Source organism: Streptomyces sp. NPDC004051 (genome assembly GCF_053604275.1).
In genome coordinates this window covers 256,263-310,662 of record NZ_JBSGHG010000002.1, presented here as the reverse complement: position 1 = coordinate 310,662, position 54,400 = coordinate 256,263, and the positions used below count along the sequence as shown (strand labels likewise).

The 54,400-nt window shown below is 73.0% G+C and carries 59 protein-coding genes and 3 pseudogenes (2 of these 62 only partly in view); 36 read left to right on the top strand and 26 right to left on the bottom strand.

Translation table 11 applies throughout. The features are described from left to right. The 5 genes from ACWEQO_RS05020 to ACWEQO_RS05000 all read left to right on the top strand — a co-directional run. Nucleotides 1-513 carry the end of a hypothetical protein gene (locus ACWEQO_RS05020; protein WP_452979024.1) on the top strand. The gene continues 900 nt to the left of window position 1, outside the view, so the window shows 513 of its 1,413 coding nt (coding positions 901-1,413); the start codon falls outside the window, past its left edge; its stop codon occupies nt 511-513. A gap of 37 nt (nt 514-550) precedes the next feature. Beyond that, a complete protein-coding gene (locus ACWEQO_RS05015) occupies nt 551-1,780 on the top strand; it encodes a hypothetical protein (RefSeq protein ID WP_452979021.1) in 1,230 nt (409 codons plus the stop codon). Between the two features lie 41 nt (nt 1,781-1,821). Beyond that, on the top strand, nt 1,822-3,156 hold the full coding sequence (locus ACWEQO_RS05010) for a cation:proton antiporter (protein ID WP_452979018.1): 1,335 nt from the start codon (nt 1,822-1,824) through the stop codon (nt 3,154-3,156). A gap of 61 nt (nt 3,157-3,217) precedes the next feature. Beyond that, on the top strand, nt 3,218-3,427 hold the full coding sequence (locus ACWEQO_RS05005; protein WP_452979015.1) for a hypothetical protein: 210 nt from the start codon (nt 3,218-3,220) through the stop codon (nt 3,425-3,427). A gap of 100 nt (nt 3,428-3,527) precedes the next feature. After that, nucleotides 3,528-4,886, top strand: a complete 1,359-nt coding sequence (locus ACWEQO_RS05000) for an ATP-grasp domain-containing protein (RefSeq protein ID WP_452979012.1) — start codon at nt 3,528-3,530, stop codon at nt 4,884-4,886. Between the two features lie 259 nt (nt 4,887-5,145). Here the strand turns inward: ACWEQO_RS05000 and ACWEQO_RS04995 are convergent, their stop codons facing one another. Further along, nucleotides 5,146-5,928: a TIGR03943 family putative permease subunit gene (locus tag ACWEQO_RS04995; RefSeq protein WP_452979010.1), complete on the bottom strand. Its 783-nt coding sequence runs from the start codon at nt 5,926-5,928 to the stop codon at nt 5,146-5,148. Beyond that, nucleotides 5,925-6,959, bottom strand: coding sequence for a permease (locus tag ACWEQO_RS04990; RefSeq protein ID WP_452979007.1), 1,035 nt, complete (start codon nt 6,957-6,959; stop codon nt 5,925-5,927). Before ACWEQO_RS04990 ends, ACWEQO_RS04995 begins: the two co-directional genes overlap by 4 nt. A 618-nt stretch (nt 6,960-7,577) precedes the next feature. On the opposite strand from ACWEQO_RS04990, the gene ACWEQO_RS04985 reads away from it, so the two are divergent. The 5 genes from ACWEQO_RS04985 to ACWEQO_RS04965 all read left to right on the top strand — a co-directional run bounded on the left by ACWEQO_RS04985 (nt 7,578) and on the right by ACWEQO_RS04965 (nt 12,484). Further along, complete coding sequence (locus tag ACWEQO_RS04985; RefSeq protein WP_452979004.1) at nt 7,578-7,787, top strand: hypothetical protein; 210 nt, start codon at nt 7,578-7,580, stop codon at nt 7,785-7,787. Nucleotides 7,788-7,857: 70 nt separating this feature from the next. Continuing rightward, nucleotides 7,858-8,685: a molybdate ABC transporter substrate-binding protein gene (gene modA, locus ACWEQO_RS04980; protein ID WP_452979002.1), complete on the top strand. Its 828-nt coding sequence runs from the start codon at nt 7,858-7,860 to the stop codon at nt 8,683-8,685. Beyond that, nucleotides 8,682-9,548, top strand: a complete 867-nt coding sequence (locus ACWEQO_RS04975) for an ABC transporter permease (RefSeq protein WP_452978999.1) — start codon at nt 8,682-8,684, stop codon at nt 9,546-9,548. The genes modA and ACWEQO_RS04975 overlap by 4 nt, the downstream gene beginning before the upstream one ends. Further along, nucleotides 9,545-10,642 carry an ABC transporter ATP-binding protein gene (locus ACWEQO_RS04970; protein ID WP_452978996.1) on the top strand — a complete coding sequence of 366 codons (1,098 nt, stop codon included), beginning with the start codon at nt 9,545-9,547 and terminating at the stop codon, nt 10,640-10,642. The genes ACWEQO_RS04975 and ACWEQO_RS04970 overlap by 4 nt, the downstream gene beginning before the upstream one ends. Before the next feature lie 1,164 nt (nt 10,643-11,806). Continuing rightward, nucleotides 11,807-12,484, top strand: coding sequence for a serine hydrolase (locus ACWEQO_RS04965; protein ID WP_361453947.1), 678 nt, complete (start codon nt 11,807-11,809; stop codon nt 12,482-12,484). Between the two features lie 315 nt (nt 12,485-12,799). Here ACWEQO_RS04965 and ACWEQO_RS04960 read toward each other — a convergent pair whose 3' ends face one another. The 5 genes and pseudogenes from ACWEQO_RS04960 to ACWEQO_RS04940 form a co-directional block, all read right to left on the bottom strand. Continuing rightward, entirely contained in the window at nt 12,800-12,937 is a 138-nt protein-coding gene (locus ACWEQO_RS04960) for a hypothetical protein (RefSeq protein ID WP_361453944.1), read from the bottom strand. 29 nt (nt 12,938-12,966) lie between these two features. Next, nucleotides 12,967-13,209: a DUF6411 family protein gene (locus tag ACWEQO_RS04955; protein WP_361453941.1), complete on the bottom strand. Its 243-nt coding sequence runs from the start codon at nt 13,207-13,209 to the stop codon at nt 12,967-12,969. Between the two features lie 81 nt (nt 13,210-13,290). After that, a complete protein-coding gene (locus ACWEQO_RS04950; RefSeq protein WP_452978991.1) occupies nt 13,291-14,364 on the bottom strand; it encodes a CU044_5270 family protein in 1,074 nt (357 codons plus the stop codon). Then, a complete protein-coding gene (locus ACWEQO_RS04945; RefSeq protein ID WP_452978988.1) occupies nt 14,361-14,981 on the bottom strand; it encodes an RNA polymerase sigma factor in 621 nt (206 codons plus the stop codon). Before ACWEQO_RS04945 ends, ACWEQO_RS04950 begins: the two co-directional genes overlap by 4 nt. A gap of 210 nt (nt 14,982-15,191) precedes the next feature. Then, a pseudogene (locus tag ACWEQO_RS04940) lies at nt 15,192-15,320 on the bottom strand (DUF5933 domain-containing protein); the annotation flags it as partial. A gap of 643 nt (nt 15,321-15,963) precedes the next feature. Here ACWEQO_RS04940 and ACWEQO_RS04935 point away from each other — a divergent pair. Beyond that, nucleotides 15,964-16,164 carry a hypothetical protein gene (locus ACWEQO_RS04935; protein ID WP_361453932.1) on the top strand — a complete coding sequence of 67 codons (201 nt, stop codon included), beginning with the start codon at nt 15,964-15,966 and terminating at the stop codon, nt 16,162-16,164. Between the two features lie 106 nt (nt 16,165-16,270). Here the strand turns inward: ACWEQO_RS04935 and ACWEQO_RS04930 are convergent, their stop codons facing one another. The 3 genes from ACWEQO_RS04930 to ACWEQO_RS04920 all read right to left on the bottom strand — a co-directional run bounded on the left by ACWEQO_RS04930 (nt 16,271) and on the right by ACWEQO_RS04920 (nt 18,481). Continuing rightward, nucleotides 16,271-16,585, bottom strand: a complete 315-nt coding sequence (locus ACWEQO_RS04930) for a hypothetical protein (protein ID WP_452978984.1) — start codon at nt 16,583-16,585, stop codon at nt 16,271-16,273. Between the two features lie 130 nt (nt 16,586-16,715). After that, nucleotides 16,716-17,819, bottom strand: coding sequence for a sensor histidine kinase (locus ACWEQO_RS04925; protein WP_452978981.1), 1,104 nt, complete (start codon nt 17,817-17,819; stop codon nt 16,716-16,718). Next, nucleotides 17,816-18,481 carry a response regulator transcription factor gene (locus ACWEQO_RS04920; protein WP_361454054.1) on the bottom strand — a complete coding sequence of 222 codons (666 nt, stop codon included), beginning with the start codon at nt 18,479-18,481 and terminating at the stop codon, nt 17,816-17,818. Before ACWEQO_RS04920 ends, ACWEQO_RS04925 begins: the two co-directional genes overlap by 4 nt. Before the next feature lie 213 nt (nt 18,482-18,694). Between ACWEQO_RS04920 and ACWEQO_RS04915 the strand changes: the two genes are divergently transcribed. The 3 genes from ACWEQO_RS04915 to ACWEQO_RS04905 all read left to right on the top strand — a co-directional run bounded on the left by ACWEQO_RS04915 (nt 18,695) and on the right by ACWEQO_RS04905 (nt 20,354). Continuing rightward, nucleotides 18,695-19,432: a histidine phosphatase family protein gene (locus ACWEQO_RS04915; protein WP_452978977.1), complete on the top strand. Its 738-nt coding sequence runs from the start codon at nt 18,695-18,697 to the stop codon at nt 19,430-19,432. After that, nucleotides 19,411-19,959, top strand: coding sequence for a DUF6766 family protein (locus tag ACWEQO_RS04910; protein WP_452978974.1), 549 nt, complete (start codon nt 19,411-19,413; stop codon nt 19,957-19,959). The genes ACWEQO_RS04915 and ACWEQO_RS04910 overlap by 22 nt, the downstream gene beginning before the upstream one ends. Before the next feature lie 167 nt (nt 19,960-20,126). After that, the gene (locus ACWEQO_RS04905; RefSeq protein WP_361453917.1) at nt 20,127-20,354 is read left to right on the top strand and encodes a DUF6480 family protein; all 228 of its coding nucleotides are present in this window, start codon (nt 20,127-20,129) and stop codon (nt 20,352-20,354) included. A gap of 111 nt (nt 20,355-20,465) precedes the next feature. Here ACWEQO_RS04905 and ACWEQO_RS04900 read toward each other — a convergent pair whose 3' ends face one another. After that, complete coding sequence (locus ACWEQO_RS04900) at nt 20,466-20,942, bottom strand: SRPBCC family protein (protein ID WP_361453914.1); 477 nt, start codon at nt 20,940-20,942, stop codon at nt 20,466-20,468. 234 nt (nt 20,943-21,176) lie between these two features. On the opposite strand from ACWEQO_RS04900, the gene ACWEQO_RS04895 reads away from it, so the two are divergent. The 7 genes and pseudogenes from ACWEQO_RS04895 to ACWEQO_RS04865 form a co-directional block, all read left to right on the top strand. Then, nucleotides 21,177-21,497, top strand: coding sequence for a GYD domain-containing protein (locus ACWEQO_RS04895; RefSeq protein ID WP_452978970.1), 321 nt, complete (start codon nt 21,177-21,179; stop codon nt 21,495-21,497). Between the two features lie 75 nt (nt 21,498-21,572). Then, nucleotides 21,573-22,202 carry a DUF4291 domain-containing protein gene (locus ACWEQO_RS04890; protein ID WP_452978967.1) on the top strand — a complete coding sequence of 210 codons (630 nt, stop codon included), beginning with the start codon at nt 21,573-21,575 and terminating at the stop codon, nt 22,200-22,202. A 153-nt stretch (nt 22,203-22,355) separates the two neighbouring features. Then, complete coding sequence (locus ACWEQO_RS04885; protein ID WP_452978964.1) at nt 22,356-22,958, top strand: flavodoxin family protein; 603 nt, start codon at nt 22,356-22,358, stop codon at nt 22,956-22,958. A 16-nt stretch (nt 22,959-22,974) separates the two neighbouring features. Further along, nucleotides 22,975-23,676, top strand: a complete 702-nt coding sequence (locus ACWEQO_RS04880; RefSeq protein WP_361453902.1) for a HemK2/MTQ2 family protein methyltransferase — start codon at nt 22,975-22,977, stop codon at nt 23,674-23,676. An 85-nt stretch (nt 23,677-23,761) separates the two neighbouring features. Beyond that, nucleotides 23,762-23,977: a CDGSH iron-sulfur domain-containing protein gene (locus ACWEQO_RS04875; protein WP_452979167.1), complete on the top strand. Its 216-nt coding sequence runs from the start codon at nt 23,762-23,764 to the stop codon at nt 23,975-23,977. 128 nt (nt 23,978-24,105) lie between these two features. Further along, nucleotides 24,106-25,053, top strand: a complete 948-nt coding sequence (locus ACWEQO_RS04870) for an iron-containing redox enzyme family protein (protein ID WP_452978960.1) — start codon at nt 24,106-24,108, stop codon at nt 25,051-25,053. Between the two features lie 157 nt (nt 25,054-25,210). Continuing rightward, a pseudogene (locus ACWEQO_RS04865) lies at nt 25,211-25,390 on the top strand (hypothetical protein); the annotation flags it as partial. An 88-nt stretch (nt 25,391-25,478) separates the two neighbouring features. Here the strand turns inward: ACWEQO_RS04865 and ACWEQO_RS04860 are convergent. The 3 genes from ACWEQO_RS04860 to ACWEQO_RS04850 all read right to left on the bottom strand — a co-directional run bounded on the left by ACWEQO_RS04860 (nt 25,479) and on the right by ACWEQO_RS04850 (nt 27,309). Continuing rightward, nucleotides 25,479-25,658 (bottom strand): hypothetical protein, encoded by a 180-nt coding sequence (locus tag ACWEQO_RS04860; RefSeq protein WP_452978957.1) that lies wholly within the window; start codon nt 25,656-25,658, stop codon nt 25,479-25,481. Nucleotides 25,659-25,756: 98 nt separating this feature from the next. Further along, nucleotides 25,757-26,506 carry an adenylate/guanylate cyclase gene (locus ACWEQO_RS04855; protein ID WP_452978954.1) on the bottom strand — a complete coding sequence of 250 codons (750 nt, stop codon included), beginning with the start codon at nt 26,504-26,506 and terminating at the stop codon, nt 25,757-25,759. An 80-nt stretch (nt 26,507-26,586) separates the two neighbouring features. After that, a complete protein-coding gene (locus ACWEQO_RS04850) occupies nt 26,587-27,309 on the bottom strand; it encodes a hypothetical protein (protein ID WP_452978951.1) in 723 nt (240 codons plus the stop codon). Nucleotides 27,310-27,470: 161 nt separating this feature from the next. On the opposite strand from ACWEQO_RS04850, the gene ACWEQO_RS04845 reads away from it, so the two are divergent. After that, entirely contained in the window at nt 27,471-28,118 is a 648-nt protein-coding gene (locus ACWEQO_RS04845; protein ID WP_452979164.1) for a Crp/Fnr family transcriptional regulator, read from the top strand. A 236-nt stretch (nt 28,119-28,354) separates the two neighbouring features. Here ACWEQO_RS04845 and ACWEQO_RS04840 read toward each other — a convergent pair. Beyond that, a pseudogene (locus ACWEQO_RS04840) lies at nt 28,355-29,140 on the bottom strand (molybdopterin-dependent oxidoreductase); the annotation flags it as partial. Between the two features lie 225 nt (nt 29,141-29,365). On the opposite strand from ACWEQO_RS04840, the gene ACWEQO_RS04835 reads away from it, so the two are divergent. The 4 genes from ACWEQO_RS04835 to ACWEQO_RS04820 all read left to right on the top strand — a co-directional run bounded on the left by ACWEQO_RS04835 (nt 29,366) and on the right by ACWEQO_RS04820 (nt 32,990). Further along, nucleotides 29,366-29,788, top strand: a complete 423-nt coding sequence (locus ACWEQO_RS04835) for a CBS domain-containing protein (protein WP_452978948.1) — start codon at nt 29,366-29,368, stop codon at nt 29,786-29,788. Nucleotides 29,789-29,842: 54 nt separating this feature from the next. Next, nucleotides 29,843-31,315 (top strand): aminotransferase class I/II-fold pyridoxal phosphate-dependent enzyme, encoded by a 1,473-nt coding sequence (locus tag ACWEQO_RS04830; RefSeq protein WP_452978945.1) that lies wholly within the window; start codon nt 29,843-29,845, stop codon nt 31,313-31,315. A 133-nt stretch (nt 31,316-31,448) separates the two neighbouring features. After that, nucleotides 31,449-32,405 (top strand): TIGR03557 family F420-dependent LLM class oxidoreductase, encoded by a 957-nt coding sequence (locus tag ACWEQO_RS04825; RefSeq protein ID WP_361453882.1) that lies wholly within the window; start codon nt 31,449-31,451, stop codon nt 32,403-32,405. A gap of 27 nt (nt 32,406-32,432) precedes the next feature. Then, a complete protein-coding gene (locus tag ACWEQO_RS04820; RefSeq protein WP_452978942.1) occupies nt 32,433-32,990 on the top strand; it encodes a cysteine hydrolase family protein in 558 nt (185 codons plus the stop codon). Nucleotides 32,991-33,055: 65 nt separating this feature from the next. On the opposite strand, the gene ACWEQO_RS04815 is transcribed toward ACWEQO_RS04820, so the two are convergent. Then, entirely contained in the window at nt 33,056-34,984 is a 1,929-nt protein-coding gene (locus ACWEQO_RS04815) for a glycoside hydrolase family 5 protein (protein ID WP_452978939.1), read from the bottom strand. A gap of 325 nt (nt 34,985-35,309) precedes the next feature. On the opposite strand from ACWEQO_RS04815, the gene ACWEQO_RS04810 reads away from it, so the two are divergent. From ACWEQO_RS04810 to ACWEQO_RS04795, 4 genes are all read left to right on the top strand, one after another. Continuing rightward, nucleotides 35,310-35,513 carry a cold-shock protein gene (locus tag ACWEQO_RS04810; RefSeq protein ID WP_452978936.1) on the top strand — a complete coding sequence of 68 codons (204 nt, stop codon included), beginning with the start codon at nt 35,310-35,312 and terminating at the stop codon, nt 35,511-35,513. Nucleotides 35,514-35,807: 294 nt separating this feature from the next. Then, complete coding sequence (locus tag ACWEQO_RS04805; RefSeq protein ID WP_452978933.1) at nt 35,808-37,322, top strand: DEAD/DEAH box helicase; 1,515 nt, start codon at nt 35,808-35,810, stop codon at nt 37,320-37,322. Nucleotides 37,323-37,557: 235 nt separating this feature from the next. Beyond that, the gene (locus tag ACWEQO_RS04800; protein ID WP_452978930.1) at nt 37,558-38,889 is read left to right on the top strand and encodes a lipase family protein; all 1,332 of its coding nucleotides are present in this window, start codon (nt 37,558-37,560) and stop codon (nt 38,887-38,889) included. A gap of 83 nt (nt 38,890-38,972) precedes the next feature. After that, on the top strand, nt 38,973-39,344 hold the full coding sequence (locus ACWEQO_RS04795; protein WP_452978927.1) for a hypothetical protein: 372 nt from the start codon (nt 38,973-38,975) through the stop codon (nt 39,342-39,344). A gap of 49 nt (nt 39,345-39,393) precedes the next feature. Here ACWEQO_RS04795 and ACWEQO_RS04790 read toward each other — a convergent pair whose 3' ends face one another. Further along, the gene (locus ACWEQO_RS04790; RefSeq protein ID WP_361453863.1) at nt 39,394-40,491 is read right to left on the bottom strand and encodes a sugar ABC transporter substrate-binding protein; all 1,098 of its coding nucleotides are present in this window, start codon (nt 40,489-40,491) and stop codon (nt 39,394-39,396) included. Between the two features lie 513 nt (nt 40,492-41,004). Here ACWEQO_RS04790 and ACWEQO_RS04785 point away from each other — a divergent pair. Both ACWEQO_RS04785 and ACWEQO_RS04780 read left to right on the top strand, forming a co-directional pair. Beyond that, entirely contained in the window at nt 41,005-41,895 is an 891-nt protein-coding gene (locus ACWEQO_RS04785; protein WP_452978923.1) for an SCO2400 family protein, read from the top strand. A gap of 46 nt (nt 41,896-41,941) precedes the next feature. Beyond that, a complete protein-coding gene (locus ACWEQO_RS04780; protein WP_361453857.1) occupies nt 41,942-42,268 on the top strand; it encodes an antibiotic biosynthesis monooxygenase family protein in 327 nt (108 codons plus the stop codon). 270 nt (nt 42,269-42,538) lie between these two features. Here the strand turns inward: ACWEQO_RS04780 and ACWEQO_RS04775 are convergent, their stop codons facing one another. The 4 genes from ACWEQO_RS04775 to ACWEQO_RS04760 all read right to left on the bottom strand — a co-directional run bounded on the left by ACWEQO_RS04775 (nt 42,539) and on the right by ACWEQO_RS04760 (nt 45,425). Further along, complete coding sequence (locus ACWEQO_RS04775) at nt 42,539-42,742, bottom strand: cold-shock protein (protein ID WP_004985680.1); 204 nt, start codon at nt 42,740-42,742, stop codon at nt 42,539-42,541. 241 nt (nt 42,743-42,983) lie between these two features. Then, complete coding sequence (locus ACWEQO_RS04770) at nt 42,984-43,364, bottom strand: MerR family transcriptional regulator (RefSeq protein WP_452978919.1); 381 nt, start codon at nt 43,362-43,364, stop codon at nt 42,984-42,986. A gap of 140 nt (nt 43,365-43,504) precedes the next feature. Next, nucleotides 43,505-43,876, bottom strand: a complete 372-nt coding sequence (locus tag ACWEQO_RS04765) for a DUF6479 family protein (protein ID WP_361453849.1) — start codon at nt 43,874-43,876, stop codon at nt 43,505-43,507. A 331-nt stretch (nt 43,877-44,207) separates the two neighbouring features. Beyond that, nucleotides 44,208-45,425: a cytochrome P450 family protein gene (locus ACWEQO_RS04760; RefSeq protein ID WP_452978915.1), complete on the bottom strand. Its 1,218-nt coding sequence runs from the start codon at nt 45,423-45,425 to the stop codon at nt 44,208-44,210. Between the two features lie 297 nt (nt 45,426-45,722). Here ACWEQO_RS04760 and ACWEQO_RS04755 point away from each other — a divergent pair, with 297 nt between their 5' ends. Beyond that, nucleotides 45,723-46,424 (top strand): TetR/AcrR family transcriptional regulator, encoded by a 702-nt coding sequence (locus tag ACWEQO_RS04755; protein WP_452978912.1) that lies wholly within the window; start codon nt 45,723-45,725, stop codon nt 46,422-46,424. Between the two features lie 26 nt (nt 46,425-46,450). Here the strand turns inward: ACWEQO_RS04755 and ACWEQO_RS04750 are convergent, their stop codons facing one another. Continuing rightward, nucleotides 46,451-48,244: a glycoside hydrolase family 13 protein gene (locus ACWEQO_RS04750; protein WP_452978909.1), complete on the bottom strand. Its 1,794-nt coding sequence runs from the start codon at nt 48,242-48,244 to the stop codon at nt 46,451-46,453. A 312-nt stretch (nt 48,245-48,556) separates the two neighbouring features. Between ACWEQO_RS04750 and ACWEQO_RS04745 the strand changes: the two genes are divergently transcribed. Continuing rightward, a complete protein-coding gene (locus ACWEQO_RS04745; RefSeq protein WP_452978906.1) occupies nt 48,557-49,537 on the top strand; it encodes an LAETG motif-containing sortase-dependent surface protein in 981 nt (326 codons plus the stop codon). A 78-nt stretch (nt 49,538-49,615) separates the two neighbouring features. On the opposite strand, the gene ACWEQO_RS04740 is transcribed toward ACWEQO_RS04745, so the two are convergent. Further along, nucleotides 49,616-50,638: a nucleoside hydrolase gene (locus ACWEQO_RS04740; RefSeq protein ID WP_361453830.1), complete on the bottom strand. Its 1,023-nt coding sequence runs from the start codon at nt 50,636-50,638 to the stop codon at nt 49,616-49,618. Nucleotides 50,639-50,895: 257 nt separating this feature from the next. Here ACWEQO_RS04740 and ACWEQO_RS04735 point away from each other — a divergent pair, with 257 nt between their 5' ends. After that, nucleotides 50,896-51,714 carry a hypothetical protein gene (locus ACWEQO_RS04735; RefSeq protein WP_452978903.1) on the top strand — a complete coding sequence of 273 codons (819 nt, stop codon included), beginning with the start codon at nt 50,896-50,898 and terminating at the stop codon, nt 51,712-51,714. Between the two features lie 54 nt (nt 51,715-51,768). Here the strand turns inward: ACWEQO_RS04735 and ACWEQO_RS04730 are convergent, their stop codons facing one another. Further along, the gene (locus ACWEQO_RS04730; protein WP_361453824.1) at nt 51,769-52,035 is read right to left on the bottom strand and encodes a hypothetical protein; all 267 of its coding nucleotides are present in this window, start codon (nt 52,033-52,035) and stop codon (nt 51,769-51,771) included. A 62-nt stretch (nt 52,036-52,097) separates the two neighbouring features. Beyond that, complete coding sequence (locus ACWEQO_RS04725; protein ID WP_452978900.1) at nt 52,098-53,441, bottom strand: helix-turn-helix domain-containing protein; 1,344 nt, start codon at nt 53,439-53,441, stop codon at nt 52,098-52,100. A 98-nt stretch (nt 53,442-53,539) separates the two neighbouring features. Here ACWEQO_RS04725 and ACWEQO_RS04720 point away from each other — a divergent pair, with 98 nt between their 5' ends. Then, nucleotides 53,540-53,707 carry a hypothetical protein gene (locus ACWEQO_RS04720; RefSeq protein ID WP_361453818.1) on the top strand — a complete coding sequence of 56 codons (168 nt, stop codon included), beginning with the start codon at nt 53,540-53,542 and terminating at the stop codon, nt 53,705-53,707. A gap of 24 nt (nt 53,708-53,731) precedes the next feature. Here ACWEQO_RS04720 and ACWEQO_RS04715 read toward each other — a convergent pair whose 3' ends face one another. Further along, nucleotides 53,732-54,400, bottom strand: the 3' portion of a protein-coding gene (locus ACWEQO_RS04715) for a hypothetical protein (RefSeq protein ID WP_452978897.1). Its footprint extends 441 nt past the window's final position; only the last 669 of its 1,110 coding nucleotides appear in the window; its start codon lies beyond the right edge, outside the window — the gene reads right to left on this strand; it ends in the stop codon at nt 53,732-53,734.

The window sequence follows — 54,400 nt, the reverse complement described above, 5'->3', positions numbered from 1 at the left end:
GCCCTGCTGTCCGACGACCGGTACCGCCCGTCCTTCAGCGCCGGGGAACGCGCCTGCATCGACCGCTTCCTGCCGTGGACCCGCCCGGTCCGCGCGACCGCGACCGACGAGGACGGCTCCCCGGTCGACCTGCCGCGCCTCGCCCGCGACCGGCAGGACGACCTCGTCCTCAAGCCCACCCTGCTGCACGGCGGCACCGGCGTCGTGCCCGGCTGGACCGTCACCCCGGCCGAATGGGAGGCCCGGCTGCGGGACGCCCTGGACGGCCCCTACGTCCTCCAGCGCCGGGTACGGCCCGAACCCGAGGTCTTCCCCGCCGACGACGGCCCCGGCACCCAGGAACTCTTCCTCAACTGGGGCGTCTTCCTCACCGGCCCCGGAGTCGGCGACGGGGACGGCTACAACGGCTGTCTGGTGCGCGGAAGCACCGACCCCGAGGTGGGCGTGGTCAGCATGTCCGGCGGCGCCCGGGTCGCCTGCGCCTTCCACGGGACGCGGGGCGAGGACGCGTGAGGGCCCGGCGGGACACCGGACACCGAAGGGGACGCGCATGAGCATCGCCGTGGTCGACGGCCACTCCACGGGCCGGGCCCTGGTCGCCGCCCTGCGCTCGATGGGCGCCTCCTGCCTGCACGTGGCCAGCACACCGGACATGTCGACGTACTTCACCCGGGGCTTTCGCGCGGACGACTACGACGCCCTTCTGCCGGGGGAGGGCGACCCGGCCGCCCTCGCGGCCGAGCTGACCCGCCGCGGAGTCCGCCGCGTCGTCGCCGGCACCGAGTCCGGTGTCCTGCTCGCCGACACCCTCACCCACCTCATGGGCCTGCCCGGCAACCGCTTCGCGACGATCGCCGCCCGGCGCGACAAGGTCGCCATGGGCCGCACCGCCGCCGGGGCCGGTGTCGCCGTACCGCTCGCCGCCGCCTTCACCGACCCCGACGAAGGCGCCGACTGGTGCGCCCGCACGGGACTGACCGAGGCGGTCGTGAAACCCCCGAGCAGCGCCGGCACCGACAACGTGCGCTTCTGCCGCACCCCCCAGGAGGTCCGCGCCGCCTGCGCCACCGTCCTCACCACCCCCAACCTCTACGGCAGCCCCAACACCGTCGCCCTCGTCCAGGAGCGGCTGCGCGGCGTCGAGTTCTACGCCAACACCGTCTCCTACGACGGGGTGCACCGTCTGGCGGAACTGTGGCGGTACACCAAGCGCGACGGTGACCGCCCGGTCTACGACTACGAGGAGCCCGTCCCCGTCGGTTCCGAGGAGGGCGCCGCGCTGCGCGCCTTCGTCTTCTCGGTGCTCGACGCCCTGGGGGTGGCGACCGGCGCCGCCCACACCGAGGTCATGGCGACCGCCCGGGGACCGGTCCTGATCGAGAGCGGCGCGCGGCTGGGCGGCGGGACCACGCCGGCGGTCGTCGAGAAGTACTCCGGGGTCTCGCAGACCGGGCTCCTCGCGGCCTCGTTGATCGACCCGGCGGCCGTACCGGCCTTCGACGACACGGCCGTGACCTGGACCGGGGCCCTCCGTAACACCGCCCTGATCAACTCCGTGCCGGGTCACGTCCGTTCGACGCGCTGGGAGAACCGGATCACCGACCTGCCGACCGTGGTCTCCCTCACCCACGGGGTCCGGGAGGGCCAGTACCTCGGCGCCACCACCGACCTGATCGACTCGCCCGGCCACGTGTACCTCGCGGCCGAGGACCGGGCCGAGATCCAGCGCGACCACCGCGTCCTGCGCGCCCTGGAGAGCGAGGGCCTCTACACCGCCTGACCGCCCGCCGCCGCCGTCCTCCCGCACGTGAAAGGCACGAGATGAACCTGTCGCTGGGATTCCACTCCCCGGCCGGCAACGACGCGGTCCTCCTCCTGCTCCTCCAGATGTCCGTCCTGCTGGCGACCGCCGTGCTGCTGGGCCGGCTCGCCGCCCGGTTCGGCCTGCCCGCCGTCGTCGGCGAGCTGAGCGCCGGTGTCGTCCTCGGCCCGTCCCTGCTCGGCAACGCCGTGCCCGCCGCGACCGCGTGGCTGGTGCCCGAGACGGGACAGGTACGGCTGCTCGACGCGGTCACCCAACTGGGGCTCCTCCTGCTCGTCGCCATCGCCGGCGCCCACATCGACCTGGAGTCGCTGCGCAGCAGGGGCCGGGCGGTGTCGTGGGTCAGCGCGGGCAGCGTCCTGCTCCCGCTGGTCTGCGGCGTGGCGCTCGGCTGCGTCCTGCCCGGCGCCTTCATGGGCGGGTCGGCCGACCGCGTCACGTTCGCGCTCTTCATGGGCGTCGCGCTCGCGGTCAGCGCCCTGCCCGTCATCGCCAAGACGCTGCTGGACATGAACCTGCTCCACCGCGACGTGGGGCAGCTCATCGTCGGCGCGGCCGCCGTCAGCGACATCGTCGGCTGGCTCCTGCTCTCCGTCGTCTCCGCCACCGCCACCTCCGGCTTCCGCACGAACACGCTGCTGACCTCCGGGGGCGCGCTGGTGCTCGTGCTGGCGGCGGCCCTCCTGCTCCGGCCGGTGTCGCGCAGGCTGCTGCCCGACCGGGACGGGCCGGCCGGCGGTCCCGGCTCCCGGGTCGCCGTCACCGTGCTGCTGGTGCTGCTGTGCTCGGCGGGCTCCCAGGCCCTGGGCCTGGAGGCCATCCTCGGCGCGTTCCTCTGCGGCATCGTCATCGGTTCGCTGGGGATCGGCGCCCGCCGCGCGGTGGAGGCGGTACGCCCGCTGGTGATGGCCGTGCTCGCGCCCCTCTTCCTCGCCTCGGCGGGACTGAAGGTGGACCTGTCGGTGCTGAAGGACCCCGTGGTCCTCGGCATGGGCCTGGTGGCACTGGCCGTCGCCATCGGCTCGAAGTACCTCGGCAGCCACCTCGGCGCGCGGCTCGGCCGGCTCTCCCGGCCGGAGGCCCGGGCGATCGGCGTCGGTCTCAACGCCCGCGGGGTGGTCGAGATCGTCCTCGCCTCGGTGGGCCTGCAGCTCGGCGTCCTCAGCGTCGCCTCGTACACCGTGATCGTCCTGATCGCCGTGGTCACCTCCGTGATGGCGCCCCCGGTCCTGCGTCGCGCGACCTCCGGCATGGCGATCACGCCGGCGGAGACCGAGCGCGGCCGGCGGTTCGCCCCCGACGCTCCCGGGGCCAGGGTCGGCAGCACCCCGTGACCTCCCCGCCCGCGCACCCTCGCCCCGCGTCCGACCGGATCCGAGCCCTCCCGAAGGAGTCGTGCACCTGGACTCCGAGGAGTCGCCCGCCCCGGAGGGCTCCCTGCGCCCCCGGGTCGGCGAGCCCGTCGTGAGCGGCCGGCTCAAGGGCGGGTGCCCCCACTGCGGCGCCGTCCGGACCCACCCCTGGCCGGGCGCCACCGGACCGGAGCGCGGACCCGGCCGTCTCCCCGCGCGGGAGCGGGCGTTGACACCCGGAGACAGCCGGTGATCTTCTTCTGCCACCGCGCCGGCCGCACCGCCCCCGCGAGCGTGTTCGCACACGCCGCCCGCCCGCCGACGAGGCCCATTCTGCGACGGAGGAATCCGCTGTGACCCTTGTGATCATCGGGGCCAACCCCAAGGTGGCGCGCGCCGCCGGGACGCTCCCCGTCGACGTGGTCCACGTCCAGGCGCCCGGAGCCGCCCCGCTGGACGCGGGAACACCGACGGTCCTCGTGCACGACTTCCGGGACCCGGCCACCTTCCCCGCCTTCGTGGACCTGGTGCTCGCGCCGCTCGGCGTCGCCGCCGTCGTGTCGCTCTCCGAACCCGGCCTGGAACCGGCCGCCCTGGCAGCGGCCCGGCTCAAGGCCACCGGCACACCCCCGGAGGTGGTCCGGGCCACCCGCGACAAACTCGCCATGCGCCGCGTCCTCGCCCGCCGGGCCCCGCACCTCAACCTCGCCTTCGCCGCCGGGGACGACCCCGACGCGGTGGCCGCCCTGTTCGCCGCCCACCCCCGGGTGGTCGCCAAACCGGTGGACGGCTCGGGCAGTACGTCGGTGACCCTGCTGCACCGGGGCGAGGGCCTTCCGGCGGACCGCCGGACCTCCGCCACGATCGTCGAACAGTTCGCCACCGGCGCCGAGTTCAGCGTCGAGGCGCTCTCCCGCGGGGGCAGCCACACCGTCATGGGCATCGCCGAGAAGGGCACCGGCGACGGCTTCGTCGAGGTCAGCCACATGATGCCGCCGCCGTCCCTCGGTCCCGAACGGCGCCGGGCGGTCGAGCGTGCGGTAGGCGAACTCCTCGACGCCCTGGACATCACCGACGGCCCCAGCCACACCGAGGTCAAGGTCGACGGCGACCGCGTGACCGTCATCGAGACCCACAACCGGCTCGGCGGCGACGGCATCGCGGACCTCGTCCGGCTCACCACCGGCGCCGACTGGCGGCGGGCCGCCCTCGGCTGGGCCGTCGGCGTGGGCCCCGAGCGGGACGGGTCCGCCCCGGTGGCAGCGGCGGCGAGCGTGTTCCTCACGGCACCGGCGGGCCGGGTCACCTCGGTCGCGCCACGACCGGCGCCGCGCCATGCGGAGATCGTCGAGTGGGAGGTCACCGCGCGTCCGGGTGACGAGGTCCCCCCGCTGCGGTCCTCGGCCGACCGGCTGGGCATGGCGGTCCTCACCGCGCCCTCCACCGCGGCCTGCGCGAGGGCGGTGGACGAACTGACGTCCGCGCACGTGATCCGCACCGAACCCCTGCCCCCGGCACCGGGCGCGGCCGGCACCGGGCCCGTGTCCGGGACGCCGGGCACGGCCGGCACCGGGGCCGCGTCCGAGACACCGGGCACGGCCGGCACCGGGGCCGCGTCCGAGACACCGGGCACGACCCGCACCGGGCCCGGTGCCGTGACCGCGACGTCCGCCGCCACGGAGGCGCCCCGCCCCCGGGAGGCATCCGCCTGAGCGCCACGGTAGTGACGGGGGAGCCGTCGCCGGCGCCGGCTGGCTCCTGGGCGGCACGGTCGGCCCCGGCACCGTCGTCGCCGCCCTGGCCATGGGCCCGTTGGTCGGCTGCTTCCTGCCCCGGGTGGCCGTCCGCCTCGCCCCGCAGGCCCGGCCGGCGGCGTCCCGGCCGGCGGCGGGCTGCCGCGGTGCCGCGTAGCCGGCCGCGGCGGTCGGAAGGCCGGGCGAGCTGATGCGCCGGTGGCGGAAGGGCGCCGGTTCATCTCGTGGGGGCGAGCGGAAGGGCGTCGGTGTACGCGTTCGCCGGCTTGGCGACCTCCTCCACGGAACGGGCGTCGAGCGCGGCGGGCGCGGAGCTCGTGCCCAGGGTTCCGCCGGGGTGCCAGGTGCCCGTGACGGTCACCCAGGTGTCGGCCGGCGGGGCCGGGACGCGGTGGATCCGCACCTTCACGGACTGGGCGTCCGCCGCGCAGCAGGAGATGACGATCCGGTTCAGGAACCAGCTGTCGCCCCGCTTGTCGGAGCTGACGAAACCGGTCAACCGGACCGTACGCCCCTCGACGGCCCGCGTGCGGTCCTGCTGCACGCGGCGGGTGAAGTCCGAAAGGGTCATCGGAAGCGGCGAGGTCGCGGGCAGCGGGGCGAAGTCGTCCTCGTGCGTGACGGCGATGGCCTTGGGCGGTTGGCGGGAGGCGGTGTACGCGCCGAGAGCGGGCGGAGCGTAGAGCAGCAGGCTCAGCGCCGGAAGGAACAGCAGCCACGCGGCACGAGGCGCGCTGGAGTGGCTGTGCCCGTGGCCGCTGTCGCCATTGTCGCCGTTGTCGCCGTGGGCAGCGTGTTCGTCGCGTTCGTCGCCCTCGCGCCGTCGCGCGTACGACACCGCGTCCGCCACGCCGAGCAGGATCAGCAGGACGCCGGAGGCGATGAGCGGCGGGCGCATCCCCTCCTTGACGTACCGCAGGTACAGGTCGGTGAACAGGGACACGCGCAGCAGGCCGATGCCGCTGAGGACGAGCAGGGCCGCCTGGAACGGACGTCTCACAGCAGGGCTCCTCCGACCAGCACGCTGAGCAGAACCGCCACGACCACGGTGGCGGCGGAGAACCGGATCGCGAAGGCCCTGCCGAAGGTGCCCGCCTGCAGGGCGATCAGCTTCATGTCGACCACCGGGCCGACGACCATGAACGCCAGCCGCGCGGTCGGCGAGAACCCGGTGAGCGACGCGGCCACGAACGCGTCGGCCTCCGAACACAGCGCCAGCACGATCGCCAGCCCGGCCAGGAACAGCACCGACAGCCAGGGCGAACCGGAGAACGCGTCCAGCACGGAACGGGGCACCGCCACGTTGAACGTGGCCGCCGCCATCGCACCCACCACCAGGAAACCGCCCGCATGCAGGAAGTCGTGCTGGAAGCCGGCCCGGAACTCCCGCCACCGACTGCCGCCCGCCCGGTGCCCACCGCGCCGCACGGCCGGCTTCAGCCACTCGGCCCGCCCCAGCCACAACCACAGCCAGCCCATCGCCAACGCCGTCCCCAGCGAGGCCAGCAACCGGGCGGCGACCATGGCCGGGTTCCCCGGAAAGGCCACCGCGGTGGCCGTCAGCACCACCGGGTTGATCGCGGGCGCCGACAGCAGGAACGCGAACGCGGCCGCAGGCGTGACGCCCCGCCCGATCAGACGGTTCGCCACCGGAACCGACGCGCACTCGCAGCCCGGCAGCACGACTCCCGCCGCACCGGCCACCGGCACGGCGAGCACCGGCCGACGTGGCAGCACACGGTTGAACACCCGTGCCGGCACGAACGCGTTGATGGCGCCGGACAGGACCGTCCCCAGCAGAAGGAAGGGCAGCGCTTGAACGGTCACGGCGAGACAGATGGTCCGCCACGCCTGCATCACGGGCGTCTCCAGCCACCGGCCCCCGAGGTAGAGCACCGCGCCGGGAACAGTGGCCGCCCCCAGCAGCAGAAGCGGCCAGAACCGGAGCCAGCCGGGGGCGGCATCGTCCTCCACCGCTCCGCCCGCGTCGGCGGCCTCGGCCTCCCCGGCCCGTTCTTCTGTTCTCTGCATGCCAGCCCCGCCTGTCAGGTATTCCGATCAACATAACGGGCCCCGACGTACACGAAATCCGAACGCGCCCGGCCCCGTGAGGACGAACCCCGCCGTCGACGCGCGTACGGGGGAAGGAGACGTCACCGACCGTACGTTCCCCGGCGGTACGCTCACCCGCGGTACCCGCCGGCCGGGAAGGAACCCGCTCCGGCACGGGCTCATACCGTTGCCCGATCGCCTGGCCGACGGCCTGTCACCGATCTGCGGCCCACTCGTCCTGGACCGACATGCCGATCCCTCCCACGACGCCGACACCGCCCTCGCCCTCGCCCAGGTGATCGCGGCCTGCCGTCCTGCCGTCGGACGCCTGTCCCGACCCGCGCTCCACCGGGAACGGGTGCACCGGCACGAGCAGTACGTGCAGGAGACCGGAGCTCGACGCCCCGACAGGAACAGGAGCCGCCCTCGGCCCCTGGAAACAAACGGTCCGGGCGCCGGCCCGGACCGAGCGGGCGCCGCGGATCGGCGGCCGCCCTTCCAGCGGAAACGCACATGCCATGCCAGGTGGAGAATCACCCGGAGCGTGCGAGGCATTAGTGGGCTTTTACTTTGCATCTGCGGCAGTACCATCCATGTATGCACGGCTACCGGACGGGGAACGCGACCGCCTTGCTCGGCGTCAGCGCCGACACCGTGGGGCGGCCGGCCGACGGCGGAGAACCCACCGTCGGACGCGACGGGACGGGCCGCCGGATCATCCCCGGCACGGCCCTCCCGGCGTACGTCCGGCAGCAGCACCGGGCCGAGCGGAACCCGGTGAGCCCGGTGTCCCGGCGGTCGCAGTGATCAAGCCGACCCATGCGGTCGTCGAGGAACCGCAGACGAGTCCGTTCAGGACAAAGGGAGTTGGACCGTGATGATCCGTTCCGCGCGCCGGGACCGCCGGATGCTTCAGGTGACCGGCGCGGGCGTCGCCGCTCTGCTGGCGCTGAGCGCCTGCTCGTCGTCCGGCTCGGACTCCGGTGAGGAGCCCGGAAGTTCCGCCGCGACCGGCGGTTCGGACAAGTTGTCCGGGACCGTGAACGTCTTCGCCGCGGCCTCGCTGACGGAGAGCTTCACCGAGCTGGGCGAGGAGTTCGAGAAGCAGCACCCCGGCACTAAGGTCGTCTTCAACTTCGGCGGCAGCGACTCGCTCGCCGCGGGCATCACCAGCGGGGCCCCGGCCGACGTGTTCGCTTCCGCCAGCCCGAAGACGATGAAGGTCGTCACGGACGCCGGGGACGCGGAGGGAACGCCGGCCACCTTCGTGCGCAACCGGCTGGAGATCGCCACCCTGCCCGGCAACCCGGACGGGATCTCCTCTCTCGAGGACCTCACCGGGGACGACCTGAAGGTCGTGCTGTGCGACAAGGCGGTGCCGTGCGGCGCCGCGGCCGAGAAGGCGCTGACCGCCGCCGGTCTCGAGCTCACCCCGGTCTCCTACGAGGAGGACGTCAAGTCCGCCCTGAACAAGGTGGTGCTCAAGGAGGCCGATGCCGCCGTCGTGTACCGGACCGATGTGCGCGCGGCGGGTGACAAGGTGGAGGGCGTGGAGTTCCCCGAGTCGGCCGAGGCCGTCAACGACTACCCGATCACCCTGCTCAAGGACGCGCCGAACGCCGAGGTCGGCAAGGCGTTCATCGAGCTGGTGCAGTCCGCCGGGGGCCAGAAGGTGCTGACCGAGGCCGGGTTCACCGCACCGTGACCACGCCGCACGAGACCGGTGCCACGGCCGGCCCCCGTCCGGGCGGGCCGCGGCGCCGCGGTGTCCGGAGGGGGGCGGGGGTGAGGGGCGGGGCTCCCCTGCCGCTGCTCGTGCCCGCCCTGATCGGGTTGGCGTTCCTGGTGCTCCCGCTGGCCGCCCTGCTGCTCCGGGCCCCGTGGCAGAGCATGCCCGAGCTGCTGACCAGCACCGAGGTGTGGCAGGCCCTCGAGCTGTCGCTGATCTGCGCCACGGCGGCGACCGCGGTGAGCATGGTGATCGGCGTGCCGCTGGCCTGGCTGCTGGCCCGGGTCGAGTTCCCGGGGCGCGGTCTGGTCCGGGCCCTGGTGACGCTGCCGCTGGTGCTGCCGCCGGTGGTGGGCGGTGTCGCCCTGCTGACGGCGCTGGGCCGCAACGGGGTCGTGGGGCAGTGGCTGGACGCCTGGTTCGGGATCACGCTGCCCTTCACCACCGCCGGCGTCATCGTGGCCGAGGCGTTCGTGGCGATGCCGTTCCTGGTCATCAGCGTCGAGGGCACGCTGCGCGCCGCCGACCCCCGCTACGAGGAGGCCGCCACCACGCTCGGCGCCTCCCGCTTCACCGCGTTCCGCCGGGTCACGCTGCCGCTGATCGCGCCCGGCATCGCCGCCGGCGCCGTGCTGGCCTGGGCGCGGGCGCTGGGCGAGTTCGGGGCCACGATCACCTTCGCCGGCAACTTCCCCGGCCGTACCCAGACCATGCCGCTGGCGGTCTACCTCGCCCTGCAGCAGGACCCGGAGGCGGCCGTCGCCCTCAGCCTGGTCCTGCTCGCCGTCTCCATCGCGGTGCTGGCCGGCCTGCGCGACCGCTGGATGACCGCCTCATGACCGGAACGGAGAAGACAACCGTGCCCGACACGGACGGGGCCGCCGTCCCGGCCACCGAGGGGCTCGACGCGCGGCTCGTCGTCGAGCGCGGCGCCTTCCGCCTCGACGTGACGCTGACCGCGGCGCCCGGCGACGTGGTCGCCCTGCTCGGACCCAACGGCGCCGGCAAGACCACCGCCCTGCGTGCCCTCGCCGGTCTCGTCCCGCTCTCGGGCGGTCATCTGCGGCTCGACGGGCGGGAGTTGGACCGTACGCCGCCGGAAGCCCGACCGGTCGGCGTCGTCTTCCAGGACTACCTGCTCTTCCCCCACCTGACCGCACTGGACAACGTGGCCTTCGGTCCGCGCTGCCGGGGCGCGAGCAAGGCGCGGGCCCGGGCGCAGGCCGCCGAGTGGCTGGACCGCATGGACCTCACCGACCACGCCGCCGCCAAGCCGCGCCGGCTCTCCGGCGGTCAGGCCCAGCGCGTCGCCCTCGCCCGCGCCCTGGCCACCCACCCACGCCTGCTCCTCCTCGACGAACCGCTCGCCGCCCTCGACGCCCGCACCCGCCTCGACGTCCGCGCCCAGCTCCGCCGTCACCTGGCCGACTTCGAGGCCGTCGCCGTACTCGTCACCCATGACCCGCTGGACGCCATGGTCCTCGCCGACCGCCTCGTCGTCGTCGAGGACGGCCACGTCGTCCAGGAAGGCGCCCCCGCCCACATCGCCCGCCACCCGCGCACCGACTACATCGCCCACCTGGTCGGCCTCAACCTCTACCGGGGCCAGGCGCGGGGACACACCGTCCATCTCGACGACGGGCCCTCCCTCACCACGTCCGAGAGCCTCACCGGGCCGGTCTTCGTCGCCTTCCCGCCCAGCGCGGTGACCCTGCACCGGGAACGTCCCACCGGCTCCAGCGCCCGCAACGTCCGGCGCTGCGAGGTGGCCGGACTGGAGACCCACGGCGACCAGATCCGCGCCGACCTCACCGGCGAACTCCCCCTGACCGCCGACCTCACCACGGCCGCCGCCGCCGAACTCGACCTGCACCGCGGCGCCACCGTCTGGGCCACGGTCAAGGCCACCCAGACCCACGCCTATCCGGTCTGACGCAGCGGGCCGCGCGGGCACTTCCACGGGTTCTGGAACACGCCGGAGAACTGCCCGCGCCGGGCGTCAGGAGCGGCAGCCGGCTCGGGCGACGGCGCACTCCGCGTCCCCGAAGCCCGCGACCACCCGCGACCGGCCCCTCAGCGCTTCCCCGTAAGCCCGGAGCGTCACCCCCTCGGCCCGGTCCGCCTCGCCGTGCTCGATCGCGGAGACGCGGAGACGCGGAGACGCGAGGCACCGACACCCCCATGGGCGTGGCTGCCTGGCGCCGGGTCAGTGCCTGCCCGCGCCGGACCCCCGCGAGCTTGCGGGCGCGCACCTCCGCGGTCAGCCCGTCCACGGCCGCCCGCTTCTCCCGAGCCGGCTGCACCGGCAGCCCGGCGGCCTCGCGCCGCCCGCGCGCCCCGGGCCGGCCACTCCCCCGCCCTGGTGCGTACGCACCGCAGACCGACCCGCACCCCGGGGCAGCCGACGTGCTCCACGCCCGGGCCGACCTCGATGACACCCGCGGCCACACCGCTCGAATCCCCCGAACGCTGCAAGGCGCTCACCGGGAAGAGTGGCGTGGACAGGACACCGCGCCCGGGGGCCAGGGGCGGCTCGGGGTATGACACGGCGGCACGGGGCCGGTGCACAGGGCCAAGAGAAACGGGCCTCCGTTCGTTGCCGAGGGAACGTCAGGTGGCGTCCGCTGTGAGTCCGTTACGCCTTCAGGGGGAAACCGCCCCGGGATGCGGCGCGCCTCGCCCCGGAAAAAACTGTGGGCGTGGTGTTCTCCCCGGCTTTCTCCCGCTTGTGCGATCGAGGTTCCCGATGAATCCGAGTCATGCTGCCCGCCCACCTCACGGAACGGGGCGCCGGCCTGTCCTGCGCGGCCCGAGCGGGTACGACAAGGCCTGTGCACGGCGGGAGCTGGTACAGCGGGTGCTGGCGTGTTCGGCAGCGGGCATGCTGCTCACGGGCTGCTTCGCCGCCGGTCACACCGCAACCGGCGACCGGGCCGGACGCCCCCCGGCACAGGAACAGACGCCTGCGACGCCGGCGAACAGCAGGCCGGCCCAAGCACCGCCGGGCCTGCCCGACACGTGGACGCCGGCCCCGACGGATGTGAACAACGCGCTCACCCGCCTGCTCGAACCGATCCGGACACGGAGCGGCACTCAGGTGTCGGTCGCCGTTCTGGAGCCCGGGACCGGCCGGCGGACGGTGTACGGCTCACAGACACACATCACCGCGAGCCTGGTGAAGGTGGACATCCTGGCGGCACTGCTGCTGCGCACCCAGCACGAAAGACGGTCGCTCACCCCGTGGGAGACGTCCAACGCCGCCTCGATGATCCAGAGCAGCGACAACGACTCCGCGGGTGCCCTGTGGCGACGTATCGGCGGCGGCCCAGGACTCACCGACGCCAACAAGACCCTGGGGCTGACCTCCACCCATGCGGGACCGGGCGCCCACTGGGGCCTCACCCGCACCACCGCGGCAGACCAGTTGACCCTGCTGACCGCCGTGTTCGCCGACCCCTCACCGCTCAGCGAAGCCTCACGCCACCTGATCCAGACCTTCATGGACCGGATCGACGCCGACCAGGACTGGGGAGTGTCCGCGGAAGGCAGCCGTTGGCAGCTCAAGAACGGCTGGCTGCAACGCTCCCACTCGAAACGCTGGGTGATCAACAGCATGGGGCGGGTCGAAGCACACGGAAGGACGTTCTACGTCGTCGTCCTCTCGCACGGCAGCCCGAGCATGTCCCACGGCATCTCCACGGTGGAGCGAGCAACACGGACAGCCGTACACGCCCTGTGCGACACCGCCCCTCCTTCGCCCCTGATCATCCACTGACCTCGGTGCGCCCCGGGCCGGACGCCCGCACACCAGGCGGACCGACGGGAGGGGGAGGTCAGGGGCTGAAGGCCGCCGTGCCCGATCAGTGAGCCGTCGGGGCCCCATGAGGAGAAGCGCGGCGGCCCCATGGCTTCCACGTCTCCGCACAGCTCCGCTCCGTGCCGGTTCCCTCGGCCGGCGTCGTCCTCGGCATCGTCGACGTGGTCCTCCGGCTCGTGCTCCCCGCCGTCGCCGCCGGCGACGGCGGGTTCAGCCGGTACGTCGGCGGCCGGGGCCGGTCCGGAGGATGCGGGGGCCTCGCAGGCCGTGGCGTCAGTCGGTCCTGGGGTGCTTGCCGGGTCCCTCGACGCCGGGGGACAGCGGAGTGGGTGACAGGGCGGTGTCCTCCTCACCGGGCTCCAGCAGGGTGTCGGCGCTCTCGGTGTTTCCGGCGTTTCCGGCGTTCGTCACCTGGTTCCCCGTCCTGGTCGTACAACTGCTCAGAAGGGCATGCGGCCGCGGAAGCGGCGGCCTGCCGAACTGCTGCGGCTCACCGCACCCGAACCGGTGTGGAAGGGCTTGCTGAAGAGCCGGCCCAGGATGCCGGGTGCCTTGCCGCCGGCCCGCGCTCCTGCACCGAGCGTGCGTTGCGTGCCGCGTTCGGGATGGCGGGAGAGACCGGGAACGAGGAAGGCCAGGACGGCCAGGACCACGCACACGCCGATGACGGCGACGACTACCATGTCGGCTCCCTTCGCTGGTGGACGGACATACAGGTGCCCCGTTCCGCCCCGCCCATGTGAGCGGCGAGGACTCCGGACGGGTCAGCTCCCGGTCCCGGCGGGCTCCTCTCCGGGACGGTCGACGACCGCCCGGGCCATGACGGCGTCGATGCCGTACAGCGTGTCGGTCGTGATGCCCCTGGTCTCGTCCCTGGTGATGTACGACCGCGAGCCGAGGAGGGCGAGTGTGCGCTTGTCGAAGATCCACACGTCCCGGGTCGCGGACCCGGCGTCCTCGCGGGTGATGCCGATGCCGTGCCGGCCGGCGGCGTCGACGGCGTCGGGGACCTGGGTCACACCGGGAATCCTCTCGACTGCCCTGTAGAGGGCGGAGGCGGTGGCGGGAGGCATGATCGTCGAGCTGAGCAGGTCGCCGATCCGCCCGAAGACGGCCTGGTCCCTCGAGTCCCCGTCCTCCACCCTGGTGCGGGAGTAGAGCAGTTCGAGCAGGACGTCGGGGTCGGTGGGCAGCGAGGCCAGCCACTCGTACGTGGGGTGGTCGATGCCCGCCCGGACGGGATCGGCGAACTCGACGGGCACCATCTGACCTGACATGACGGCGTCCTCGCCGGTCTCCCGCAGCCAGCCGGTCCTGGTCACCGGGCCGGGGTCCTGCGCGGTCCACGCCTCCTGCTTGTGCAGGGCGCCGAGCCGCACCGGACCGCTGAAGGACCCCGTGTTCCCACGGGTCAGGCGCTCGACGTACACGAACTGGTCTTCCTTCACCGGCGTGGCGTCGGTCTTCATGGCCGCGGCGGCGATCCGGTCGAGGGTGACGGAGGCACTGTTCACCTCGGTGGATGCGGTACCGGCTCCGGTCGCCGGGGCGGAGCCGTGGTCGCCACCGGAGACCATGATGAACAGCGCCCCCGCCAGGGCCATCGACACGGCCGGCACCACCAGGGCGGGGCGCGGGAGCCGACGGCGGCGCGGTGCCGGGGACGTCCGGGGCGCGGGAGTACGGGTCGAGACGGTGCGGTCGTGGTCGATCTGCTGCATCAGGGCTTCCTTGTGACGGAGATGACGGCCCGGCGGGAGGTCCCATTCGGCCGATGCCAGCAGGTCCTCCGCCGCACTCCGGGCGGAGTCCGCACGGGGCGGGTGGTCGGCGTTCAACGGGTTTCCTCCTGCAGGAACAGGGCCGCGAACGCGGCCTCACTCTCCATCTCTCCGTGGGCGCCGGGTGGTTCCGCTTTCCCTCCGTGCAGTCGGGCGGAGCTGATCCGGTCCAGCCGCGCGCGGGCGCGCGAGAGCCGGGACCGCACCGTGCCCACCGGGACGCCGAGCGCCTCGGCGGCCTGCCGGTAGTCCAGCCCGGCCGCCACACACAGGGCGATCACCTCCCGGTCCTGGCGTCGCAGCCGGCGCAGGACGTCGTGGACCACCGCGAGCCGGCGGGCGTCGTCGATCCGGCCGACCGTCTCGTCCGCGAAGTCCTCGACCTGACGAGGCTCGGGGCTGCGCGCCAGGAAGGCGAGCCTGCGGCGCACACCGCGGTTGGCGTTGTGCGCCTTGTTCGTGGCGATGCCGAGCAGCCACGGCCTGAGCGAACCGCCCTCCGGCTCCACCGATTCCCGGGTGCGCCAGGCGGTGAGGAAGGTCTCGGACATCGCCTCCTCGGCATCCGACCAGTTGCCGGTCAGCCGCAGGGCGTGGTTGTGGACCGCCCGCGCGTGCTGGTCGTACAGATCGGCGAACGCGGCACGGTCCCCCGACCGTATGCGCGTGCGCAATGACTCCACTGGTTCTGTCTGGCTCACACTCTGTACTCTCCGCCGCCCCGGTCCGGTTCCTGTGGCGCGGACCACACCGCTTCGGGATCCCGAAGATCAGTCCTCCGCCGCGCGGAACCGTTCGGCGCCGTCGGCCAGGTGCTCGTGGACGGGGCGACCGCGTTCACCGCGTCGGCGAGGTCGAGCTCGGTCCAGCGCGACGACGACCGCGGCCACCGGCAGCAGGCCCGGTCCGACGCCCTTCAGCAGCAGGACGCGTTCCCGGCCGGTGCGGCGGGTGACCGCGATGACCGCGTGGCCCAGGAGCACCCGCAACGCGCCGTTGCCGAAGGGGTGGCCGCCGGACCGGCGAGAAGGCGAGGTCGATGCCGGACCGGACGGACGGCCTCGACGCCCCGGCCGGCTGGGGCGGGGCGGCGGCAAGACCACCGGCGGCGACTGCCGCCGAGGCGAAGCGAAGCGAGCTCGACGGCTCGCCCTGGAGCGAAGTGACATGGTTCGCCCTCCAAGCGGGGGGAGTGATCGGCCAACGCGCGTGGGAGGAATTCGGCCGAGAGCGCGCGTTCGACTCGCGTCACCCGCTCCCTGCGAGGATGTCCCCGCGGGTCGGGGCGGTCGGCTGCTCGTGCGGGCGGTGTTCCGCGACCGCCCGGCGGAACGGCGGCCTCGACGTGGGCGATGCCGGGGCACTCACCCGTGCCCCGGGGAGGGCACACCGTCCCGAAACCGTGAGCACTTCGGCCACTGTTGTCCTGATGCCGCTCATGTGAGCGCTTGGGTGACGCATGCCCGCCGACTGCTCACGGTTTTCGGCAGTGCACCCCTCTCCGGCCCCACACCACCCGGCGGGGCACCGTCCTCCCTGCGGAACCCTCAGGTCGGTGACCTGGCTGCTCCGACGTTCCCGGGGCCGGCTCCACGCCCGGTCCCCTCACGTGCCGTCTTCCGTGGGATGATCACACGCCCGGGAAGGGAGCGGTGCATGGCTCAGGACCGGGGGCGATCCCCCGTCGACAGCCCCGGCTGGACGGTGTTGTGCCTCGTCTGGTCCGGGTGGTCGGCCGCCAGTTCCGGTCCGCCGTGGGTCCGCCTCGGATCGCTGGTGTTCTTCGTCGCCTTCGCTGTGCTCCTGCTGCGTCATGTGGTCGGACACCGCCGGAGACGCAAGTCCCGCTCGTCCTGACCGACCTCCACGATCGACCCCCGCGTCGGCGCATATCGGTGCACACCGGCCCACAGCGGCGCCTCGGGCTCCGCAAGCGAACTTCCGGAGCGGTGGGCCGGCCCGCTCACCGGGTCCACACCCGCTGGAACTCCTCGGCCGAAATGGTCTCCAGCGGGTCCTCTTCAGGATCGATCGCCCGGTCAGTCAGACCGCCGTGCTCGTCCTCCGGGTGCTCCCGGCCGTACCGGTGGAATCGGCCGGCCGACGTCAGCTCGGCCTGCTTGATGACGACCCACTCACCACGGTCGGGTACGGCCTCGATGTACCACAAGCCGTCCTCCTCGTCCGCGTGGTGGAAGTGACGCCGCGGGGTGGCATTCTCATCGAGTGCTCGGAAGGACGCCACGCTTTCCGCTCTGATGCGCTCCAGATCGTCCACGGGACCATCGTGCCTGCGGTGGCCGGCCCCGGGTTCGCCGGACTGCGCGTCTCGACGGCCCCCGAGCCGACGGGCGACCCCCGGGCCGACGGGCGGTCCCGGCGCCGCGGGGTGCACCCGGCTCGCCTCGTCAGCGTGTGCCGGTGGCCGGGAGGGCGAGGCTCAGGCGGTAGCCGCCGTCCGTGGTGGGGCCGCAGGTGACGGTGCCGCCGAGCAGCTCGGCCCGCTGGCGCAGGCCGACCAGGCCGTGGTGGGCGCCGGGGAGGGAGAGCGCGGGACGCGTCGGCGGTGAGTTGGTGACGGTGACGCGGACCGTTGCGTGCTCGTGGTGGATGCGTACGACCGCTGTCGCGCCGGGCGCGTGCTTCCGCACGTTGGTCAGCGCCTCCTGGACGGTGCGGTAGACGGCGCGCTGGACCGGCGGTGGCAGGCTGTCCGGCAGGTCCGTCTGCAGCTCGGTCTCGATACCGCTGTTGTCGACCAGCCGCCGGAGATCGGCGAGAGAGGGCTGCGGAACCAGTTCCACGGGATCGCCCCCGGCGGTGCGCAGGACGCTGACCATGTGCCGCAGCTCCTCCAGGGTCTGCACGCTCAGCTTCCGGATCGTGGCCGCGGCCTGCCGGACTTCGGGGTCGCGGCTGCCGACCTGGAGGGCCCCGGCCCGCACCGCGATGAGGCTGACCTGGTGGGCGACGACGTCGTGCATTTCGCGGGCGAGGGTCGTGCGTTCCCTGGCCAGCACGGTCTGGGCGGTCAGCTGCCGCTCGTGGTCGCGGGCCCGGGAGATCTCCGCGAGCCGCAACGACAGATCGCTCCGGGCCTGTACGAGCTGGCCGAGGAAGACCGGTGCGGCTGCCGTCGCCGCCGTGTAGCCCAGGGCGATGAAGGTCGACGGTACCGACACGGCGATTCCCGGCGAGGGCAACGAGACCAGATCGCCGAAGGTGAACGCCACGGCGCAGACGACCGGCAGGGTGCGGCCACGGGTGAGCGAGGCGAGCGTGTACAGCGCGGCCAGGGCGGCGAAGATCGAGTCGGAGAGGAGAACGGCGGGAAGGGTGAACAGGAACGTGAGCCTCGGCAGGCGCCGGCGCAGGAGGAGGGCGAACGCGGCGACCAGGGCGCAGGCCATGCGCAGCGGCTCGGAAAGATCGGCATGGACCCAGACGTCGATCAGTGCCACCGCGACGAGGGCGGCCTCCAGCAGCGGGGCGGACAGGCGGCGGGCGCTCACGGTCCCTCCCGGTCCCGCGGTGTCCTGAGGAAGCCGGCGCGTTCCGCGAGCAGGGCGGCCTGGACGCGGCTGCCCACCTCCAGCTTGGTGAGGACGGCGCTCACATGGTCCTTGACCGTGCCGGTGCTCAGGTGCATCCGTGCGGCGATGTCGGCGTTGGTCAGGCCCTCGGCAACGGCTGCGAGTACGGCCCGCTCGCGGTCGGTGAGCCGGTCGAGGCTGCGGACGGCCTCCTGCTGCGGGCCGGCGTTCAGGTAGCCGTCCACGACGGTTCGGGTGACCTCCGACGACAGGACGGTGCCGCCCTCCGCCAGAGTCCGCACCAGGGACGGCAGTTGCTCCGGGTCGGTGTCCTTGAGCAGGAAGCCCGCGGCGCCCGAGCGAAGTGCCGCGGTGACGTACTCGTCCATGCCGAACGTCGTGAGCATGGCCACCACCGGAGGGTGCGGCAGTCCGCGGAGGTCGGCCAGGACGGTGAGGCCGTCCACGTCGGGCATGCGGATGTCCAGCAGGACGACGGCGGGACGTCGCTCCCGTGCCGTGCGGACCGCCTGGCCGCCGGGGACCGCCGCCACGACCTCGATGTCGTCCGCCGCCTCGAGGATGTGCTGGAAACCGGTACGGATCAGTGCCTCGTCGTCGACCACCATCACCCGGATCACGCGTGCTCCACTCGCCGTCGGGTCTCACCGTTCGATGCGTACCCGCCCGCCGGACGCGCCTCCCGGTGCGAGGACCGACAACCGCCGGGTGGCGGGGTCGTTCCAGCCGGTCGGCGGGACGGCTCCGGACACCTGCCGGATGGGTCCACGAGCGGCGGTGCCCGACCGTGGAGGCAGCAGTCGATGCCTCGTCGCAGGAGGGAGACCAGCAGGATGCCGATCAGTCTGACGTTCCTCTGTCCGGCCGCCGGGGACGACACGGGCCGGCCGATCTTCGACGACCTCGCGGCGCGCGAGCCCGGTCCGGCCGGCGCGGACGCCACCGCAGCGGTCCTGCCCCGCTGCGCGACGGCCGTCCGGGCGCCCTCCCTCCGCTGCGCGCGGACCGCTCACGCGCTCGCCCTCACGACCGAGGTGGAGCCCGCGCTGCGCGACTTCGACTACGGCCGGTGGCACGGCCGCAGCGCCGCCGAAGTCGCCGCCGCCGATCCCTACGGGCTCTCCGCCCTGCTGACGGACCCGGACGCCGTACCCCACGGGGGCGAATCCGTGCGCCGGTTCTGCCGGCGGGTCACGGACTGGATCGACGGCCTGCCGCCGCACACGGGGAACGTGGTGGCCGTCACCGAACCGGCCGTGGCCCGGGCCGCGCTGCTCCACGCCCTGTCGGCGCCGGTGACCGCGTTCTGGCACGTCACGGTGGGGCCGCCGGTCACGGTGCGCCTGTCCTCCCCGAACGGCTGTCGGCACGTGCGCCCCGGCCCCGCGCTCCGGGTCGGGCCGGGCCGTCTTCGGGCGACCGGGTCTCCCCCGTCGTGCGGGGGGTGTCGGCCGGGTGGGGGAAGGCCGGGGCGCGGTATCCGCGCGCATGCGATCACGTGCGGTGTACTGCCGGTGGAGGTGGGCGGACGGCCGGGCGAGCACGCGGTGTGGCGGTTTCCGTCCTGCTGACCGTCGGCGCCGTCGGCGGCGTGAGCGGGTGCGGCACGGTGGCGGAACGGCGGGACGCCGTACGCGGGACGGCAGCCCTGTTCGAGCAGGCCCTCGGTGCAGGCGCGCACGACCGCGCGTGCGCCGTCCTCGCGCCCGCGACCGTGGAGGAGCTGGAGCAGTCGGCCGGCGAGTACGCCGCGAAGGACTCGCCCGAGTGGGCGAAGGCCGGCGGATGGCGGCGCGCGGTCCACTCGAACTCACTGCTGCCGGCCATGGGGACGATCTTCATACTGTCCTGGCTGGTCCAGTCGATCACCGGCACGGCCGCCTACAACGAGCAGCGGCTACGGCAGCTGCAGGCCCCGCTGAGCTGGGCCGATTACCTCGGCGCGGCGGACTTCTGGAACCGCACCCTGCAGAACTGGCAGTCCGAACTGCTGGCCGTCGCCTCGATGGCGGTCCTCTCGATCTACCTGCGGCAACGGGGCTCCCCGGAGTCCAAGCCGGTGGGCGCGGCCCACGGGACCACCGGCGTGGCGGGCTGAGAACACACGCGTGCGGAGCCCGTGCACGACCACCGGGTCCGGCCGTCGCCCATGTCCCCCCGGTGACCACGTGAGGACCGACCGCCCACGGGTACTCGGGGCCGAGCGGCGGTGAGCGCACCGGCCCACAGGCACATGGCAGACGAGCGCCGAGAGGAGCGTGCGCCATGACGACTCCTGATCCCGATCCGAGGCGGACCCCGGGGATCAAACCGGGCGGCGGGGTGTCCCCCGGTGAGACGCCGCCCGCCGAAGGCGGCACCTCCGGCATCTCGTATCCGGAGCCGCACGAACCGCGCAAGGGGTGGGGGCCGATGGCACTCGCCCTGATCATGGTGGTGGTGGCGCTGGTGGCGATCGGACTGATCGCCATGGTGGTGTCCCTGGTCTCGTGACGCTTCGGCCGCCGGCCGCCCCGGCCGCTTCCGAAGCCGAGTGCAGCCGGGCAGCTCGTGAGCTGCCCGGCTGCCCGCTCGGCGCGACTTGCTGTAGCGCGTGCCGGGGCGTCAGTGGGTCGAGCCGGGCTCCCCGGGCCGGATGCGTCCTCGCCAGGCGCCCGTCTCCCCGCCGCGCTGTTCGATGTACTCCTTGAAGCGGTGCAGATCCCCCTTGACCCGGCGGTCGATCACGCCCAGCATGTCCGCGCCCTTCTCGGCAACGCCGGTGGGTTCGACGTCCATCGTGAGCTCCACGCGGGTGTGGGTGTCGTCCAGCCGCTCGAACCTGACCGATCCCCGCTGCCGGGTCTCGCCGTCGACGACCCGCCAGGTGATCCGGTCGTCCGCCAACTGGTCGACGATCTCGGTGTCGAACTCGCGCCGCACCCCGCCGATGCTGGTCTTCCAGTGGTTGTGCCGCTCGTCGAGCTGCCGCACCTCCTCGACGCCCTCCATGAACTTCGGGAAGTCCTCGAACTGCGTCCACTGGTTGTAGGCGGTGTGGAGGGGCACCTCGACGTCCACCGCTTCCTTCACCGTGCTCACTGACTCCTCCTCACTTGCCGGTCGTTCGGCACGACGTCGGGTACCCAGCCGCGGAGACCTGAACGCCGAAACCGGAAGCCGGGGCCCGACCGGCCGGAAAACCCGCCGCCCCGACGGGTGAATCCGGCCGCTCGACGGCCGACGCCCGGCCTGACAGCGGGAAGGCACTCTGCACACCGACAAACACTGACAAGCACCGACAAGCACTGACACCCGACGAGCACGGAGCGTCCCATGCCGAAGTTCCTCATCCAGGCCACCTACACGTCCGAGGGCGCGAAGGGCCTGCTCAAGGACGGCGCGAGCGGCCGCCGCGCCGCCGTCGAGCAGGTCGTCACCGGTCTCGGCGGGAAGGTCGAGGCCATGTACTTCGCCTTCGGGGAGAGCGACACCGTGATCGTCGTCGACTTCCCCGACGCGGTCTCCATGGCCGCCGTCAGCCTCGCCGTCAAGGCCAGCGGCGCCCTCCAGACCCGGGCCACCCCGCTCCTCACCCTCGAAGAGGTCGACGAGGCCGCCCGCCGCGAGGTCGCCTTCCGCGCCCCCGGCAAGTAACCGAAGGCAACGCGTGTCTCCGGTGGGGCCCGAGCTCCCCTCGGCGGCCGAGTGCCCGGGTGCCCGGGTAATTCGATGGCGCGCGCCGCCCGGGTTCCGCACGCTGGCACCGTGGAAGAACCCGAGTACCGGATCCGCGCCCGCTCCACCGACACCACGGTGATCGTCTACCAGGCCTACCCACCGGAGATCGGCCTGCCCGCGGCCCACGAGGGCCGCTTCCCGGCGGCCTGGAAGCGGGACCGGATGACGTGGATCAAGCCGTCCTTCCTCTGGATGATGTACCGCTGCGGGTGGGGGACCAAGGAGGGGCAGGAGGTCGTCCTCGCGGTCGAGATCACCCGTGAGGGTTTCGAGTGGGCGCTGGAGCACGCCTGCCTGTCGCACTACGAGCGCGGGCTGCACGCCGATCCGGGTACCTGGAAGCGGCAGTTGAAGCGGGCCCCGGCGCGGGTCCAGTGGGACCCCGAGCGTGATGTGCGCCTGCGGCCGCTCGCCCACCGCTCGCTGCAGCTCGGGCTCGCCGGAGAGGCGACACGCCGTTACGCGGACGAGTGGACGGTCTCCGTCACCGATGTCACCGCTCTCGCGCACGAGGTCCACGGGCTCGTGCGGGACGGTGATCCGGAGGCCGCCCGGCGGCTTCTTCCCCGGGAGCTTCCCTACTCCGTTCCCGAGGGGCTCCTGGAGCATCTGCGGCCTTGAGCGCGGTCGCCGGTCGGGGCTCCGTCACGGCCCGGACCGGGTGGCGTCGTGGGAGCCGGGCTCGTTACGTCCGGCGTCTCGGGGTACTCGTGGGGCGCCGCTGCCGGTAGATGCGTGTGCAGCGGGCCAACCGTCCCCGATCTCGGAGCGATCGTGAAGGCACTCGTCGTCAACTGCACTCTCAAGCGGTCCCCCGAGCCCTCCAACACCGAGGCGCTGGCCTCCGTGGTCGCGGAGCGGCTCTCGGAACAGAACGTGCAGGTCACGTCCGTACGGGCCGTCGACCTCGACATCGCCCCCGGTGTGGTCACCGACGCCGGCGACGGCGACGAGTGGCCCCGGGTCCACTCGGAACTCCTGGAGTCCGAGATCCTGATCGTCGCCTCGCCCACCTGGCTGGGCCGGCCGTCCTCGGTGGCGCAGCGCGTCCTCGAACGCATGAACGCGATGATGTCCGAGACCGACGACGAGGACCGTCCCGTCGCCTACAACCGCGTGGCCGGGGTGGTGGTCACCGGGAACGAGGACGGCGCGCACCACGTCATCAGCGAGATCTCCGGGGCCCTCGCCGACATCGGCTACACGATCCCCGGCCAGGCCTGGACGTACTGGCACCTCGGCCCCGGCCCGGGGCCCGACTACCTGGACGAGCAGCGGGGCCGCGACTGGGCGCACAGCACCGGTCACGCCATGGCCGACAACCTCCTCGGTGTCGCACGGGCCCTGTCGGCGCTGCCCCTGCGGGCAGGCGGCTGAGGGAGAGGAGGCGCGTATGACGGCCCCCATGCCGGCGCCCCGGCCGGCCGAACCCCTCGATGCCGCCCCCCGTCTCCGCCACTGGGTGCCCAGGGGCGTGTACGCCCCGCAGACCGACACCGGGCTCCTGAGGCGGGCGTTGCGTCGCGAGCGGATCACGGGAGAGACGGACGTGCTGGACCTCGGCACCGGGAGCGGCCTGCTCGCGGTGGAGGCGGCCCGGCTCGGCGGGCGGGTCACCGCGGTCGACATCTCGTGGAGGGCGCTCGCCACCACCTGGTGGAACGCCCGGCTGAACGGGCAGTCCCTGCGGGTGCGCCACGGCGACCTGGCGACGGCCGTGCCCGGCCGCCGCTTCGACCTGGTGGTCACCAACCCGCCCTATGTGCCCGCTCCGGGCGCCGCACCACCCCGGGGCCCCGCCCGGGCCTGGGACGCCGGATCGGACGGCCGGCTGCTGATCGACCGCATCTGCGACAGCGCGCCGACGGTCCTGCGGCCGGCGGGGAAGCTCCTGCTCGTGCACTCGCACCTGTGCGGTGTCGACGCCACCCTGAGCCGGCTGGAGGGAGCCGGTCTGCGCCCGGAGGTGGTCGACCGGACCCGGCTGCCCTTCGGCCGGGTGCTGCGCTCACGGCTCGCCTGGCTGCGCGAACAGGGCCTGGCGGCCGACGGAACGACGGAGGAACTGGTGGTCATCCGTGCCGAACACGCCTGAACGCCCCCGCCGCGTCCGCGTCCAGCGCGACGGGCCGCTGCTCATCGAGGGGCCGGTCGAAGTGGTGGGCGAGGACGGCGAGGTGATGGTCTCACAGCGTTTCACCGTGGCCGTCTGCACCTGCCGCCGGAGCCGCATCTTCCCCTGGTGCGACACCAGTCACCGGCGCCGCGGCAAACCCTCCGCCGGCCCGGGCTCCCGTAGCGAACGGACTGAGCGGACTGAGCAGCCAGAACGCCCCGGACATCCCGGGTGTCCCGAGGCGGAACCGGATCGCGGGGAAGAAGGCGGTGCCCCGTGACCGGCTCCACCCCCCGGCGCCGGCTCCGGCTGCTGTCTCCGCCGCTGCCCGAGCCGCGCGGCCCGCTCTCCGCCGCGGTGACGGCCCTGCTGCGGGAAGCGGACCCCGGTAGTACGGACACCGGGAGCATGCCGTCCCCCGAGCGGTCCTCCGCCTACGGCGACGACCTGCAACTCGCCCTCTACGTCCTCTACGAGCTGCACTACCAGGGCTTCCGGGGCGTCCCCGACAGCCTCGAGTGGGACAGTGGCCTGCTGGCCTTCCGGGGCGCGCTCGAGCGTCGCTTCCTGGGCGCGCTGCGCGCGGACGTGCCGGTGGACGGCACGGACACGGCCCGGCAGGCGCTGGACGAACTCCAGCTCGAACCGGTCGGCGACGACAGCGGCGTCTCCCACTTCCTGCGCGACGAGGGCAGCCTCGAGCAGCTGCGTGAGTACGCCGCGCTGCGCTCGCTGTACCACCTCAAGGAGGCGGATCCGCACGCCTGGGTCCTCCCGCGGCTCCACGGGCGGGCCAAGGCCGCCATGGTCGCCGTCGAGTTCGACGAGTTCGGTGCGGGCCGCGCCGACGAGATCCACGCGGAACTGTTCGCCGACCTCATGGAGGACCTGCGGCTGGACACGGCGTACGGCCACTACGTCGACGCCGCGCCGGCCGAGGCGCTCGCCACCGTCAACCTGATGTCCCTGTTCGGTCTGCACCGGGCCCTGCGCGCAGCGCTCGTCGGGCACTTCGCCGCCGTCGAGACGACCTCGTCCCCGGGTTCGCGCCGTCTCGCCGAGGCACTGCGCCGCGTGGGCGCGGGCCCGGCGGCCGTACGGTTCTACGCCGAGCACGTGGAGGCGGACGCGGTGCACGAGCAGGTCGTACGGCACGACGTGGTCGGCGGGCTCCTGGAGGACGAACCGCACCTGGATCCCGAGGTGGTGTTCGGGATCCGCGCGACCTCCCATCTCGAGGACCGCCTGGCGACCAGGCTGCTCAACGCCTGGCGCCAGGGGGCCACGGCACTGCGCGGGGGCAGGCCGCTGGAGGCCGGCATCCACTCTTCGGCTCAGCGGTCTGTGGTCCGCTGACTCGTGTGGCCCGGTGACCGATCACCGCAGGCTCAGCCTCCCCTCACACCGGCCGCAGTGACGACGACCGGCCGCCCCGCGTTCGCTGCGTCGCTCCTGGTCCCGCCCCGCACCCACCCCGGAAGACTCTTCGGACGTACCGTAGGAAGTCCCCGATCACCTCCCCGCCGGCCGCTACGACACGAGACTCGACCACGTGCCCGTCGTCGCGATCGTCGGCCGGACCGACCGCGACGCGATGGGCGGCTCCTACCTGCGGGAGGTCGACCTCCTCAGCCTCTGCAAGGACGTCGCCTCCGACTCCTGCGAGACGGTCACCGTCCCGAGCACCCGCCCAGGACGACACGTGGGCGACGCCCCGGTCGTGGAACAGGGGGACACCGCTGTCCATCCGGTGCCCACCGCCGCGTCGGGTGTCGTTCCGTTCACCGGCTACGGCTCCGGTCGCGCAGCTTCTTTCCCGCGAGTGCGACGCAGACGCCGACCATCGCCAGCACGCCGTAGGTGATGAAGAGACCTGCACTCGTCGTGCCCACCCGCAACAGCACGGCCATGACCACGAACAGAGCCGTGCCCGCGCCCATCAGTACCTTGTCAGTGCTCATCCGATTACCTGTCCTTACGGGTTGATTGCCGCTGGGAGTAGGAGTGATCTCCGGTTCACAGGCCCAGGCCGCACCGGTCGCGACCGGTGCGGCGGCCCTCATCGCGTGCCGCGCCACCAGCGGGAGCGCGGAGCGGACGGGGAACTCACGTGGGCGTCGCCGCCCGTCACGACCGCGCCGTTCATGTGCACGCTGTGGCCCGCGCGGACGGAGACCCCGCCGGGCTTGTCCCCGCCACGCTCGTCGTCCGTCCGGGACTGCGACTCCTGGGCGATCCTCATCGCACAGGCGTTGTCCCCGGCCACATGCAGCCAGGCCCTGGCACGCGTCTCCTTGACGTGCAGCGGGACAGCGTGGAACGTCGTGGGTTCCACGCCCGGGAGGCCCGCGCGCACCACCGAGTCGCGGACCGCGTCCGACACCAGGAGCGCGGTGTCGCTCGCGGCCTCGTCGAGCGCCTGCCGCAGTGGTTCCCCGTCGCAGAGCCGGAAGACGTGGTTGACCGCGTTTCCGGCGAAGCCGTGACGGTCGCGGTGCACCGCACCGACGTGTACGGCGATCCTCAGCCGGAGCAGCGGATCGCTGCGCCGCCTCCCGCCGAGCCCGTGTTCCAGCCGGGGCAGCACCTCGGTGAACAAAGTCCCCACCGGAAAGGCCGGCGGTATGACGAACAGGACACCGTCCCCCCGGTCCTCGTGGGAGCACAGCTGCCACAGCGCGTCGGTGAACGCCGAGCGGAACTCGGCGTAGAGGTCTTCTCGGCTGCGCAACTGCTCGCGGTCGCTGCGCGAGCTGAACCCTTTGATGTCGGCGAAGAGCAAGTGGGCCTGTTGGGCCTGGAAGTTCACGAACGGATGTCACTTTCTGTGGGTGGACGTATCAGCCGACGCGTCGGCGGCGGACGGCGCCCGCGCCGTACCGGCCGGAGCTATGACGTCGGGATCCGGAACACGCCGCACTTCAGTTCCTGGCTTCTCGCGTCGACCAGGGAAAGAAAGAGCCCGGCGCGGCAGAGCTTCAGCACTCCGTAGTCGGAGGGGTCCAGCTGCCAGCGCCCGCCGGAGCGGACGAGACGTGCGGTGCCCTGGTTCCGGCCTTTCCAGCTGAATCTGATCCGGGCACCCGTGCCGGTCTCCTCCGGCTCCCCGATCTCGACCTCGTCGACCCGCTCGCGGTACAACGGTGCCTTCGCCTCGAACACCGAGGGCATGGCGGTTCCACAGGTGTCGTCGCCGGGCTGCACGAGGTGGCACCAGGACGCGGCGTCTCCGAGCCGCTCGGCGACCCGGGTCTGCTCGACGGTGTGGAGTGCGCCGGCGAGCCCCGGTTCGTCGACCACGGACCGGTCGACCGTGCCCCCGGAGTCCCCGGGCACCAGCAAGGCCCCGGTCCAGGCCGACACGGTCAGGACGGCTGCCAGACCGCCGGCCAGCAGGGGGTTCGCGACGACCCACCGGCTGGCCGTATTCACAATGGTGATCTTGTCCCCGCTCACGCGGTCACCGATCTGGACGTCGCCGCCGGCCAGGACCGCGCCCTCGTCGATCCTGGTGTCGCGACCCGACTGGATGTTGATCCGGCTCTGCCCACCGCTCGCGTCCTGTTCCTGGCGCGGAGGGTGATCCTGCGACGGTCCCTGTTCTGCGGACATCTGCCTTACCTGCCTACTCATGTGACTGCAGGTCACATAAGAGCAGGATTAAGTTGATCAAAGTGTTGCAAGTACCTCGCTACGAAGGCCGAGTTCGAGACACTGCCGGGGTGAGACATACGACGTTCTGGGAATCCCTCGACGATGACGAGCGCAAGGCCATGGAACGAGTCGGACGCGTACCGCGGCACCCCTCCGAACCCGGCGAGACACTCTTCCGCCAGAGCGACGTCTCCGACAGGGCCGCCGTGATCATCAGTGGCACATGCCGTGTGTTCTGGCGGGGCGAGAACGATCACGCGGTCTATCTGGCCACCCGCGGACGCGGTGACCTCATCGGCGAGATGGGCGTCCTGGAGCGAGGTCCCCGGAACGCAACCGTGACGACGCTGACTCCGATGTACATCCGCTGGTACGCGCGGGAGGCGTTCGAGGCCCTGCTCGCGGAGCATCCGGGCATTCTGCGGAAGGTGCTCTTGTCCGTGTGCACACGGCTGAGGGAGTCGGATCACCATCGGATCGTCATCACCGGCGCCCCCACCCGGCTCAGACTCAGCCGGCTGCTGCTGTGGCTGGCCGAAGCCGAAGGCGTGCCCACCCCCCTCGGGACCGAGATCAAAGAAGTCACGCAGGAGGACCTGGGCGACTGGCTGGGGATGGGCCGGGAGGCGGCCGGACGACGGGTCAGAGAACTGCAGAACCTGGGATTCCTCGGCAGCGCCCCGGCACGGTCCCGGATCGTCGTCACCGATGTCGCCGGTCTGCGCCGCCACGCGTTCGATGCCGGGGCGACGGACACCACACCCTGAGTCGTCGTGGCGCGGCCGCCACCACACGTCCGGCGCTCCCCACCCGCCTTCTCCGTCTCCCCCGGAGGGCACACCACCGGGCGCCGGCAGCCCGGGCCCCTCACCATCGCTTCCGGGCAGACGTTCCGGTCCCGGCGCCGGCGCACTCGCTCCCCGCCTCGGGCCCGGGGTGAGCAGTTCCTCGTCCCTGGTGGCCTGCGCGAACCGGTCGAGCATCTCCCAGTGCAGGGAGTTCTCCGCGGGGCCAGGTGCACGGCCGCCCGGCGGGCCGGCCGGGTGGGGCGCGGGTCGACGCAGACCAGACGGGGCGGGTCGGCGCCCTCCAGGCGGTCGAGGACGCGCATCCACTGCACGGGCTGCGTCTCGGCGGTGTTGTGCCCGAACAGGGCGATCACGTCCGCGTGGTCGATGTCGTCGTAGCAGCCCGGCTGCCCGTCGCAGCCGAAGGACTCCTTCAGCGCCTCGGCGGCGGTGGACGTGCACAGGCGGGTGTTCCCGTCCAGGTGGTTGGTGCCGATCCCGGCCCGTGCCAGCACGGCGAGCGTGTAGTACTCCTCCAGGTACAGCTGCCCGGAGGTGTAGAAGCCGAGCGCTCCCGGGCCGTGCTCCTCGAGCAGTTCCCGCGAGCGGGCGACGATCCTGCCCATCGCGGTGTCCCAGTCGCACTCCACCAGCCGTCCGCCCTCGCGGACCAGCGGCAGGGTGAGCCGGTCCGGCGAGGCGTTCGCCTGCCAGCCGAAGAGGTCCTTCGGTCCCAGGCGGCCCCGGTTGACGCGGTCGTCCGCCCGGCCGCGCACCCCCGCCATGCGCCCGTCCACGACCGCGATGTCCATCGCGTCGCCGTCGGAGTGGAGGATCGACGCGGCCCGCACCCATCGCCGCACCCGGCTCGCCTCGACACCCGGTTCGAGATACGTGTCCACGTGTACGGGCCACTGCTCGTGCGCGCCGTAGGGGGTACGGCCGCCCCAGGGGTGGGCGATCCGGTCCACCGAGGTCCCCGCGGTCTCCGAAGCCTCCATGCAAGCCTCCCGGCACGCACCGGCGGCGGCCGCCGCCGCCTCGCTCCCGGTACCCCTCGCCCCACTTCCGTGACGCCGTCCGGGACGTCCCGGACGGCGTCACGGCTTCCCGGCTTCCCGGGGGCCGGAACCGCCGGTGGCGGTGTGGGGAAAGGACTCCGGCGGGTACCCGGCAGGCCGAGCGGCGGTGAGAGCACCGACCGCACCACACGGAAGGGTGGTTCCATGACTCAGCATGTCAGCGAGGTCATGACGAGTGTCCCGGTGACCGTCGAACCCCAGGCCTCGGTGACGTCCGTGGCCCGGATGATGCGGGACGAGGACGTGGGCGCCGTTCTGGTCACCGAGGGCGAGCGGTTGCGCGGGCTGGTCAGCGACCGTGACCTGGTGGTGCGCGCCCTGGCCGGCGGCGGCGACCCCAACCGGACCACGGTGGCCGAGGCGTGCAGCGAGGACCTGGTCACCGTGGGTCCCGACGACGACCTGACCCTCGTGGTCCAGGTGATGCGCGAGCACGCGATCCGCCGGGTCCCGGTCGTCGACGACGACCAGCACGCGGTGGGCATCGTCTCCCTCGGGGACCTGGCCATCGAACGCGACCCCGAGTCGGCTCTCGGCGACATCAGCGCCGCGAAGCCCAACCAGTAGTGCCCACGGGTGACGCCGACGGCATGGGGCCGGGTCCGAGGGAACCCGGCCCCCATGGCTGCGCACCACGCCGAGGCCCCGATCCTCGATGCTCTTGCCCGGTACGGGAACGCGGACGAACTGGGATTCACGCCACCGGGCCACAAACAGGCACGCGGCGCGGACCCGCGGGCCCGCGCGGTCCTGGGCGACGCCGTCTTCTTCGGTGACGTCCTGGCCAACGGCGGCCTGGACGAGCGGCTCACCCGGGGCGGGATCCTGGCGCGGGCCGAGGACCTCATGGCCGACGCGGTCCACGCGGACCACACGTTCTTCTCGACCTGCGGCAGTTCGCTTTCGGTCAAGGCCGCCATGCTGACGGTGACCCGCCCGCACCACACGCTCCTCGTCGGACGCGACGCGCACAAGTCGGTGGTCGCCGGGCTCATCCTGTCGGGCGTCGAGCCGGTGTGGGTGGAGCCCCAATGGGACGCCTCCCGGCACCTCGCCCACCCGCCGTCGGCGGCTGCCTACGACAGGGCGTTCACCGAACACCCCCATGCCGACGGCGCCCTGGTCACCAGCCCGACCCCGTACGGAGCCGCGGCCGACCTCGCGGGCATCGCCGAGGTCTGTCACCGCCGCGGCAGACCGCTCATCGTGGACGAGGCGTGGGGGGCCCACCTGCCCTTCCACGACGACCTGCCGTCGTGGGCCATGGACGCGGGCGCCGACATCTGCGTGACGAGCATCCACAAGATGGGCAGCGGACTGGAACAGGGCTCGGTGTTCCACCTCCGGGGCGACCTCGTCGACCCCGCCGAACTGGCCTCGCGGGCCGACCTCCTCGGCACCACCAGCCCCAACGTCCTGCTCTACGCCGGCATCGACGCGTGGCGCCGGCAGATGGTCGAACACGGGCGGGAACTCATGGGCCGCGCCCTGGACCTGGCCGAGCGCACGCGTGCGGCCGTCGAGGCGGTCGACGGCTTCCACGTCAACGACGCGAAGGACTTCTGCGGCCCCGGCCTCGCAGCCGACTTCGATCCGCTCCCGGTCGTCATGGACATCAGCGACCTCGGCACCAGCGGTTACCGCGCCGCCGACTGGCTGCGGGCCCACCATCACATCGACACCCATCTGTTCGACCACCGGCGCGTCAGCGCGCAGCTCACCCACGCCGACGACGAGCGGACCACCGCGCGCCTGCTCACCGCCCTGCGCGATCTCGCCGACCACGCCGACGAGCTGCGGGATCCCCCGCACGTGGCCGTGCCGTCCCCGGCCGACCTGCGGATGGAGCAGGCCCTCCTGCCCCGGGACGCCTACTTCGCACGGCATGCGAAGGTCCCCGTGTCCGAGGCCGCCGGGCGGATCGCCGCCGAGATGATCACTCCCTACCCGCCCGGCATCCCGGTGGCGCTGCCCGGCGAACGCCTGACCGATCCGGTGCTGAAGTACCTGACCACAGCGGTCGAAGCCGGTGTGTTCCTGCCGGACGCGGCCGACGGACGCCTGAACACCGTACGGGTCGTCGCGGACGACTGACCCGTACCGCGCGCCGTGCCGCACGCGCCGTGCCGCGCCCTGTGCCCGCGTCCCTGTTATGCCTCGTCCCACCGGGTACTCGGCGGTACGTTCCCCCCTCACCACACGCTCCACACGGGAGACGGGAGAGACGATGGCCGACTTCGGATACTTCCTGTCGTGCGAGGAGCACAGCCCGGCCGAACTCGTCGAGCAGGCCAGAATGGCCGAACAGGCCGGCTTCGACTCCCTCTGGATCTCGGACCACTACCACCCGTGGAACGACCGGCAGGGTCAGAGCCCGTTCGTGTGGGCGGTGATCGGCGCCCTGTCCCAGGCCGTCTCGCTGCCCGTCGAAACGGCGGTGACCTGCCCGCTCGTACGGACCCATCCCGCGGTGATCGCCCAGGCGGCAGCCACCTCCGCCGCCCAGCTGGGTGGCCGTTTCCGACTGGGGGTGGGGACCGGCGAGGCGCTCAACGAGCACATCCTGGGCACCCCCTGGCCGGAGGCGCCGGTGCGCCTGGAGATGCTGGAGGAGGCACTCCAGATCATCCGGCAGCTGTTCACCGGCGAGCAGACGAGCCACCGCGGCAGGCACTACACCGTGGAGAACGCCCGGCTGTACACCCTGCCCGACGAGCCGGTGCCCATCGACGTCTCCGCCTTCGGCCCGCAGGCCGCCGAGGTCGCGGCCCGCATCGGCGACGGTCTGATCACGATGGCGCCCGACACCGCCATGGTCGAGCGCTTCCGCCGCGGTGGCGGCGGCACCAAGCCGGTGTACGGCGGACTGAAGGTGTGTTGGGGCGCGGACCGGGAGGAGGCGCTGCGCACCGCCCACCACCTGTGGGCCAATGAGCAACTGCCCGGGGAGCTGCCGCAGATCCTGCCGACCCCACGCCATTTCGAGCAGGCGTCCGAGTTGGTCACCGAGGACCGGGTGGCGGCCTCCGTGCCGTGCGGCGACCATCCGGAGACGCACGTCGAGGCCCTGTCGGCGTTCGTCGACGCGGGGTTCGACACCGTGTACGTCAACCAGATCGGCAAGGACCAGCAGGGCTTCTTCGACTTCTACCGCACGAAGGTCCTGCCGCGGCTGCGCGGCTGACCCGTGCCGAGGAACGGCGGTGGAGCCATGGAACGGCCCACGGACACGACGAACCTCGCCCTCGTCGTGGTCGACATGATCAACACCTATGAGCACGAGGACGCCGAGCTGCTCGTACCGTCCGCCCGACGGGTCGTGCCCGTCCTGGCGGAGCTGATCGGGCGGGCCCGCGAGGCGGGCGTGCCGGTGGTCTACGCGAACGACAACTTCGGCCTGTGGCGCTCCCACCAGGGGGAACTCGTGGACACCGCGCTGGCCGGGCCCCATGCCGACCTGATCGAGCCGATCATGCCCGACGACGAGTCGCTCTTCGTGGTGAAGGCCCGCCACTCCGTCTTCTACGAGACCCCCCTGTCCTACCTCCTGTGGCGGCTGGGCGTCGGACACGTGGTGCTGAGCGGTCAGGTCACCGAGCAGTGCATCCTCTACTCCGCCCTGGACGCGCACATCCGCCACCTGGAGGTCACCGTGCCCAGGGACGCCGTCGCCTGCATCCATCCCCATCTGGAGTCCGCCGCGCTGGAGATGATGGAGCGCAACATGGGCGCCCGGGTCGCCACGGCGAAGGAGATCGACTTCTCGTGAGGAGGGCCGTGCTCCCCGCCGCGCCCCGGGCGCCGGACCGGCTCCCCGCGGCCACGGGGAGCCGGTCAGCCGAGGGGGCGGCAGTACAGCGCGTCCGGGGTCCGGAAGGAGCCGAGGCGGCCGGTGTAGGCGATGCCGGCCGCGTACTCGCCGTTCGCGCACTGGCCCTTGTGGTGGCCGTGCGCGAAGTCGCCGCCGTCGGGGGCCGGTCCCCTGGTGTCGCCCCGGTCGAACCAGACCGTACGGCCGGCCGCGGCGGTGACCGCGCCGGGCCGGGCGGCCGCGCACAGGGCGGCCGAGACGGCGGAGCCGCGGACGCTGTAGCCGGTGAGGAAGTACCCGTCGGGGCACTGGAGTTTGGTGTAGCCGGACGCCCAGTCGCCGCCCGGGGCGACGTGCCGCTCGTCGGTGACCACCCGGTGTGCGCCGGCCGGGTCCCCCAGGGGTCCGGCGGTCACGTCGGAGCACAGGCCCCGGTTGCCCGTGTGGCTGAGGCCGAGGAGGCGCTGTCCGTCGGGGCAGACGGCCTTGCGGGCGCCGGAGTCCCAGTCGGGGAGCGCGCGCATGCGCCGCGAGGCGACGAAGTCGGCGTGGTCGGGGCTGAGCATCGACCAGTCGGCCACGGGGTCGATGCGGCCGGTGCGGCCGGAGGCCCCGACGAGCCGGGTCCAGGCGGCGGCACGCCAGTCGTCGCCGTCGTAGAGGCCCATGCGGTGGCCCGCGGCGTCCCAGTGCAGCAGCGCCCAGCCGTTGCCCGCGCGGTTGTCGTGCCAGCCGACGAGCGGCCAGTACGCGAAGTCGGCGTCGGTGCGGATCAGGTGGTCGACGAAGTTCTCGAACCAGGCGCGCTGCCCGGCGCCCGTCTCGCCACGGCCTCCGACGCCGAACTCGCTGATCCAGACGGGGGCGGTGAAGTGCCGGTCCGGTTCGCCCGAGACGTAGAAGGCCTGGCGGTTCAGCACGTCGATCAGTTCGGCGGGGGCGAGGTCCTGGTAGCGGGGGTCGGTGGTCTCGCCGATTCCGGTGGCGCCGCTGTGGTTCGGGCCGGTGTAGCCGTAGAAGTGGGCGGAGTACACGAGTTTGCCGGAGTCGACGAGGGTGTGCGAGAGCCGGCGCGCGGGCTCCAGCGTGGGGCGTCCGTGCGGGAGGCCGTCCACGGGGATGCCGGTCCAGTTGATGCCCTCGACGATGACGAGGAGGTCGGCGTTCGCCTCCGTCAGGATGCGGTCGCCCAGGCGCTGGGAGGCGGTGAACCAGTCGTGGCGGTCGCCCAGGCCCCAGTTGGGGTCGTCCCAGACGCTGCGGCGGACCTCGTTGTACAGGTCGGCGCCCACCACCCGTCGGTTGTCCTTGTAGCGGCGGGCCATGAACAGCCAGTCGTTCTCCCACTCCTCGGTGGAGCGGCTCGCGTTCCAGCGTTCGTTGCCGTCGACGCCGCAGCACCAACGGGTGGTGTTGGTGTGGTTGTTGAGGATCACCGCGAGTCCGGAGGCGGTGAGTTCGCGGACCACGACGTCGTAGACCTGCAGCGGGGTCTTTCCGCGCAGGGCGGGGTTCGCGGCGACCGCGTCGTCCGTGACGGGGCGGCCGTCGTGGATCATCTCGTTGGAGAAGGGCAGCCGGATGCTGTTGATCCCGATCTCCCGGAAGCCGGAGATGATCTCGGCCATGGGGGCGCGGTCCAGGCCGAGGGGGATCCGGCCGGAGTTCTCCCCGGCGTGGTGGTTCGCGTCCTCGTCCCTGCTTCCCGAGCCGTTCCAGGTGCCGCTGGCTCCGTGCCAGTTGCCGGAGCGCAGCTTGAAACGGTCACCGTCCGCGTCGACGATCCAGCGGCCCCGGGTGCTGAGGGGCGGCGTCCAGTCCTCGGCGGAGGCGGACACCGGCCCGGGGGCGGGCTCCCGCGGTGCCGCGGTCGCGGCGGCGGGAGTCAGGGGCGCCAGGGGCGCCAGGACGAGTACGGCGGCCAGAGCCGCCCTGCCGAGGAACCCGCGCACGGCCACCACCCCGAGAACCAGATTGTCATGCCCATTTTCATGCCGTGACCATCATGAAGGCCGGTCCGGCACGGGTCCAGTCCCGCACACGGCCGGATCGGCGCGCACCGGGGCCCGTGTTACCGTGAAGAGTTGCAGTTTCGGTCACCACCAGAGGCCGCGAGACGTCGAGCGAGCCCCAGCGACACCAGCGAGACCCGGCAAGACGTCGAGCGAGGCTTCGAGTGCTCTTCCGACCTTCCGTCGACGAGCACTCTTTTTTGTTGCTGCAACGACGGGCCCACAGGGTGTGGGCCCCGAGCACTACCCTCAAGGGAGATTCAATATGGCATCTGGCACCGTGAAGTGGTTCAACGCGGAAAAGGGTTTCGGCTTCATCGAGCAGGACGGCGGCGGCCCCGACGTGTTCGCCCACTACTCGAACATCGCCACCTCCGGCTTCCGCGAGCTTCAGGAGGGCCAGAAGGTGACCTTCGAGGTCACGCAGGGCCAGAAGGGCCCGCAGGCCGAGAACATCGTTCCCGCCTGACCTCGACGTCGACGCCGACGCGCGCCGCACGGCCGGGACCCGCACTTCTGTGATGCGGGCCCCGGCCCACTGTGTTCCCCCTCTTCCCCCGGTCCTCGGCACGGCAACGAAGCCGGCGCCGTTCCCGCACCCCCGGCGCGCCCCGCTCTCGCCCTTGCGATCCGACGCTCCCGGCCGCCGGCCGCTTCTTCATCTCACTGTCACTTCGGCTCATTCTTGCGAATTCTCATACGGCCGTGCAGGTCGCCGCTGGGAGGAATTCCTCGATACGTGCCGCATCGAGGAAGGTTCCGCATGAACCGAAACCACACCGCCCGTTCGAACAACAACTCCTCCCGCTCCCGTACGGACAAGGCCGGGGCGGGCTCCGGCCGGGGCGGCCGCGGCCGCTCGCAGGGGGCGGGCCGCCAGGGCGCCGCCCCCCGTCCGGGCAAGAGCGGGCGCGGTGGCGGCCGCGGCGGCCGTCCCGTCGTGTCCGGTGGGGAGTTCGCCCCGCCGGCCACCCTCACCCCGGCACTGGACCCGGTCGGGTCCTTCTCCGAACTGGACATGCCCGAGCGGCTGCTGACCGCCCTCGGCGCCGAGGGCGTGACCACCCCGTTCCCGATCCAGGCCGCGACGCTGCCGAACTCGCTGGCCGGCCGGGACGTGCTGGGCCGCGGGCGCACCGGCTCGGGCAAGACGCTCGCCTTCGGCCTCGCCCTGCTGGCCCGCACCGACGGGCAGCGGGCCGAGCCCCGGCAGCCGCTGGCCCTCGTCCTCGTCCCCACCCGGGAACTCGCCCAGCAGGTCACCGACGCCCTCACCCCCTACGCACGCGCGCTGCGCCTGCGCATCGCCACCGTGGTGGGCGGGGTGTCGATCGGCCGGCAGGTGAGCGCGCTGCGCGGCGGGGCCGAGGTCGTCGTCGCGACGCCCGGCCGGCTCAAGGACCTCATCGACCGGGACGACTGCCGCCTGGACCAGGTCGCCGTCACCGTCCTGGACGAGGCGGACCAGATGGCCGACATGGGCTTCATGCCGCAGGTGACCGCCCTGCTCGACCGGGTGCGCCCCGGGGGCCAGCGCATGCTGTTCTCCGCCACGCTGGACCGCAACGTCGACCGTCTGGTGCGCACCTACCTCCACGATCCCGTGGTCCACTCGGTCGACCCGTCCGCGGGCGCGGTCACCACGATGGAGCACCACCTGCTGCACGTGGACGACGAGGACAAGCACGCCACCACGACGGAGATCGCCGCCCGCGACGGACGCGTGATCATGTTCCTGGACACCAAGCACGCCGCCGACCGGCTGGCCAAGAAGCTCCTCGCCGTCGGGGTGCGCGCCTCGGCCCTGCACGGCGGGAAGTCCCAGTCCCAGCGCACCCGGACCCTGACCCAGTTCAAGGACGGCCACGTCACGGTCCTGGTGGCCACCAACGTCGCGGCCCGCGGCATCCACGTCGACAACCTGGACCTCGTCGTCAACGTCGATCCGCCCGGCGACCACAAGGACTACCTGCACCGCGGCGGGCGCACCGCCCGGGCCGGCGAGTCCGGCACCGTCGTCACCCTGGTCCTGCCGCACCAGCGCCGCGACATGACCCGTCTCATGAGCGACGCCGGCATCACCCCGCAGACCACCCGGGTACGGCCCGGCGGGACCGAGCTGAACCGCATCACCGGAGCCCAGGCGCCCTCGGGCGTGCCCGTCGTCCTCGCTCCGCCGCCCGCCCAGGCCAAGCCCGCGCGTTCCGGGTCCTCGTCCCGCGGCCGACGCGGCCGCCCCGGCCAGGGCCGCCGCCGCACGTCGTCCGCCAAGGGGTAGGGCAGGCCCGGCCCCGCTTGGGCCTGGGCCGGGGTCCGGGCCCGGGCTTGGGTCTGGGCCCGGGCTTGGGTCTGGGCCCGGGCTTGGGCTTGGGCTTGGGCCTGTGGGCACGTTGTCGAACCGTGACCTCCCAACTGCTACCGCGAGTAACTTACTTCTGGGTAATTTCAGCTCGGACCACTCTCCGAGCGGCGCGGAGGCCGCTTCCCGCCTGTTGCTCCACAGGAGGTTCGCCATGCCCCCACGCCCGCGCACCGGACTTCTGACCGCGGCGGTCACCGCCGCCGCCTGCCTCGTCGCCCAGGCGGTCGCCGCCGCCCCCGCCACGGCGACGGACGAGACCGTTTCCCGGGGCGTCACCATCCCCGCGTTCTACCACCCGCCCGCCCAGCTGCCCGCCGCCGACGGCGCCCTCGTCCGGAGCGAGCCCCTCCCGCTGGCCCTGAGCCTGCCCGGCCTCACGGGCCGGCTGCCGGGAAGCGCGACCCGGCTGATGTACAAGTCCACCGACTCCAACGGGAAACCGGTCGCCGTCACCGGCGCCTACCTCGAGCCGGCCGCCCGCTGGAAGGGCGGCGGCCCCCGCCCCCTGGTCGCGGTGGCGCCCGGCACCATGGGACAGGGCGACCAGTGCGCCGCCTCCCTGGGGCTCGAGCACCCGCTGAGGTTCAACGGCCGGACGGTGTCCGTCGGTTACGAGAACCTGGTCGTCCACCGCCTCCTCGCGAGGGGCGTCGCCGTGGTCGTCACCGACTACGCGGGCCTGGGCACGACCGACCGGCTGCACACCTATGTGAACCGGGTCGACGAGGCCCACGCGGTCCTGGACGCCGTCCGCGCCGCCCGCTCGGTGCGCGGGGCCTCGGTCACCGCCGACTCCCCGGTCGGGCTCTTCGGGTACAGCCAGGGCGGCGGGGCGAGTGCGGCGGCCGCCGAACTCCAGTCCTCCTACGCCCCCGACGTCCCCCTCGCCGGAACGTACGCCGGAGCACCGCCCGCCGACCTGACCGCGGTCACCGAGGCCATCGACGGCAGTGAACTGGCGGGTGCGCTGGGCTGGTCGCTGAACGGCTTCCTCCAGTCCGACCCGTCCCTGAGACCCATCGCCGAGGCGCATCTGAACGCCGCCGGCAAGGCGGCCCTCACCGACCTGTCGACGATGTGCGTCGGCGACGCCCTCTTCGGCCACGGCTTCACCAAGAGCACCGGGTGGACCCGCGACGGGCGCTCCCTCAGCGACATCATCGCCGCCACGCCGGCCCTCCGGGCGTTCCTGGAGAGCCAGCGCATCGGCACGCTCGAACCGTCCGGCCCCGTCCGCGTGGCGACGGGCGTCAGCGACGACCTCGTACCGCACGGACAGGCCCGCGAGCTCGCCGTCGACTGGTGCCGCAAGGGCGCCGACGTCACCTACAAGGCCGTCCTCCTGCCCGACGTCGGCAGCTCACTGCTCAACCACTTCGCACCGCTGCTGGCCGACCAGGGCGGCGCCGTCGACTGGCTGACCGACCGGCTGTCCGGCAAGCCGGCCACCTCCGACTGCCGGAGCATGCCCGTACAGCCCTGACACCACCGTGAAGCGCCGCCACGTCGAAGTGATCCGGGCCGCCGGCCCCCGGCCGGGCCGGGGCTCGGCTACGCTCTTCGACCATGTCGCACCCTGACGATCTGCTCGTCGCCGTCGCCGCGATGGTCGAGGCGGACCGGGACAGCCAGATGTCACTCACCGTCGTCGTCCCCGGTGCCGTCATCACCGGACGGCTGGCCCCCGAGGCCCTGTGGAGAGAGCGGGTGGCCGAGGTCCTGCGCGACTCCGCGCGGCTGACCCACTTCGCCGTCCCGTTCGCGGAGGCCGGCGGAGGCGGGGACCCGGCGCGCCCCACCCACCTCCACTTCCACGTCGCCCGCATCCTCCAGGGGAGCTACGGCATTCCCGACACCGGGGGGATGTACCGCGTCGCCCTCGCCGAGGTGAGTGCCTGGACGGTGGGGGACATCGGCTACTCGGACCAGTTGACGTAGCACGCGGACGGGGACGGGACCACCGGCCGGCGGCCGGTGGTCCACGGGGTCACGAAGTGAGGCCGATCGAGTCGCAGGCCTCCCGGTACTCGGCGGTGCAGATGTCCTTGACGTCGTAGACGCCGTCCCGGATCACCGTGTCCTGGATGTTGTCCCGCGTCAGGGCGACCACCGGGATCAGCATCGTCGGGATGTCCTTCCGCGTCGAGCTGTCGACGCGGTCGCCGGCCAGCGAGTCGAACTGGATGTCCCGCTCCTGGACCCGGGCCACCGCGATCTCCGCGGCGCCGCTCGCCGCGAGCCGGAACGACTTGTACACCGTCATGTGCTGCGTGCCCGCGACGATCCGCTGCACGGCCGCCAGGTCGGCGTCCTGACCGGTCACCGGCGGGAGGTCGGAGACGCCCGCCTCCTCCAGCGCCTCGATGACGGCCCCGGCCATGCTGTCGTTCGCCGAGTAGACGGCGTCGATGTTGTCGGCTCCGACGTCGGCGATCGCCTTCTCCATGTTCGCCTTGGCGACCTCGGGCCTCCACTTGTCGGTGTCGTACGTCCTGACTATGTTCACGGTCCCGCTCAACTCGCTGAGCGCGCCCTGCTTGAACAGGGCCGAGTTCGGGTCGGCGAGCGCGCCGTTCACCATGACGACCGTGCCCTTCTTCCCCCCGCCGCTGAGCTCGTCGACGATCGCCCGGCCCTGCACCTCGCCGACGAGCTCGTTGTCGTGCGACACGTACGCGTCGATCGGGCCCTCGGCGAGCCGGTCGTAGGCGATGACGGGAATGCCCGCGGCCTTGGCCTTCTTCACGTCCGGCCCGACGGCCTTGGAGTCCACCGCGTTCACCAGGATCACGTCGACCTTGTCGGCGATCATCCGGCCGAACTGCCGGCTCTGCTCGGCCGTGCTTCCGCCGGCGTTGGCGTAGACGACCTTGCCCTCCTTGCCGGTGAGCACGCCGACCCGCTCCTCGATGAGGGGGCGGTCGAACTTCTCGTAGCGCGCGGCGTCGTCGTCGGGCAGGAGGAGACCCACCGTGATGTCGTTGCGCTCGCCCGGCGAAGCGGAGTCATCGCCTCCGTCGGTGTCGCCGAACGCGCCGCACGCGGAGAGCGAGAGGAGCGAGAGGGCCGTGAGACCGGCCGTCACGAGAGTCGTGCGGGTGGTACGGGTAGTGCGGGTGGTGCGGGTGGTGCGGGTGGTGCGAGAAGTACAAGGGTTCACATCAGGTGCCTTCCGGGCGAGGGTGCAGCATGGCGACCGGTGAGGAAAGCCAACGCCGCGCGACCCGTCAACGTCAAACCGTGCCCGCCATGCGGTCTCGTCCGCCGGTTCCACACCCTGAGCGTCCGCCACCGGTCGATGCACGGCCGCGACGGCCCGAACGGGCTGTGTGCTCCGGTCCGGAACCGCCGCCGCGCCAGGGAATTCTCACTGAACATCATTCAGCCGGAAGCGTCCCGGGCGCCGGGCGCCGTGCATGCTCACGGCATTCACGCGAAGCGGGCAGAGAACGTGCGCAGGAGTGGCACACCGACTGCACACAGCGGCTCGCGGGGGTCGTTAGCGTGGCTGTTCCTGCTCCACCCGCTCCCGGTGCGGACGCGAACGGGCCGTCTCCGGCTCGGCGGGTGTGCGCATGTCGACTCAGGAAGACAACGGATGGACTACTGCTCCACGTGCCGCCGGCATCTGAACGGCGCCCTGGTGTGCCCCGGATGCGGCGCCTACGCTCCCGACATCGCGCCGAGCGTCATGGACGGTCGCACGGCCCCCGGCCCGGCGACGAGGACCGCGCCCCCGGACGCGGAGGCCACCGGGGGCACCGAGGCCACGGAACCTGTCGGCACGGGTGCCGGTACGCCCCCCGGCATCGGCACCGTCGCCGACACCGACGCCGACCTCGCGTCCGCGTCCGCGATGTCCGCGCCCACGGGGCGGGCGGCGCGGCGACGGCAGTTGGCGCGGTGGAAGAAGACCCAGCGCCGCGCCCTGGTCGCCACGGCGGTGGCGCTCGTCGGCGGTGGTCTCACCGTCGCCTCGACGGACCGGGGCTCCGGCGACCGCGCCCAGGCCGCGACGGCGCCCGAGGTCACCGGTATGGGCGGCGCGGAGGAGCCCACGGAGCAGTACGGCGACCCCGCGCCCACGGCGACCCCGCCCGAAACGCACCGGCCCTCCCCGGACCGGCCCGCGCGGTCGGCCCCGGACGACGCCCCGGACCGGCGGTCGACCGGCGCCGCGTCGACACCCGCCGACGCCTCGGACACCCGGCTGGACGGCGCCACCGGCGCGCCCGCGACGGCACCGCCCCCGCCGCGGACCGCCTCACCGTCCGCCGGCTCGGGCGCGGAAGCCGGCTCCGGTTCCGCCGAGGGCCCCGGTGCGGCGTCCCGTCCGACGACCCCGCCCGTGGAAGCCCCCGGCAGCGGGAGGCCGGGAGACCGGGACGGCTCGCAGCAGCCCGCCGCGCCGGACCCCTCGACACCCCCGCCCGACTCACCGAGCACGCCCCGCTCCGAGCTGTGCCTGCTGGTGATCTGCCTCGGCTGACCGCCCCCCGCACGTGTTCCGCTCCGCGCTGCGGAACAATCGGAACATGAGCATCGTCAAGATCAACGTACTCACGGTCCCGGAAGAGCAGCGGGAGACGCTGGAGCAGCGGTTCGCCGCGCGGGCGGGAGCGGTGGAGGGTTCGGACGGCTTCGAGTGGTTCGAGCTGCTGCGCCCGGTGGAGGGCACCGACACCTACCTCGTCTACACCCGCTGGCGCTCCGAGGAGGACTTCCAGCGCTGGATGGAGGACCGCGCCCAGGCCTCGCACGGCGGTGAGGGCGCGCAGGGCGACCGCCCGAAGCCCGCGGCCACGGGGGCGACCCTGTGGTCCTTCGAGGTGGTCCAGCAGACCGGCCCCAAGTCGGCCTGACCCACCGCCACGGCGTCCCCGCGTTCACCCGAACCGCGCAGGCGACACTCACCCTCCCGGCGGAGAGGCGTACGCGCCGAGGAGCAGGCGATCAGGCGATCGGGCGATCAGGCGCTCGACGGAAAGGGCCGGACCCACTCCGCCGTCCCTTTCTTTCCCGCCCGGCGGAAAACCGCGCGGAATGCCTGGACCCGGAAAACACGGAGCAGGGGCCCCGCACCGAGGTGCGGGGCCCCTGCTGAAATCCCTGTGTACTCGCGTACGTACGGGTCAGGCGGGAACGATGTTCTCGGCCTGCGGGCCCTTCTGGCCCTGCGTGACGTCGAACGTCACCTTCTGACCCTCCTGGAGCTCACGGAAGCCCGAGGTGGCGATGTTGGAGTAGTGGGCGAAGACGTCGGCGCCGCCGCCGTCCTGCTCGATGAAGCCGAAGCCCTTTTCCGAGTTGAACCACTTCACCGTACCGGTGGCCATATCAAATCTCCTGAGACAGTGCCGGGAAAACGCACTTTACGAATTCCCTCATCGTCGCGATGATCACCTGCCCGGAGAACCGGTAGCAAACTGGCAACCACAACTGCAACTGACGTCAGCCTAGCATGAGTCATATCGACGGCAAGCGAGGAAAATCACCGAGAAACAATGCCGGCGACACGTTTAGGGAAATAGATTTCCGTGACGGACACTGGATTTCTGCTCCAGTGGGAACAGATTTTCAGCGGCGTTGGCGCACGGTGTCCGCGCCCTGCCGGCGCAGCTCCTCGTTGAGCCGCTCGACCTGCTCCAGCCGCTCCTCCAGGTCGATGATGCGGCACGCGGCGTCGACCGGAGTCCCCTGGTCCACGAGTTCACGGGCCCTGGCGGCGAGCTTCAGCTGGTGGCGCGAGTAGCGGCGGTGACCGCCCTCCGAGCGCGTCGGGGTGATCAGTTCCGCCTCACCCAGGGCTCGGAGGAAGGCGGGTGTCGCTCCGACCAGTTCGGCGGCCCTGCCCATGGTGTAGGCCGGGAAGTGGTCGTCGTCGAGCCGGCCGGCGACGGGCGGCCGGGCGTCGTCCGGCTGTGAGGCGCCGACGTACGGCTGACTCTCCGGGGGCATGCGCACCTTCCTGCGGACCGCAGGGGACACGGACCGCCACGGGGACGTGTTCCCCACACCGGAACTCTAATCGCCTCGGCGGAAAAACTGTCACGGCGCACACAGATGTCCGCGTCTGCCCCCTCCCACGAGGGGGCCGCTCAGACGTGCCCGGGACCTCCACTGCCGAAGCCGCCGCTGGAACCGGGCAGCCAGCGCCGCCGCTGCTGGTCCTTCCCGGTTCTGGTCGCGGCGTGGTGGAGCTGGTAGGGCATGAGCCGTTCGCCGTCCCTGGACACCTTCGCGATCTCGTCCGGCTCCCGCATCTCCCGCATCTCGTGGACCGCGCCGGTCTCCGGCAGCTTCGGCTGGTCCTCGGGGGCGGGGCGGGGTTCTTCTTGATCCATGACCTTCATACCGACACGTACGGCCCAGACCAGCGCGCCGGCCACGACCAGCCCGCCGACGAAGGCCGCGAGCAGGCTCAGCACTTGCTGGCTCGCGGCCAGCAGTTCATACGATGCCGTGTTCATGCTCTGAGTATGGACGAGAAAGTGAGATAAAGCACCCGAATGCCCTAGTTGTCCGTTCAGGGGTCCCGCGGACGTCCCCGCTCGTTCGGCCGCTCCGGCAGGCGGCGGCCTCCGTGCCATGACACGTTGCTGACGGAGGGAAGGCCGGGACGGGCCGTCGCGTCCCCACGTGTGCAGCTCGGGGCCCGCCCCCGGCCTTCCCGTTCCTCCCACCCCACCCGGGAGTCCGCCCCGCCCCGCGGGCACACCGACGGGGCCGGCGGCGTCGGCGCCTCCCCGGAACACCGGCTCCCGGAGGGTCGGCTCCCGGAGGGCCGGCCAGGCTCTCCGGTCAGTTCAGGCGCAGGGGCAGTTCCCTCAGGCCGCGCAGCAGGGTGCTCGTTCGCCAGGTGAGGGTCGTCGGGTCGGTGGCGAAGGCAAGGGAGGGGTAGCGGTCGAGGAGGAGGCGGAGGGCGGTCGTGGCCTCCGCACGGGCCAGCGGGGCGCCCAGGCAGTGGTGCGGGCCGTGGCCGAAACCCAGGTGGCCCCGAGGTCGGCGGGTGATGTCGAAACGGTCGGGGTCAGGGAAGGCCAGCGGGTCGCGGGAGGCCGCCGCCAGCGACACCAGCACCGCGTCTCCCGCGTCGACGCGGGTGCCGGCCAGGTCCAGCCCTTCGGCCGCGAAGCGGAACGCTCCCGAGTGGACGGGAGAGTTGTAGCGCAGGGACTCCTCGATCGTCCCGTCGATGAGTGACGGGTCGGCGCGGAGCCGGGCGAGCTGGTCCGGGTGGGCCAGCAGGCTGTGCAGGGTCGCCGAGATCAGGTTGACCGTCGTCTCGTGGCCGGCGACCAGGAGGAGGAAGGCCATTCCGAGCAGTTCCTCCGGAGTGAGGCCGTCGGGTTCAGGGGCGGGGTCGGGGCCCGTGCTCGCGTCGTCGGTCGCCGCGGCCAGGGCCGCGAGCAGGGAACCGTCCGGGGTGCGGGTCTTCTCGGCGATCAGTTCGGTGAGGTAGCCGGCCAGGGCGCCCGCCGAAGCGGCGGCGGCCTCCTCGCCGATGGGCATGACCAGCTCGTTCGACCAGGTGTGGAAGGTCGCGCGATCCGCCACGGGCACGCCCAGCACCTCACAGATCACCGTGACGGGCAGCGGCAGTGCGTAACCGCTCACCAGGTCGGTGGTGCCCTGTTCGGGCAGCTCCGCGAGCAGTTCCCGCGCGATGTCCTCGATGCGCGGACGCAGCCCGGCGATCCGGCCCGGTGCGAAGTGGCCCGCCACCAGCCGTCGCAGGCGCGTGTGCTGCGGCGGATCGCTCTGGAGCATGTTGCGGCCGATGGCGTGGCCGCCGTCGGTCTCCCAGGTCGCGGAGTGCCGGATGTCGTTGCGCAGCCGGGGGTCGGTCAGAGCGCGGCGGACCGCCTCGTGCGTGACCACCAGCCAACCGTCACCGCTGCCGGGGACGTGGACGCGGTGCACAGGGCCCTCGGCGCGCAGCGCCGCGTAGGCGGCGTACGGGTCGGCCGCCGGGTCGAGGTCCTCGGGGACCGGATCCTTCGGGGTGGGCGTTCGCATGCCCCCGTCCTTTCCCTGTCTGCTCCGTGTCTGCTCCACGTCCGCGGTGTTGCACCCCGGTCCGGGGGCTCCCTCACCGACCGGGCCGTCGCGTCCGCCGCGGCGGCCCCCTGGGCGCGTCCCGCGCGGGCGGCTTCCGTGAGACCGGCGAGCACTCCACCCCACAGGCGTCCCCTCCGATCCTGCGAAGCAGGCTAAATGGGGAGCACTCCCCGTTTGGCGTCCCGACGATAGCATCCTCATCGGGGAGCAGTCCCCGGTTCACGCGGAGACGGACGGATGGACGGAGGGACGGCCATGAGCGTCGGCGAGGGCTCCACGGCCCCGGAGTCTCGGCCCGCGCCCCGGCAGCGGCGCGACGCCCGGCGCAACCGGGACCGGCTGGTGGCGGCGGCCCACGAGGTGTTCGCCGAGCAGGGGCTCGACGCGCCGCTCGACGTGATCGCCCGCCGGGCAGGCGTCGGCAACGCGACGCTCTACCGGCATTTCCCCGCCCGCGCGGCACTCGTCGACGCCGTGTTCCGCGACCAGCTGACGGACACGATGGCGGCAGGCGAGCGGGTCCGGACCGCCCCCGACGCCTGGACGGGTCTGCGCGACTACCTCGACGTCGTCTTCGGCACCCTGGCCGCGGACCGCGGCACCAACGACCTCATGACCACCCACCTGCCGGACGTCGAGTCCCTCCGGTCCGTGCACGCCCACAACCGCCGGACGGTGGAACTGCTGCTCGACCGGGGCCGGGGGGAGGGCACCGTGCGTCCCGACGTCACCACGGAGGACGTCCTGTTCGCCCTCGCCGCCCTGGGCCGCGCCGTACCGTCCCTCACCGCGGCCGCCGGCCCCGACGCCTGGCGCCGCCCCCTCGCCCTGCTCCTCGACGGCCTGCGCGCCGCCCCACCGCCGCCGCTGCCGGGCCGTGCCCTCACCGGTGCCGAGCTCGGTGAGGTGCTCCAGGAGATGGGTCCGCACCGGGCACGGGCCGGGGGAGCCGGGTGAGCACCCCCGGCCGGAGCGGGGCGGGGTCAGGCGTCGGGGCGGGGACTCGGGGCGGGGGGTGTTCCGGGGAGCAGCCACGCTGTGGTGTCCGGGGCCAGGCGGCCCTCGGTCAGGGGGGCGCTGGAGAGCAGGACCTCGCCCGCGGGAAGGGGGACCGGGTCGGGGGACAGGTTGGTCACGCAGCGCCAGCCGTCGTTGCGGTCGAACCGCAGTACCCCGGCGGGGGTGTCCTCCGCCCAGGTCAGCGTCTCGCCCTCCTGGAGCTTGCGGCGCAGGCGCAGGGCCGCGCGGTACAGCTCCAGGGTCGAGCCCGGCACCCCCTCCCGCGCCTGCGCCCCGTCCTGCGCCTCGACGGCGTACGCGCCGAAGCCCGGCGGCTGCGGCAGCCAGGCGCCGCCCGGACCGAAGCCGTACGACGGCCCGGTCGTCGTCCAGGGCAGCGGCACCCGGCAGCCGTCGCGGCCCTTGCGGACGTGGCCGGTCTGCTCCCAGACCGGGTCCTGGAGGACCTCGGTGGGCAGGTCGGCCACCTCGGGCAGGCCGAGCTCCTCGCCCTGGTAGACGTAGGCCGAGCCGGGCAGCGCCAGCATCAGCAGGGTCGCCGCGTGGGCCCGGCGCAGCCCGGCGGCGGTGTCGACGGCCGGGGCGTGTCCGCCGGAGAGCAGCCAGGCGTTGTCGTCCGTGCCCGGCGGCAGCATCAGGCGTGAGGCGTGGCGTACGACGTCGTGGTTGGAGAGCACCCAGGTCGCCGAGGCGCCGGCCGCGCGGGCGGTCGCCAGCGAGTCGGTGATGACCCGGCGGAGCGCCTCCGCGTCCCAGGGGGCCTGCAGATACTCGAAGTTGAAGGCCTGGTTCAGTTCGTCCGGCCGGGCGTACAGGGCGCGCCGGGCGCCCGGCACCCAGGCCTCCGCGACGGCCGTGCGGGGCGGGGAGTAGGCGTCGAGGATCTTGCGCCAGTCGCGGTAGATCTCGTGCACCTCGTCCCGGTCGTAGAACGGGTGGGTGCCGGGAGGGAACCCGGCGAGGGCGGCCTCGCCGCCCGGTGCGGAGGCGCCGAGGTCGCGCAGCGGCTCGCTCAGGTCCTTGGCGAGGGCGTGCGCGACGTCGACGCGGAAGCCGTCCACCCCCCGGTCGGCCCAGAACCGCAGGGTGGTGCGGAAGTCGGCGCGGACGTCCTCGTTCGCCCAGTTCAGGTCGGGCTGTTCGGCGGCGAAGAGGTGCAGGTACCACTGCCCGTCGGGAACCCGCCGCCAGGCGCTGCCGCCGAAGACGGACTGCCAGTCGGTGGGCGGGAGTTCGCCCCGCGGGCCGCGCCCGTCACGGAAGACGTAGCGTTCGCGGGCCGGGGAGCCGGGACCGGCGCGCAGCGCCTCCTGGAACCAGACGTGCCGGTGGGAGGTGTGGTTGGGGACGATGTCGACGATCACCTTGAGGCCCAGGCGGTGGGCCTCGGCGACCAGCGCGCCGAAGTCGTCGAGGGTGCCGAGGCGCGGGTCGACGTCCCGTGGGTCGGCGACGTCGTAGCCGCCGTCGGCGAGTTCGGAGGGGTAGAACGGGCTCAGCCAGAGGGCGTCCACGCCCAGGGCGGCGAGGTGGGTGAGGCGCCGGGTGGCGCCGCGCAGGTCGCCGAGACCGTCGCCGTCGGCGTCGGCGAAGCTGCGCGGATAGACCTGGTAGACGACGGCCTGCCGCCACCAGTCGGGGTTGCGCGAGGAGAGGTCGGGCGAGGAGAGGTCGGGCGAGGAGAGGTCGGGTGCGGCGCCGGACGGAACGCCCGGGGCGGGGGCCGGCGGGGCAGGCGGATCGGTGCGGTCGGTCACGCGGTCTCCTCCGGTGGATGCGGATGACGGCATGAATCTGTCCAGAACGCCGCAAACATGAACACACGGGCGGAGCGGAGGCATTCCTTCCCTGTGTGACGGAGACGTGGAGAATGCGCAACTCCCCTTGTGTCGCCGCAGGTTGACAGGGTGATGCGACACCGCCACCATGAAGGCGCACTGAGGCACATGTGACCAGTGAGCCTCGTGTTTCTTCGACCACTCATGCCCGGGACGGCCGGCCGCCGCGTGCTGCCCTGCTGCCCTGCCGCCGTGCCCCGGTCTCCGGCCCACGCCAAGAATGGGATCCGCATGTCCATAGCGAGACGTGTCCTCACCCGCCGCCTGCTGGGGACGGGCGCCGCGACCCTCGCCCTCTGCGCGGCCACCGCCGTCGCCGCGACCTCCGCCTCCGCCCAGAGCGCTCCCGGCGGGGACGGCTGGAAGTCGGGCGGCGACTACCGGCCGGGCACCGGCGCCGGCACGGTCACCGAGACCGACCGCTGCCAGTTCTCCCTCGACGGCAAGAACTTCTTCGACTCCGTCAAGGTCGACGACCAGAACCTGCGGCCCAGTGCGGACGGCAAGGTCCACATCGAGGTCCGCACCGCCGGTGACGCGACCACCTGCACCGCCTCGCTCGCCTCCTACCTGGCGCACGGGGCCACCTTCGCCTCCTCCGGCGAACAGGTCTTCGTCGACTTCGACACGGTGACGGTCAAGCCCGGCGCGACCGACTCCCTCGACATCTCCGTCCCGGACAAGGGCTGCTTCGCGCAGATCGACCTCTACCGGGGCGCCGTGAAGTTCGACGGCAAGCTGGACGCGAACGACGGCTTCGAGCACGGTGAGCTGCCGAAGGGGCCGGACCGTCCGGTCATCAAGGACAAGCTGATCGCGGCCTGGAACGGCGGCACCAGGGACTGCACCGCCGACACCCCGGCCGAGGAGCCGACCCCCGAGCCGTCCACCTCCGCGCCGGAGCCCGCCAAGCCGTCGGAGCCCGCCGAGGACACCGCTCCGCCGGCCTCCGAGACGCCGGGCGAGCCGTCCACGACGCCCCCCGGCACCGACGCGCCCGACGAGTCCCCCTCCGAACCGGCCACCGAACCGGCCACCGAGCCGGGCGCCTCGCCGAACGGCGGCAGCGACAACCTCGCGGAGACCGGCGCCGACGGCAACACCGGTCCGTTCGCGATCGGTGCGGCGGTCCTGCTGGCGGGCGGCGCGGCGCTCGTCGTGGTCACCCGCCGCAAGCGCGCCGGCGCCGGTGCCGGCACCGAGAGCCAGTAACCGGTAGCGCGCCCCCGTACACGCCCGGCCCGTTCCCCCGCGGGCCGGGCGTTCGCGGGTCCGGGGCGGACGGCGGGCCTACCGCTGCGCTCCGGGCCCTCCGTCCGCCGCGCCCGCCGCGCCCGTCACACCCGTCACGGTCTCCAGGTAGAGGCGCACGTAGCGCTGTACGTCCACGTCCAGCCCCACGTCCACCAGGCACTGCTCGCGCGTGCCCTCGTGCAGCTCGGACTCGCCGGCCCGGGGGCGGCGGTCGACCACGGTCTGGCCGCGGGCCGGCCCGGGGCCCAGGGAGACCTCGACGGGGAACCGGTGGGTGGTCAGGCCCTCCGGATCGACGACCGCGCACAGCGCGCCCGCGTCGCCGAGCCCGCCCGCGTCCTCGGTGGGGTCGTCGGGGGCGCTGCCGGGTGTCGCGGGCCGGTGGGCCAGCAGGTCGCCGGCCAGCCGGGCGCCCGGTTCGGTGCTCGCGCGCAGCCTGCGCACCTCGGCCCCCGGGACGACGACCCGGCGGAACACGTCCAGGCCGTACATCGTGATCGGCACCCCCGCGGTGAGCAGGATCGCGGCGGCCTCCGGGTCGTGCCAGACGTTGAACTCGGCCACCGGGGTGGCGTTGCCGGCGCCCGCCGCGCCGCCCATGAACACGATCCGCTCGATGCCGCGGGTGACCTCGGGGTGCGTCCGCAGCAGCAGCGCGATGTTGGTCAGCGGGGCGGTGGGCACCAGGGTGACCGGGTGCGGGGAGGCGAGGATCTCGCGGCGCAGCAGGGCCACCGCGTCCACGTCCGCCGAGAGGCGCCGCGGGGCGGGCAGGCCGAGGTCGCCCATCCCGTCGTGGCCGTGGACGTGACGTGCGGAACGCGGCTCCTCGATCAGCGGGCGCTCGGCGCCCCGGGCGACCGGGACGGCGGGCGCGCCCGCCTGTTCCAGCACGGTGAGCGTGTTGCGGACCACGCCGTCCACGTCCGTGTTGCCGGCCACACAGGTCACCGCGCGCAGGTCGATCCCCGGGTGACGGACGGCGAACAGCAAGGCCAGGGCGTCGTCGACACCCGTGTCGCAGTCGATGATCACCGGGATGGGCAGACCGTTCGGCACGGCGCGGACTCCTTCGGGGCGGGGACCGGGGACAGGGACCAGGGGAAGGGGCCGAGGGCGGGAACCACGGACGGGCAGACAACACAAAGATGACACGGAGGAGCCGCGAAGGGGCGGGGACGGTTCCTCCCGCGCGCTCACCCGGACGGACCTCCGCGCTGGTGGGGCGGGCGGCTCGGTGGTGCCGTGAAAGCCCCGAACAGCACCGGGCGGGCGGAACAACAGCCACAGCCCGGCTCCACCAGGAGGCACCCCCGATGACGCACGCCCAGGCCGCCGCCCGCGCCCTTCTCGCCTCCGCGTTGTCGGTGTCCGCGCTGCTGGCCACGGCCGCCTGTTCCGCCGGCGGACAGGGCGGGACCGGGACGGTGGTGCCGCCGGCCGTCCCCACCCGGGCGCCGGCCGCCTCGCCGTCCTCCACCGCGCCGGTCGTCGAGCAGCCCTCCGCGTCACCGTCCGAGGCCGGGCTGAGCGAGGACCAGGTCCGGGCCGCGCTGATCACGGAGACGGACCTGGGGCAGCCCTGGGTGCCGACGCGGGGCGCGGCGACCTGGCGGGACGGGCTGCTCAAGGCGAGCACGAAGAACGCCGACTGCCGGCGCCTGCTCGAGGGCCTCTACACCGAGGAGCTGTTCGGCACACCGACCGGGCCGCGGGCCGTGATCGCCCTGGACGACGCCTACAACGGCGCCCAACTGCGCTACCAGGTCACCGCGTACCGGCCCGCCGACGTGGACCGCACCCTGAAGTGGCTCGGCGGACTGCCCGAGAAGTGCGGGAAGTTCAAGGCGACGACCAAGCGGGACGGTGTGCAGGAGACCGAGGTCGACGCGTTGCGGCTGCCGGAGATCGGGGACGCGCGGCAGGCGTTGCGGGTCAGCATGACCGGCAAGGCGGCCGACGGGGAGTCGACGCATCTCACCCTGGACGTCGCGGTGGTCCGCATCGGTGCGGACACCATCACCCTCACCAACGGCGGCTTCGGCGAGGTTCTGTCCGAACTCACCCAGGTGATCGCGGAGTTCGGGGCGGACCGGCTGGCGGAGATCAGGAAGCAGGGGCGCGCGGAGGTCTGACCGCGGGGCCGCCCAGCCGGTACCACCCAGCCGGTGCCGCTCACCCGGTGCCGCTCAGCCCAGGCGGTCCACGGCCTCCTTGGCCTCGGCCAGGCCCGCTCCGGTGACCTCGCGGTAGGTCTTGACCGCCTGGACCCTCTTGCCCTCCCGCACGAGCGCGACGATCTCGTCCCGGCGCGGTACCTCCTCGTGCAGGTCCAGGTGCTCGAGCACGAGGTCGAGCTTGCGCTCGAGACGGGCGGCACGGCGGTCGGCCCGGGAGATCTCGAACTTGATGGTCATGATGCCGAGGAACACGATGAGGAAGGGGACTATGTCCATTCCGGCAGCCTAGGCAGCCGCAGCGGCACCCACCCGGAGGTTTTCCCCCTCGGCGCCCCGGCTCAGACCGGGGGCTGGGCCGGTGCCGGGCCCAGGGTCGTGGTGCCCGGGGCCGTGCGGTGACCGAGACCGGTGCGGTAGGCGTCCAGCGCGGCCTCGACGCGGCCGGTGCGGCGGAGCAGGTCGCCGAGGAGCCGGCACAGGTCGGCCAGGTCGCCGGCCGCCCCCGCCCGCTCCAGCAGGCTCATCGCGCGGACGTAGTGCTCCTCGGCCTGCTCGGTGTCGCGCACGTCCTCGGCGATGATGCCGAGCAGCCGGTGCGCCGCCGCCGCGTGCACCGCGCCCCGTTCGGAGGAGAGACCGCCGAGCACGTCCCGCAGCAGGCCGGCCGCCTCCCGCGAACTGCCGCGCCGGTGCAGCACGTCGGCCAGCTCCACGGTGACCTGACTGCTGTAGAGGACGGCGCGGGTGGCCGACAGCATCTCCAACGCCCGACGCAACTCGCCTTCCGCGGAATCGAGTTCGCCGTTCTGTGCATACACGTACCCGCGCATCCAGTGGCAGTTGGCGAGCTCCGTACGCAGCTGCAGCCCGCGGTACAGCTCGGCCGCCTTGACCAGCGAGGCGTCGGCCTCGGCGGTCCGGCCCTCGGCGAGCAGGGTGCGGGCCACCGACCGGTGCATGCGCGCCACCAGCGCCGGGTCGCCGGCCTGCGGGGCGAGCGTCAGCGCGAGCTCCGCCGCCTGGGCGGCACGCGCGTGTGCGCCCATGTCCATGTACGGGCCGATCGCGCTGGCGTAGAGCAGCAGCAGCGCGTCCGGATCGTGCAGCCCGGAGCGGTTCAGCTCGTCGATGGTGGACTCCAGCAGGTAGACCGCGTACCGGAGTTCGCCCGCGAGGTAGTGCGCGACGGCCCGTCCGCGCAGCGCCGGCACCCGGGCCGGCAACGGGGCGTCGGCGAGACGTTTCTCCGCCTGCTCGAAGTACTCGCGGCCGGGCTCCAGTTCACCGGCCTCCAGTGCGCACTCGCCGAGCCCGAGCAGCGCGGCGGCCTGCTCCTCGGCGAGGCCCTGCTCCTCCGCCTCGGCGAGCAGCCCGGAGTACTGCCGCACCGCCGTCGCGGCCTCGCCGAGGGCGAGGGAGCGCTGGGCCCCGGTCAGCCGGAGCCGTAACTCGGTGACGAGCCGCGCCGAACGCCCGGTCGCCAGTTCGTCGAACGTGACTCCGAGCCGGCCGGCGAGATGCCGCAGGGCGTCGTCGGAGGGCCGCACCCGTCCGGCTTCCAGAGTGGAGACGTAAGCAGGGGTGTACACCGGCTCGGCCAGCTGTTTCTGGGTCAGTCCGCGCTGTACGCGCAACCGCTGCACCCGACGCCCGATGGTGTCCGGATCGTCACGCTCCCCCACTGCCAACTCCCCCAGTGCCTCTTGCCGTTCGAGACTGACACCCTCTAGGTTAAACGCCGGATTAAACCCGCTTAACCCGTTGCTGTTGCGAGGTCGCCGTGCTGGAACGCATTCGCACCACCAGGCGTTACGCCAGAGGCTTCGTCGCGGCCGTCGCCGCGGTCGCCGCACTGGTCCTGGCAGCCAACGCGGGCCCGGCCGAGGACACCCACGCCGAGGATGCGGAGCAGCGCACCACGGTCCCGGTGGAGGCCGCTGTCCGCTAGGACCGCCAGGAGCGCCAGGGCCTGTCAGCTCTGCGTCTGCAGCCGGCTGAGCTGCCGCCGTACGTGGTCCAGGGCCCCCTGCTGCCGTCCGGGTACACGGGCGCGCAACTGCGCCAGCAGCCCGCCGAGTTCACGGGCCCGTGCCGGGTCCTCGATCCGGCCCCACTGGTGGTGCGCCCGGTCCACGGCCGTCTCGACGACGGAGGCGTCCACCGCCTGGCCGGTGTTCAGCCGTGCGGTGGCCACCGTCAGCCAGGTACGGCAGCTGAGCACCGCGTCCCCGGCCAGCATCGCCAGATCGGCACGGACCTCGGCCCAGTGCAGCGCCTCCTCGGAGGCGGGCCCGTACGCGAGGACGGCACTGTGCTCGTGCCGCGCGGCGAGCGCGTCGGCGTCCGCGTGGCGGCCGGACCGCACGGCCGCCGTGATGGCCGCGTGCGGGTCCCCCGCGGCGGTGCCGGCCCCGCGCCGGGCCAGTACCAGACCGGGGTGCCCGCTCTCCGCGACGACCCGGGTCAGCGCCTGCTGGTGCAGTTCCTCGTCGGGCGGGCGCCGTCCGCTGCGCAGCAGCGTCGCGACCGCCCTCATGTACGCCGGCGCCGCGACCGTACGGCGGGAGGGCGGCGGCGCGACCCGGCCGTACACGGCGGTGTCACGGCCGGAGTCGAGCACGAACGGCGCCGGGGCCGGCGC

Bases quoted from the DNA above. Each gene is read 5' to 3' on its own strand.
- ACWEQO_RS04985 (WP_452979004.1), top strand. From the start codon at position 7,578: ATGCACGGCTACCGGACGGGGAACGCGACCGCCTTGCTCGGCGTCAGC.
- ACWEQO_RS04730 (WP_361453824.1), bottom strand. From the start codon at position 52,035: ATGGACATAGTCCCCTTCCTCATCGTGTTCCTCGGCATCATGACCATC.
- ACWEQO_RS04875 (WP_452979167.1), top strand. From the start codon at position 23,762: ATGGTCTCACAGCGTTTCACCGTGGCCGTCTGCACCTGCCGCCGGAGC.
- ACWEQO_RS04860 (WP_452978957.1), bottom strand. From the start codon at position 25,658: ATGAGCACTGACAAGGTACTGATGGGCGCGGGCACGGCTCTGTTCGTG.
- ACWEQO_RS04895 (WP_452978970.1), top strand. From the start codon at position 21,177: ATGCCGAAGTTCCTCATCCAGGCCACCTACACGTCCGAGGGCGCGAAG.
- ACWEQO_RS04775 (WP_004985680.1), bottom strand. From the start codon at position 42,742: ATGGCCACCGGTACGGTGAAGTGGTTCAACTCGGAAAAGGGCTTCGGC.
- ACWEQO_RS04970 (WP_452978996.1), top strand. From the start codon at position 9,545: ATGACCGGAACGGAGAAGACAACCGTGCCCGACACGGACGGGGCCGCC.
- ACWEQO_RS04805 (WP_452978933.1), top strand. From the start codon at position 35,808: ATGAACCGAAACCACACCGCCCGTTCGAACAACAACTCCTCCCGCTCC.
- ACWEQO_RS04850 (WP_452978951.1), bottom strand. From the start codon at position 27,309: ATGTCCGCAGAACAGGGACCGTCGCAGGATCACCCTCCGCGCCAGGAA.
- ACWEQO_RS04760 (WP_452978915.1), bottom strand. From the start codon at position 45,425: ATGCGAACGCCCACCCCGAAGGATCCGGTCCCCGAGGACCTCGACCCG.
- ACWEQO_RS04810 (WP_452978936.1), top strand. From the start codon at position 35,310: ATGGCATCTGGCACCGTGAAGTGGTTCAACGCGGAAAAGGGTTTCGGC.
- ACWEQO_RS05010 (WP_452979018.1), top strand. From the start codon at position 1,822: ATGAACCTGTCGCTGGGATTCCACTCCCCGGCCGGCAACGACGCGGTC.
- ACWEQO_RS04935 (WP_361453932.1), top strand. From the start codon at position 15,964: ATGGCTCAGGACCGGGGGCGATCCCCCGTCGACAGCCCCGGCTGGACG.
- ACWEQO_RS04955 (WP_361453941.1), bottom strand. From the start codon at position 13,209: ATGGTAGTCGTCGCCGTCATCGGCGTGTGCGTGGTCCTGGCCGTCCTG.
- ACWEQO_RS04765 (WP_361453849.1), bottom strand. From the start codon at position 43,876: ATGAACACGGCATCGTATGAACTGCTGGCCGCGAGCCAGCAAGTGCTG.
- ACWEQO_RS04835 (WP_452978948.1), top strand. From the start codon at position 29,366: ATGACTCAGCATGTCAGCGAGGTCATGACGAGTGTCCCGGTGACCGTC.
- ACWEQO_RS04830 (WP_452978945.1), top strand. From the start codon at position 29,843: ATGGCTGCGCACCACGCCGAGGCCCCGATCCTCGATGCTCTTGCCCGG.
- ACWEQO_RS04785 (WP_452978923.1), top strand. From the start codon at position 41,005: ATGGACTACTGCTCCACGTGCCGCCGGCATCTGAACGGCGCCCTGGTG.
- ACWEQO_RS05015 (WP_452979021.1), top strand. From the start codon at position 551: ATGAGCATCGCCGTGGTCGACGGCCACTCCACGGGCCGGGCCCTGGTC.
- ACWEQO_RS04870 (WP_452978960.1), top strand. From the start codon at position 24,106: ATGCCGTCCCCCGAGCGGTCCTCCGCCTACGGCGACGACCTGCAACTC.
- ACWEQO_RS04745 (WP_452978906.1), top strand. From the start codon at position 48,557: ATGTCCATAGCGAGACGTGTCCTCACCCGCCGCCTGCTGGGGACGGGC.
- ACWEQO_RS04755 (WP_452978912.1), top strand. From the start codon at position 45,723: ATGAGCGTCGGCGAGGGCTCCACGGCCCCGGAGTCTCGGCCCGCGCCC.
- ACWEQO_RS04825 (WP_361453882.1), top strand. From the start codon at position 31,449: ATGGCCGACTTCGGATACTTCCTGTCGTGCGAGGAGCACAGCCCGGCC.
- ACWEQO_RS04890 (WP_452978967.1), top strand. From the start codon at position 21,573: ATGGCGCGCGCCGCCCGGGTTCCGCACGCTGGCACCGTGGAAGAACCC.
- ACWEQO_RS04795 (WP_452978927.1), top strand. From the start codon at position 38,973: ATGTCGCACCCTGACGATCTGCTCGTCGCCGTCGCCGCGATGGTCGAG.
- ACWEQO_RS04905 (WP_361453917.1), top strand. From the start codon at position 20,127: ATGACGACTCCTGATCCCGATCCGAGGCGGACCCCGGGGATCAAACCG.
- modA (WP_452979002.1), top strand. From the start codon at position 7,858: ATGATCCGTTCCGCGCGCCGGGACCGCCGGATGCTTCAGGTGACCGGC.
- ACWEQO_RS04770 (WP_452978919.1), bottom strand. From the start codon at position 43,364: ATGCCCCCGGAGAGTCAGCCGTACGTCGGCGCCTCACAGCCGGACGAC.
- ACWEQO_RS04990 (WP_452979007.1), bottom strand. From the start codon at position 6,959: ATGCAGAGAACAGAAGAACGGGCCGGGGAGGCCGAGGCCGCCGACGCG.
- ACWEQO_RS04915 (WP_452978977.1), top strand. From the start codon at position 18,695: ATGCCGATCAGTCTGACGTTCCTCTGTCCGGCCGCCGGGGACGACACG.
- ACWEQO_RS04845 (WP_452979164.1), top strand. From the start codon at position 27,471: ATGGAACGAGTCGGACGCGTACCGCGGCACCCCTCCGAACCCGGCGAG.
- ACWEQO_RS04780 (WP_361453857.1), top strand. From the start codon at position 41,942: ATGAGCATCGTCAAGATCAACGTACTCACGGTCCCGGAAGAGCAGCGG.
- ACWEQO_RS04820 (WP_452978942.1), top strand. From the start codon at position 32,433: ATGGAACGGCCCACGGACACGACGAACCTCGCCCTCGTCGTGGTCGAC.
- ACWEQO_RS04735 (WP_452978903.1), top strand. From the start codon at position 50,896: ATGACGCACGCCCAGGCCGCCGCCCGCGCCCTTCTCGCCTCCGCGTTG.
- ACWEQO_RS04880 (WP_361453902.1), top strand. From the start codon at position 22,975: ATGACGGCCCCCATGCCGGCGCCCCGGCCGGCCGAACCCCTCGATGCC.
- ACWEQO_RS04800 (WP_452978930.1), top strand. From the start codon at position 37,558: ATGCCCCCACGCCCGCGCACCGGACTTCTGACCGCGGCGGTCACCGCC.